Annotated in this window: 56 protein-coding genes and 1 pseudogene (1 of these 57 running past the window's edge); 32 read left to right on the top strand and 25 right to left on the bottom strand. The window is 61.0% G+C overall.

Annotation, left to right across the window (positions count from 1 at the left end; all coding sequences use genetic code 11):
- The 15 genes and pseudogenes from ABID26_RS34120 to ABID26_RS34050 all read left to right on the top strand — a co-directional run.
- Window positions 1-214 carry the end of a type I secretion system permease/ATPase gene (locus tag ABID26_RS34120; protein WP_354417896.1) on the top strand. Its footprint begins 1,484 nt before the window's first position, so 214 of the gene's 1,698 nt are visible here — the last part of the coding sequence; its start codon lies off the left edge, out of view; the stop codon is at window positions 212-214.
- Complete coding sequence (locus ABID26_RS34115) at window positions 211-1,551, top strand: HlyD family type I secretion periplasmic adaptor subunit (RefSeq protein WP_354417895.1); 1,341 nt, start codon at window positions 211-213, stop codon at window positions 1,549-1,551. Before ABID26_RS34120 ends, ABID26_RS34115 begins: the two co-directional genes overlap by 4 nt.
- Window positions 1,552-2,803: 1,252 nt before the next feature.
- Window positions 2,804-4,078, top strand: a complete 1,275-nt coding sequence (locus ABID26_RS34110; RefSeq protein ID WP_354417893.1) for a helix-turn-helix transcriptional regulator — start codon at window positions 2,804-2,806, stop codon at window positions 4,076-4,078.
- Window positions 4,079-4,551: 473 nt separating this feature from the next.
- The gene (nusG, locus tag ABID26_RS34105; RefSeq protein ID WP_354417891.1) at window positions 4,552-5,070 is read left to right on the top strand and encodes a transcription termination/antitermination protein NusG; all 519 of its coding nucleotides are present in this window, start codon (window positions 4,552-4,554) and stop codon (window positions 5,068-5,070) included.
- Between the two features lie 648 nt (window positions 5,071-5,718).
- Window positions 5,719-6,609 carry a glucose-1-phosphate thymidylyltransferase RfbA gene (gene rfbA, locus ABID26_RS34100; RefSeq protein WP_354417889.1) on the top strand — a complete coding sequence of 297 codons (891 nt, stop codon included), beginning with the start codon at window positions 5,719-5,721 and terminating at the stop codon, window positions 6,607-6,609.
- Complete coding sequence (gene rfbC / locus ABID26_RS34095; protein WP_354417887.1) at window positions 6,602-7,156, top strand: dTDP-4-dehydrorhamnose 3,5-epimerase; 555 nt, start codon at window positions 6,602-6,604, stop codon at window positions 7,154-7,156. Before rfbA ends, rfbC begins: the two co-directional genes overlap by 8 nt.
- A gap of 14 nt (window positions 7,157-7,170) precedes the next feature.
- Window positions 7,171-8,312 (top strand): annotated as a pseudogene (rfbB, locus tag ABID26_RS34090) (dTDP-glucose 4,6-dehydratase).
- Window positions 8,309-9,217 carry a dTDP-4-dehydrorhamnose reductase gene (gene rfbD, locus ABID26_RS34085; RefSeq protein ID WP_354417885.1) on the top strand — a complete coding sequence of 303 codons (909 nt, stop codon included), beginning with the start codon at window positions 8,309-8,311 and terminating at the stop codon, window positions 9,215-9,217. Before rfbB ends, rfbD begins: the two are co-directional and overlap by 4 nt.
- 37 nt (window positions 9,218-9,254) lie before the next feature.
- The gene (locus ABID26_RS34080; RefSeq protein ID WP_354417883.1) at window positions 9,255-13,043 is read left to right on the top strand and encodes a glycosyltransferase; all 3,789 of its coding nucleotides are present in this window, start codon (window positions 9,255-9,257) and stop codon (window positions 13,041-13,043) included.
- 104 nt (window positions 13,044-13,147) lie between these two features.
- Complete coding sequence (wecB, locus tag ABID26_RS34075) at window positions 13,148-14,362, top strand: non-hydrolyzing UDP-N-acetylglucosamine 2-epimerase (RefSeq protein WP_354417881.1); 1,215 nt, start codon at window positions 13,148-13,150, stop codon at window positions 14,360-14,362.
- Window positions 14,363-14,384: 22 nt separating this feature from the next.
- A complete protein-coding gene (locus ABID26_RS34070; protein WP_354417879.1) occupies window positions 14,385-15,173 on the top strand; it encodes an ABC transporter permease in 789 nt (262 codons plus the stop codon).
- On the top strand, window positions 15,163-16,563 hold the full coding sequence (locus ABID26_RS34065; RefSeq protein WP_354417877.1) for an ABC transporter ATP-binding protein: 1,401 nt from the start codon (window positions 15,163-15,165) through the stop codon (window positions 16,561-16,563). Before ABID26_RS34070 ends, ABID26_RS34065 begins: the two co-directional genes overlap by 11 nt.
- Before the next feature lie 11 nt (window positions 16,564-16,574).
- Entirely contained in the window at window positions 16,575-17,303 is a 729-nt protein-coding gene (locus tag ABID26_RS34060; RefSeq protein WP_354417875.1) for a class I SAM-dependent methyltransferase, read from the top strand.
- A gap of 180 nt (window positions 17,304-17,483) precedes the next feature.
- On the top strand, window positions 17,484-19,508 hold the full coding sequence (locus ABID26_RS34055; RefSeq protein ID WP_354417873.1) for a UDP-N-acetylglucosamine 4,6-dehydratase: 2,025 nt from the start codon (window positions 17,484-17,486) through the stop codon (window positions 19,506-19,508).
- A gap of 81 nt (window positions 19,509-19,589) precedes the next feature.
- Complete coding sequence (locus tag ABID26_RS34050; RefSeq protein ID WP_354417871.1) at window positions 19,590-20,501, top strand: glycosyltransferase family 2 protein; 912 nt, start codon at window positions 19,590-19,592, stop codon at window positions 20,499-20,501.
- Window positions 20,502-20,955: 454 nt separating this feature from the next.
- Here ABID26_RS34050 and ABID26_RS34045 read toward each other — a convergent pair whose 3' ends face one another.
- Window positions 20,956-22,161 carry an O-antigen ligase family protein gene (locus ABID26_RS34045; RefSeq protein WP_435528638.1) on the bottom strand — a complete coding sequence of 402 codons (1,206 nt, stop codon included), beginning with the start codon at window positions 22,159-22,161 and terminating at the stop codon, window positions 20,956-20,958.
- A gap of 549 nt (window positions 22,162-22,710) precedes the next feature.
- Between ABID26_RS34045 and ABID26_RS34040 the strand changes: the two genes are divergently transcribed.
- On the top strand, window positions 22,711-22,947 hold the full coding sequence (locus ABID26_RS34040) for a hypothetical protein (protein WP_354417867.1): 237 nt from the start codon (window positions 22,711-22,713) through the stop codon (window positions 22,945-22,947).
- A 43-nt stretch (window positions 22,948-22,990) separates the two neighbouring features.
- On the opposite strand, the gene ABID26_RS34035 is transcribed toward ABID26_RS34040, so the two are convergent.
- Complete coding sequence (locus ABID26_RS34035) at window positions 22,991-23,197, bottom strand: hypothetical protein (RefSeq protein WP_354417865.1); 207 nt, start codon at window positions 23,195-23,197, stop codon at window positions 22,991-22,993.
- A gap of 691 nt (window positions 23,198-23,888) precedes the next feature.
- Between ABID26_RS34035 and ABID26_RS34030 the strand changes: the two genes are divergently transcribed.
- The 3 genes from ABID26_RS34030 (at window position 23,889) to ABID26_RS34020 (ending at window position 26,146) form a co-directional block, all read left to right on the top strand.
- Window positions 23,889-24,167, top strand: a complete 279-nt coding sequence (locus ABID26_RS34030) for a DNA -binding domain-containing protein (protein WP_354417863.1) — start codon at window positions 23,889-23,891, stop codon at window positions 24,165-24,167.
- A gap of 97 nt (window positions 24,168-24,264) precedes the next feature.
- Window positions 24,265-24,813 (top strand): DnaJ domain-containing protein, encoded by a 549-nt coding sequence (locus ABID26_RS34025; protein ID WP_354417861.1) that lies wholly within the window; start codon window positions 24,265-24,267, stop codon window positions 24,811-24,813.
- 232 nt (window positions 24,814-25,045) lie between these two features.
- Window positions 25,046-26,146, top strand: coding sequence for a helix-turn-helix transcriptional regulator (locus ABID26_RS34020; RefSeq protein ID WP_354417859.1), 1,101 nt, complete (start codon window positions 25,046-25,048; stop codon window positions 26,144-26,146).
- A gap of 56 nt (window positions 26,147-26,202) precedes the next feature.
- Here ABID26_RS34020 and ABID26_RS34015 read toward each other — a convergent pair whose 3' ends face one another.
- Entirely contained in the window at window positions 26,203-26,667 is a 465-nt protein-coding gene (locus ABID26_RS34015) for a DUF995 domain-containing protein (protein ID WP_354417857.1), read from the bottom strand.
- A gap of 827 nt (window positions 26,668-27,494) precedes the next feature.
- Here ABID26_RS34015 and ABID26_RS34010 point away from each other — a divergent pair.
- From ABID26_RS34010 to ABID26_RS33965, 10 genes are all read left to right on the top strand, one after another.
- Window positions 27,495-29,525, top strand: coding sequence for a putative bifunctional diguanylate cyclase/phosphodiesterase (locus ABID26_RS34010; RefSeq protein WP_354417855.1), 2,031 nt, complete (start codon window positions 27,495-27,497; stop codon window positions 29,523-29,525).
- Window positions 29,526-29,846: 321 nt separating this feature from the next.
- On the top strand, window positions 29,847-30,527 hold the full coding sequence (locus ABID26_RS34005) for an SDR family NAD(P)-dependent oxidoreductase (protein ID WP_354417853.1): 681 nt from the start codon (window positions 29,847-29,849) through the stop codon (window positions 30,525-30,527).
- Window positions 30,528-30,600: 73 nt separating this feature from the next.
- Window positions 30,601-30,849, top strand: a complete 249-nt coding sequence (locus tag ABID26_RS34000) for a hypothetical protein (protein ID WP_354417851.1) — start codon at window positions 30,601-30,603, stop codon at window positions 30,847-30,849.
- A gap of 571 nt (window positions 30,850-31,420) precedes the next feature.
- A complete protein-coding gene (locus tag ABID26_RS33995) occupies window positions 31,421-32,350 on the top strand; it encodes a LysR family transcriptional regulator (RefSeq protein WP_354417849.1) in 930 nt (309 codons plus the stop codon).
- A gap of 187 nt (window positions 32,351-32,537) precedes the next feature.
- Complete coding sequence (locus ABID26_RS33990) at window positions 32,538-32,723, top strand: hypothetical protein (protein ID WP_354417847.1); 186 nt, start codon at window positions 32,538-32,540, stop codon at window positions 32,721-32,723.
- A gap of 576 nt (window positions 32,724-33,299) precedes the next feature.
- Window positions 33,300-33,650: an ArsR/SmtB family transcription factor gene (locus ABID26_RS33985; protein ID WP_354417845.1), complete on the top strand. Its 351-nt coding sequence runs from the start codon at window positions 33,300-33,302 to the stop codon at window positions 33,648-33,650.
- Window positions 33,647-34,069, top strand: coding sequence for an arsenic resistance N-acetyltransferase ArsN2 (arsN2, locus tag ABID26_RS33980; RefSeq protein WP_354417843.1), 423 nt, complete (start codon window positions 33,647-33,649; stop codon window positions 34,067-34,069). Before ABID26_RS33985 ends, arsN2 begins: the two co-directional genes overlap by 4 nt.
- 9 nt (window positions 34,070-34,078) lie before the next feature.
- Window positions 34,079-34,777 (top strand): MIP/aquaporin family protein, encoded by a 699-nt coding sequence (locus ABID26_RS33975; RefSeq protein ID WP_354417841.1) that lies wholly within the window; start codon window positions 34,079-34,081, stop codon window positions 34,775-34,777.
- Window positions 34,774-35,172, top strand: a complete 399-nt coding sequence (gene arsC, locus ABID26_RS33970) for an arsenate reductase (glutaredoxin) (protein ID WP_354417839.1) — start codon at window positions 34,774-34,776, stop codon at window positions 35,170-35,172. Before ABID26_RS33975 ends, arsC begins: the two co-directional genes overlap by 4 nt.
- Before the next feature lie 219 nt (window positions 35,173-35,391).
- On the top strand, window positions 35,392-36,549 hold the full coding sequence (locus ABID26_RS33965) for a cytochrome P450 (RefSeq protein ID WP_435528636.1): 1,158 nt from the start codon (window positions 35,392-35,394) through the stop codon (window positions 36,547-36,549).
- 8 nt (window positions 36,550-36,557) lie between these two features.
- Here the strand turns inward: ABID26_RS33965 and ABID26_RS33960 are convergent, their stop codons facing one another.
- Window positions 36,558-37,361 carry a GGDEF domain-containing protein gene (locus ABID26_RS33960; protein WP_354417837.1) on the bottom strand — a complete coding sequence of 268 codons (804 nt, stop codon included), beginning with the start codon at window positions 37,359-37,361 and terminating at the stop codon, window positions 36,558-36,560.
- Window positions 37,362-37,615: 254 nt separating this feature from the next.
- Entirely contained in the window at window positions 37,616-37,798 is a 183-nt protein-coding gene (locus ABID26_RS33955) for a hypothetical protein (RefSeq protein WP_354417835.1), read from the bottom strand.
- A 641-nt stretch (window positions 37,799-38,439) separates the two neighbouring features.
- Between ABID26_RS33955 and ABID26_RS33950 the strand changes: the two genes are divergently transcribed.
- Window positions 38,440-38,901 (top strand): phasin, encoded by a 462-nt coding sequence (locus ABID26_RS33950; RefSeq protein WP_354417833.1) that lies wholly within the window; start codon window positions 38,440-38,442, stop codon window positions 38,899-38,901.
- A 623-nt stretch (window positions 38,902-39,524) separates the two neighbouring features.
- Here ABID26_RS33950 and ABID26_RS33945 read toward each other — a convergent pair.
- The 8 genes from ABID26_RS33945 to queC all read right to left on the bottom strand — a co-directional run bounded on the left by ABID26_RS33945 (window position 39,525) and on the right by queC (window position 44,697).
- Entirely contained in the window at window positions 39,525-39,815 is a 291-nt protein-coding gene (locus ABID26_RS33945) for a hypothetical protein (protein ID WP_354417831.1), read from the bottom strand.
- Window positions 39,816-40,736, bottom strand: coding sequence for an ATP-binding protein (locus ABID26_RS33940; protein WP_354417905.1), 921 nt, complete (start codon window positions 40,734-40,736; stop codon window positions 39,816-39,818).
- Between the two features lie 116 nt (window positions 40,737-40,852).
- Entirely contained in the window at window positions 40,853-41,194 is a 342-nt protein-coding gene (locus tag ABID26_RS33935) for a hypothetical protein (protein ID WP_354417829.1), read from the bottom strand.
- Entirely contained in the window at window positions 41,191-41,847 is a 657-nt protein-coding gene (locus ABID26_RS33930; protein ID WP_354417903.1) for a response regulator, read from the bottom strand. The genes ABID26_RS33935 and ABID26_RS33930 overlap by 4 nt, the downstream gene beginning before the upstream one ends.
- Window positions 41,848-42,308: 461 nt before the next feature.
- The gene (locus tag ABID26_RS33925; protein ID WP_292364863.1) at window positions 42,309-42,512 is read right to left on the bottom strand and encodes a hypothetical protein; all 204 of its coding nucleotides are present in this window, start codon (window positions 42,510-42,512) and stop codon (window positions 42,309-42,311) included.
- Between the two features lie 378 nt (window positions 42,513-42,890).
- Window positions 42,891-43,622 (bottom strand): 7-carboxy-7-deazaguanine synthase QueE, encoded by a 732-nt coding sequence (gene queE / locus ABID26_RS33920; protein ID WP_354417826.1) that lies wholly within the window; start codon window positions 43,620-43,622, stop codon window positions 42,891-42,893.
- A complete protein-coding gene (locus ABID26_RS33915) occupies window positions 43,619-43,975 on the bottom strand; it encodes a 6-pyruvoyl trahydropterin synthase family protein (RefSeq protein ID WP_354417825.1) in 357 nt (118 codons plus the stop codon). Before ABID26_RS33915 ends, queE begins: the two co-directional genes overlap by 4 nt.
- A gap of 11 nt (window positions 43,976-43,986) precedes the next feature.
- The gene (gene queC, locus ABID26_RS33910) at window positions 43,987-44,697 is read right to left on the bottom strand and encodes a 7-cyano-7-deazaguanine synthase QueC (protein WP_354417824.1); all 711 of its coding nucleotides are present in this window, start codon (window positions 44,695-44,697) and stop codon (window positions 43,987-43,989) included.
- 408 nt (window positions 44,698-45,105) lie between these two features.
- Between queC and panB the strand changes: the two genes are divergently transcribed.
- Both panB and panC read left to right on the top strand, forming a co-directional pair.
- The gene (gene panB, locus ABID26_RS33905) at window positions 45,106-45,951 is read left to right on the top strand and encodes a 3-methyl-2-oxobutanoate hydroxymethyltransferase (RefSeq protein ID WP_354417822.1); all 846 of its coding nucleotides are present in this window, start codon (window positions 45,106-45,108) and stop codon (window positions 45,949-45,951) included.
- Complete coding sequence (panC, locus tag ABID26_RS33900; RefSeq protein WP_354417821.1) at window positions 45,948-46,829, top strand: pantoate--beta-alanine ligase; 882 nt, start codon at window positions 45,948-45,950, stop codon at window positions 46,827-46,829. The genes panB and panC overlap by 4 nt, the downstream gene beginning before the upstream one ends.
- Before the next feature lie 154 nt (window positions 46,830-46,983).
- Here panC and ABID26_RS33895 read toward each other — a convergent pair whose 3' ends face one another.
- From ABID26_RS33895 to ABID26_RS33840, 12 genes are all read right to left on the bottom strand, one after another.
- Window positions 46,984-47,967: a beta-ketoacyl-ACP synthase III gene (locus ABID26_RS33895; protein ID WP_354417820.1), complete on the bottom strand. Its 984-nt coding sequence runs from the start codon at window positions 47,965-47,967 to the stop codon at window positions 46,984-46,986.
- A complete protein-coding gene (locus ABID26_RS33890; protein WP_354417818.1) occupies window positions 47,964-49,229 on the bottom strand; it encodes an adenosylmethionine--8-amino-7-oxononanoate transaminase in 1,266 nt (421 codons plus the stop codon). Before ABID26_RS33890 ends, ABID26_RS33895 begins: the two co-directional genes overlap by 4 nt.
- Window positions 49,226-49,864 (bottom strand): dethiobiotin synthase, encoded by a 639-nt coding sequence (gene bioD, locus ABID26_RS33885; RefSeq protein WP_354417816.1) that lies wholly within the window; start codon window positions 49,862-49,864, stop codon window positions 49,226-49,228. The genes ABID26_RS33890 and bioD overlap by 4 nt, the downstream gene beginning before the upstream one ends.
- Window positions 49,861-51,003 carry an 8-amino-7-oxononanoate synthase gene (locus ABID26_RS33880; RefSeq protein WP_354417814.1) on the bottom strand — a complete coding sequence of 381 codons (1,143 nt, stop codon included), beginning with the start codon at window positions 51,001-51,003 and terminating at the stop codon, window positions 49,861-49,863. The genes bioD and ABID26_RS33880 overlap by 4 nt, the downstream gene beginning before the upstream one ends.
- An 8-nt stretch (window positions 51,004-51,011) precedes the next feature.
- Window positions 51,012-52,010: a biotin synthase BioB gene (gene bioB / locus ABID26_RS33875; RefSeq protein ID WP_354417812.1), complete on the bottom strand. Its 999-nt coding sequence runs from the start codon at window positions 52,008-52,010 to the stop codon at window positions 51,012-51,014.
- A gap of 83 nt (window positions 52,011-52,093) precedes the next feature.
- Window positions 52,094-52,543 (bottom strand): aspartate 1-decarboxylase, encoded by a 450-nt coding sequence (gene panD / locus ABID26_RS33870; protein WP_354417810.1) that lies wholly within the window; start codon window positions 52,541-52,543, stop codon window positions 52,094-52,096.
- 71 nt (window positions 52,544-52,614) lie between these two features.
- Window positions 52,615-52,908 (bottom strand): hypothetical protein, encoded by a 294-nt coding sequence (locus ABID26_RS33865; protein ID WP_354417808.1) that lies wholly within the window; start codon window positions 52,906-52,908, stop codon window positions 52,615-52,617.
- A 10-nt stretch (window positions 52,909-52,918) separates the two neighbouring features.
- Entirely contained in the window at window positions 52,919-53,800 is an 882-nt protein-coding gene (gene nadC, locus ABID26_RS33860) for a carboxylating nicotinate-nucleotide diphosphorylase (protein ID WP_354417901.1), read from the bottom strand.
- Window positions 53,800-55,338, bottom strand: a complete 1,539-nt coding sequence (locus ABID26_RS33855; protein ID WP_354417899.1) for an L-aspartate oxidase — start codon at window positions 55,336-55,338, stop codon at window positions 53,800-53,802. The genes nadC and ABID26_RS33855 overlap by 1 nt, the downstream gene beginning before the upstream one ends.
- Window positions 55,335-56,309 carry a quinolinate synthase NadA gene (gene nadA, locus ABID26_RS33850; protein WP_354417806.1) on the bottom strand — a complete coding sequence of 325 codons (975 nt, stop codon included), beginning with the start codon at window positions 56,307-56,309 and terminating at the stop codon, window positions 55,335-55,337. The genes ABID26_RS33855 and nadA overlap by 4 nt, the downstream gene beginning before the upstream one ends.
- A gap of 64 nt (window positions 56,310-56,373) precedes the next feature.
- Window positions 56,374-57,336, bottom strand: coding sequence for an NUDIX hydrolase (locus ABID26_RS33845; RefSeq protein WP_354417805.1), 963 nt, complete (start codon window positions 57,334-57,336; stop codon window positions 56,374-56,376).
- Between the two features lie 46 nt (window positions 57,337-57,382).
- The coding region (locus ABID26_RS33840) for a hypothetical protein (RefSeq protein WP_354417803.1) at window positions 57,383-57,671 on the bottom strand (289 nt) is incomplete at its 5' end.

Raw genomic sequence — 57,671 nt, 5'->3', positions numbered from 1 at the left:
CGCCGATGGCGACCGCGCGCTGGCCGAATGCGCGCTCGAGCTGAAGCGTCGCGGCAGCACGGTGATCATCGTCTCGCACCGGCCCTCCACGCTCGCCAATGTCGACAAGATCCTGCTGCTGCGGGACGGTGCCGTCGAAGCCTTCGGCATGAAGAACGAGATCGTCGCGCTGCTCAACCAGCGCGCGGCGCCGATAACGGTGGCCACCCAATGACCGACATCGCCGCCAGCTATCGCAGCCTCTTGGGCGCCGACAACACCGGCACCAACCCGGAATCGATCCGCGCACCGCTCTGGATCGGCCTGCTCATCATTGCCGCCTTCTTCGGCGTGTTCGGCGGCTGGGCGGCGGTCGCGCCGCTCAACGGCGCGGTGCTTGCCGACGCCGTGGTGAAGGTCGAGGGCAACCGCAAGAGCGTCCAGCATTTCGATGGCGGCACCGTCAAGGAAATCCGGGTCAAGGACGGCGATATCGTCAAGGCGGGCGATGTGCTGATTGCGCTCGACGACACCCGAGCCCGCGCCGAATTCAACCTCTACTCACAGCAATATGCGCTGCTGCGCGCCACCGATGCCCGCATCCGCGCCGAGCTCGACGGCCATGAGGCGGTCGCCTTTCCGAAGGACATCACCGCTGAGCACCAGGCCTATCTGCAGGACGCGATGGCCAACCAGATCACCGACCTCGAAAGCCAGCGCGCCTCGATGGCCGGCGCCAGGCAGATCCTGCAAAAGCGGATCGCCGAGCTCGAAGAGCTGATCGAGGGCAAGCAGGCGCGTGTCGAATCCTTCCGCGCCCAACTCAAGTCTACCGTGGACGAGAAGGCGGGCCTCAAGAAGCTGCTGAAGGCCGGGCTGACGACGAAGCCGCGTATCCTCGAGCTGGACCGCTCCGCCTCCGACCTGCAGGGCCTGATCGACCAGGCGCTGGGCGAGATCGCGGGAAACCGCCAGAGCAAGGCCGAGCTCGAGAGCCAGATCGCGCAGCTCACCAACGAGCGCCGCGCGAAGCTCTCGGCCATGCTGATCGACACGCAGTCCAACCTCGCCGATCTGGTGCCGAAGATGTTTGCGGCGCAGGCCACGGTCGACCGTGCCGAAGTGCGCGCGCCCTATGACGGCCAGGTGATGGACCTCACCGTCTTCTCGACCGGCGCGATCGTCGCTCCCGGCCAGACCATCCTCGACATCGTGCCGGCCAGGAATTCGCTCATCGTTCAGGCGCAGGTCAAGGTCGAGGACATATCCAGCCTGCGCGCCGATATGACCGCCGAAGTCCGCTTCACCTCATACAAGCAGCGCACCACGCCGGTCATCCACGGCCGCGTGACCCATATCTCGGCGGACCGCGTCACCGATGCCAAGACAGGCTTTCCCTATTATGTCGCCGACATCACGGTGGACGCGAAGGAACTCGCCGCGGCGCCGCAGATCCAGCTCTACCCCGGCATGCCGGCATCCGTCATGATCGTGACGGAGGAGCGTACCGCGCTGGACTACATCCTGGGTCCGCTGACGACGTCCCTGCACACCGCGTTCCGCCAGAAGTAGAGAGGCCGGCCGCTGTAGAGAGGACGGGCGACGCCTCTACAGTGTCTATGGTGCCCGCCGGTGGCTAGACGACCTCGGCGCCAAGTCTCGATCAGGCGTATTCCCATTGCGGCAATGGCTTTCGCCGCGATCGCCACGGTTGTGGCCGTTATTGTCATAAGTGCCTTGCCGCATTGAGCATGTCGGAACGATTTGCCGCTCTTGAGATACAGCACATTGATGCGAACCACGCGCTGTTCATGGTTCTGATGGAATGCTGCCAGGTGATCTTTGATGTCTGCGGGGAACCGGGGCTCCCGCTGTGATCATCGCGCTAAAGAGTCCGGGAGGGCCAAGAAGCCCAACAAGGAGATCGCCGAATGCGCATATCGACTCGCGCTGCGTCTGATGCAGCTGCGCTGAACCGCGTGGTGACCCAGCTTATGTTGGCCGAGCAGGTAGGGAAGCAAAGCTGCGGGGATAATACCAAGCGGAACTTTGAAAAGGTGCAGATTGCACATCGGTGAATGATCTCTTCTCGAGCGTCGCCGTCGAAGGCTAAGCCCGAGCTCTCCTCCGCCACTTCGCTCGCCAAGCAAGGAGCGTGCGGGAAGCTCTACCAGGCTGGCGGCTGGGCAGGGCTGCCGTTTGAAACCATGCGGCTCGGCGCAGCCATGTGGGATTGCCGCAGTGTCGTTTAATCGATTGTATCGGCCGCAAGGCCTCAACCACTCCTTGCGTAGGCCCCTCTACCATCGTATCGCTCACAGCTTGGATCGGAAGTCTCGTTCGCCAATTTTTGGTTGTGGCGTCGCCTGGCCGCCGCAGTTGCAAGCACCGCGCTTTTGGGAGGAGAGCTGCTATCATGCGTATGCCAGAAGCGGAAAAGATGTATTCATTCCTGAAGTACTTATATACTCGAAATAAGATGGAAATATTTTTCCGTTGTGATTAGTTAAATTGAAAATAGATTCCTTGATGTCTTTTTTGGATCCGCCTAGATGCTGCTGAATTGTCGCGCTGAAACGTCCATGCGCGACCATATCTAGATTATGGCGAGAAAGCCTATGAAAACTCTCAGGCTCACCTGGGAGTGCGGTAGCTATGGTCTTAAGCGTATGGAACCGAACTGCGGCACCGCTGTAGGCCAGCTGAGCCAACCCGCCCCGAATACTGCAAGATTGCTGCCCTAGGTTATCATTTGTCTTTTGAGGTCAACAGACAAATGTGCACCCCCGACGTTGCTACTAGGACCGTGTGGTGATGAGCGCTCTTGCGTCAGGCCAAATGCGGTCAGACCGGGCTGAATGACGCGATCGACAAGCGGCGTTCGCTTGTCCGGCCAAGACCTACATCAGAGCAAGGCAATCCATTTTTTCCGAAGGGGAGTGCGGTGGCGCGCGCTGATCAAAACACCAATGTCTCGTCTATCGATCCGATGTTGCTCTCTGAGTTGGTGGGAGCCGTCTACGACTGCACAATAGAACCTTGCGGTTGGCTCCGCACGATGGCCATGATCGGAAAGGCGACGCGATGCTGTTCAGGCATGATGATCATAAGCGGTGTCGATCCGCCGACAGTTCGCCTGCTTGAGGCATGGAACATAGAGCCGGGGATTCTCAGCGAGTTCGGCTCCGAGATTGCGGGCTCTAGGGTTGGCCTGCCGGATTTCTGGACGCGTGATCTGGACCCGCCGTTTTCACTCACCCAAGAGCCTCCGCACGTCGTTGGCAGCACCCGTTGGATTCAGGAGAAATTGCCGTCGCGCGGATATATAGATTCAATCCACTTGATCCTTATGCGCCAAATTGATCGCTTCACCGTTTTCTCTCTCTACCGACATGAGAGCGAGGGAATGATAACGGATCGGGATCGGCATATCCTTCATGTGCTCGCGCCGCATCTACGCCGGGCCATTACGATCAGTGAATTGATCGACATGAAAAATCTGGAAAACGCTGCGTTTGGTGAGACCTTGGACAATGTCGCCGCAGGGGTTGTCATTGTCGGGCCGACAGGACGCATCCTGCACACCAACGAGCCGGCCCGAGCCATGCTGGCGTCCCGCTTACCGATCATTTCGCAGGGGGGTAAAATCGGCGCTCGACATCCGGACGCAACCACCAAGTTGCTCCATGCGATCGAACTAGCCCACGGTGATGAAACAGGTATCGGCCGCAAGGGAACAGGCGTGCCACTCGTCCACGGCGGCAGTACGGTGGCGACAGCACATGTGCTGCCACTTGCGAGAAACACGCGCACCCGGCTCGTCGCCGAGGCCACGGCCGCCGTCTTCGTCGTTGCCGCCGACACACCATCGCGAGTCGATATGGGAACCGTTGCGCGGATGTTCGGATTGACCCCTGCCGAAACGCGCATGCTTGCACGTCTTTCCTCGGGTGAGAGCCTGACCAATGCTGCACGCAGCCTCGGCATTGGCATCACCACTGCAAAAACGCATCGCACGCGCATTTTCGCGAAGATGGGCGTTGCGCGTCATGCCGAGCTTATGGCTTTGGTACAGCGCCTCGTCCCCCCGAGCCTATAGCAAGGCTCCGAACCGGGCGACAGGGTCGGCGTCGGCCGGGTCGAGGGTAGCGGTGCCCTGGAAATTCACCGGAAACCGGCCGAGGCAGCCTAAGGGGCGAAGTACCGGGAAAGGCGCCATGATGGCATTGCTCCGCGACGAGCACCGACCCGAACGGAATTCTCATACCGCCTAGCAATCGTCGTATTTTGCGATCTGCTAATATACGCGGCCTGCCGCAGGCTCGCGAGTTGTTCTCTAATTCGAAGCATCACGCAAGTATTTCTCACCGTCTCAACCTTTAGGATGACGACGGCAGCGTTGACCTTGCCTACGAGACCGACGTTTGCCGCCGGGGGGTGGCATTGGAGGGCCCGCGGCCTGTCGCAGGGCTCCATATGCGGGAGGCACGATGGGATGACGATGCGCTTCAGAATTTTCGGACGTCCGAAACGTGGCGATGTCTGAGCGGCAGTCGGGACCATCAACGGACAATGAAAGATCTGTTCGACCTCGCGCTTCCGGCAAAGTGGTTTGTAGTCGCCACAAAGGCACGGAAAGAAGCGGTTGCCGCGCTCAACTTGGATAACCAGGGATTTCGCGTGTTCCTGCCGAGGATGCGGCGAACTGTATCTCACGCTCGCAAGATATCCACTCGTGCGATCCCGTTGTTTCCAGGTTACCTGTTTGTGAAGGCGTCCGAGGGGGCGCGATGGAGGTCCGTTAACGGAACATTCGGTGCGGTCAAGATCCTCACGAACGGCGAGACGCCCGCGACCGTTGAGCGAGGATTTATCGATGCACTGAAGGCAAGGGCTGGAGCGGATGACATTATCGATTTCGGCGTCGGTCTCCAGCCCGGAGACCGCGTGGAATTGATCGGCGGGCCGTTTGCCAGGCAGATAGGCGCCCTTGCTACCCTCGACGAAAAGGGCCGGGTGACCGTGCTTCTGGAACTTCTGGGCGGATGTGTGCCTGTGAGCACGACGGCTCAAAACTTGTTGCCGGCGTAGGCAGCAAAAAGGGAAGGGGGCGCGCTTCTTTGCGCATCCTTGGGTCAAGTTTCTTATCGCCGGGCGTCTCATCGCACCCGGAGTGCGGTAGCGTGGGACGCTGGAAGGTGGGCTGGAGCCGGCGAAAATTTCCAGGGGCACCCAACGGTTAGAGCGCGATGCTGGCAATCATCGCAAGTGTAGCCGCGGCCGTTGGGTTCGCCGTACTCGTTGCCCTTTCTGACGGCTGAGTCTTACCAGCTGCTCATATGGAACCGGATCATTGCCCGCTAGGTCTCCTGGAGCTCGCGCACCGCTTCTGCACGCAGCCCGCTCATAGATTGGGCGCGAGTACATCGGTGCGCCACCGGCGGGGTGGCTTTGCCGCTGGTACGGCAATTTCAAAACGCGGCGCAAGGCGTTTCCCATGCGGGACGATGCTTGATGAGCCAAATGGACATGACGGATCTGTATTGTCACAGCGTGGAAGAACCTGGTCAGAAAAACACAGCATCCGCATTTTCTGCGGCTGGATTGCAGTCGCTTTCAGGCTGGCGGTTCTACCTTATTTCGTTGGCATTTGCCTGAACCCCTCATCTGCCGGCTTGAGCCTTAAACACGGACAACTTTGATGTGGGCGCCTGCATTGGCAGTTCAAGGGAGCGCTTGTTGAAGGGGATTATCCTTGCGGGCGGCAGCGGAACACGTCTCTATCCGCTTACATTGGCGGCTTCTAAGCAAATTCTGCCGATCTATGATAAGCCGATGATCTATTACCCGCTGAGCGTGCTGATGCTCACGGGAATCCGCCAGATCCTGGTCATTTCAACTCCGCGCGACTTGCCGGTCTTTCAAGCTTTGCTGGGTGACGGTTCCGAATTCGGTGTGGAGCTTTCCTACGCCGAGCAGCCGCAACCCAACGGCCTCGCCGAGGCTTTCATCATCGGCCGCGAGTTCATCGGCCAGGACAACGTGTCGATGATTCTCGGCGACAACATCTATTTCGGCGAAGGCCTGTCGCATCTGTGCCGCGGCGCGGCGACGCGTGAACGCGGCGCCTCGGTCTTCGCCTACCATGTCGAGGATCCGGAGCGCTACGGCGTGGTCTCGTTCGACAAAGCCACCGGCAAGGCGCTGACGATCGAAGAGAAGCCTCAGAAACCGAAGTCCAACTGGGCCGTCACGGGTCTCTACTTCTATGACAACGATGTCGTCGACATTGCCTCGACCATCCGCCCCTCGGCGCGCGGCGAGCTCGAGATCACGGCGGTCAACAATGTCTATCTGGAGCGCGGCGAGCTGCAGGTGCACCAGCTCGGCCGCGGCTATGCCTGGCTCGACACCGGCACGCATGACAGCCTGCATGAGGCGGCCTCGTTCGTGCGCACCATCGAGCATCGCCAAGGCATCAAGGTCGCCTGCCCGGAGGAGATCGCCTTCGAGCAGGGGTGGCTCGACGCCGACAAGGTTCTGGAACGCGCCGCGCGCCTGGGCAAGAATGAATATGCCGCCTATCTGCGCAAGCGGGTCGCCGATCTGACGGAGGAACGAGTTGCTTGAGGTCAGGCCGCTCGGCCTCGAAGGCGTGCTGGAGATCGTGCCGAAGCGGCACGGCGACGCGCGCGGTTTTTTCAGCGAGACCTGGAATGCCGCGCGTTTCGCCGAGGCCGGCATCGATCTCGCCTTCGTGCAGGACAACCATTCCTATTCCGCCGCCGCCGGCGTGCTGCGCGGCCTGCACTACCAGCTTGCGCCGCGCGCCCAGGACAAGCTGCTGCGCGTCATAAGGGGCAGCGTGCTCGATGTCGCGGTCGACATCCGCCGCTCCTCGCCGACCTTCGGCAAATGGGTGGCGCTGGAGATATCGGCCGGGAAGGGCAACCAGATCCTGGTTCCGAAAGGCTTTGCGCACGGCTTCGTCACGCTCGTGCCGGACACTGAGGTGCTGTACAAGGTGACCGACACCTATTCGCCCGAGCATGACTGGTCGATCCGCTTCGACGATCCCGCGATCGGCATCGAATGGCCCACTGTTCCAGGTGGGTTCCAGCTTTCGGACAAGGACCGAAAGGCGCCGTTGCTTGGCCAAGCCGCGGTGTTTGCGTGAGGAAGGACGGCGGCATGAACTTTCTGGTGACGGGCGGTGCCGGCTTCATCGGCTCGGCCGTATGCCGGCATCTGTGCGCCAACCCGGCCTACCGCGTCACCAATCTCGACAAGCTGACCTACGCCGGCAACCTCGCTTCGCTCAGGCCGATCGAGAACGCGCACAACTACCGCTTCGAGCAGGCCGACATCTGCGACGAGCGCGCGGTGCTGGAGATCTTGCGCCGCGACGACATCGACATCGTCATGAACCTCGCCGCCGAGAGCCATGTCGACCGCTCGATCGACGGTCCCGGCGCCTTCATCGAGACCAATATCGTCGGCACCTATCGCATCCTGAACGCCGCGCTCGACTACTGGCGCGGGCTGCCCGGGGAGCGCAAGTCCGGCTTCCGTTTCCATCATGTCTCGACCGACGAGGTGTTCGGCGATCTGCCTTTCGACGGCGGCATGTTCGTCGAGGAGACGCCCTATGCGCCGTCCTCGCCCTATTCGGCTTCGAAGGCGGCGTCGGACCATCTGGTGCGGGCCTGGCACGAGACCTACGGCCTGCCGGTGGTGCTTTCCAATTGCTCGAACAATTACGGCCCCTACCATTTCCCCGAAAAACTGATCCCGCTGGTCATCCTCAACGCGCTCGACGAGAAGCCGCTGCCGGTCTACGGCGCCGGCGCCAATGTGCGCGACTGGCTGTTCGTCGAAGATCACGCGCGCGCGCTGGAACTGGTCGCCACCAAGGGGCGGCCGGGTGAGAGCTACAATGTCGGCGGCAATTCCGAACGCACCAATCTCGGCGTCGTCGAGGCAATTTGCGATCTGCTCGACCTGAGGCGGCCGCGCGCCGGCGGCAAAAGCCACCGCGACCTGATCACCTTCGTCACCGACCGCCCTGGCCATGATCGCCGCTACGCCATCGACGCCTCCAAGATCGCGCGCGACCTCGGCTGGGCGCCGCAGGAGAATTTCGACAGCGGCCTGGCAAGGACGGTCGACTGGTATCTCGACAACAAATGGTGGTGGGGCCGATCCGGGAGCAGCGCTACAATGGCGAGCGGATGGGCCAAGGCCCGATCGAAACCAGCCTGATGGGAAACGGCCCAATAGGAAGCCGGAAGATCGAAAACACCAACGTCGAGAGCAGGGAGGGGGCCCTGTGAGGCTTGCCGTCACCGGACGCGAGGGCCAGGTTGCCTTGAGCCTTATCGAGGCGGCACGGGGCCGCGAGGATGTCGAAGTCGTCGCTGTCGGCCGGCCGGCGCTCGACCTGGCGCGCCCCGAGACGGTGTTTCCGGCGCTGGCAGCGGCAAGGCCCGACATCGTGGTTTCGGCCGCGGCCTATACGAATGTCGACCAGGCCGAGGACGAGAAGGAATTGGCCTTCACGGTCAACGCCACCGGCGCCGGCAAGGTGGCCGAGGCGGCGGCAGGGCTCGGCGTTCCCGTCATCCATTTGTCGACCGACTATGTCTTCGACGGCGCCAAGGACGGGGCCTATGTCGTGACCGACGCGACCGCCCCGCTCGGCGTCTACGGCGCCTCCAAGCTCGCCGGCGAAAAGGCCGTGGCGGCCGCCAACCCGCGCCACCTCATCCTGCGCACCGCCTGGGTCTACAGCCCGTTCGGCAAGAACTTCGTCAAGACGATGCTGAGGCTGGCTAGCGACCGCGACGAGATTTCGGTCGTCGCCGACCAATGGGGCAATCCGACATCGGCGCTCGACATCGCCGACGCCATCCTGCACGCGGCTGCGACGTTCGATCGCGACAAGGCTTTCGATGCCTTCGGCGTCTACCATTTGGTGGGAACCGGCGAGACCAATTGGAGCGGCTTTGCCCGTCACATCATGGAGGCAAGCCAGGCGCTTGGAGGTCCCCATGCGAGCGTGCGCGATATCGCGACGACGGATTACCCGACTAAGGCAAAGCGTCCTCCCAACTCGCGGCTGTCGAGCGTGAAATTCAAGGACGTATTGCAGTGGCGGGCGCCCCCGTGGCGGGCATCGGTGGAAGCGGTGGCGAGCCGGCTGGTCGGAGTCGCGACGAAACCGACAATGAGCGCATGAGCGAGCATTCGTTATCCGAACGATTGCATTCCCGCGAATGGCCAAGTGGGCGGCTCAAACACGCGGATTTTCTGACGTGAATCTTCCAGATTCTGTGCTGTTAATTCTGGGCATGCACCGTAGCGGTACGTCCTTCTTAAGCGAGTGCTGCGGGCTGCTGGGCTATGACATTCCCCAAGATACGGGAGGGCCCGCCGAAGACAACCCGCGCGGACATTTCGAGCCCCAAGCGGTTGTCAGGCTGAACGATACTCTTCTGGAGGAGGGCGGGGCCGGCTGGGACAGGATCGCCCCGCCGGTCCTGCCTGAACCCGATACAGAAACTTTCGCGCGGCTGGACGAGGCTGTCCGGGAAAGCTTTGGAACTGCTAGGCGAGTGGTTCTCAAGGATCCCAGACTGTCCCTGACCCTGCCATTGTGGCGAGCTTGGACGGCGGCGCGCGATATTCGCTCTGCCGTGCTGATTGCGCTACGCGATCCGCGTGAGGTCGCCCATTCTCTAGCTCGCCGAAACGGTATGATGCCCGATTTCGCCATGCTGTCCTGGGTGGCGCATACGCTGGGAGCCATCGACGGCTCTCACGGGCTATCGCGGGCCATAGTCGTCTTTCCCGATTGGATGCGGGATCCCGGCACGACCCTGCGGTGTATTGCGGCGCTGGATGGGCAGATTGTCGTCGAAAACGTGCAGCAGCACATCGCCGGGATCTTCATCGGCGATGCGGTGCACGGCCGGGGCGATACAAAGGCTCGCGACACTCTGATCGAGGAGCTGGCGCTTGAGCTGTTCATCCTGTTGCGGGACGCGGCCCGGCGCGATGAGATACCCGACGAAGCGTTGCTGGGCCCTTTCCGTCGTCGCTTCGCCGCCCTTTCTGCCGCGGCTCGCGGAGTGGAGGAAAGCCACGCCGCCCGCCATTTGGCCACCCGGGCGACGATCGCGGAACTGACTAAGCGCTACGAGCAGATTGCCGCCGACGCAGCCCAGCGGATTTCGGCCACCGAGGCGCAGCGTGACGAGATCGTCGCCGACGCGGCCCAGCGAATTGCCGCCGCCGAGGCGCAGCGTGACGAGATCGCCGCGGACGCAGCCCAGCGAATTGCCGCTACCGAGGCGCAGCGTGACGAGATCGCCGCGGACGCAGCCCAGCGGATTTCCGCTACCGAGGCGCAGCGTGACGAGATCGCCGCCGACGCAGCCCAGCGGATTTCCGCTACCGAGGCGCAGCGCGACGAGATCGCCGCCGACGCAGCCCAGCGGATTGCCGCTACCGAGGCGCAGCGCGACGAGATGGCCGCCGATGCGGCCCAGCGGATTGCCGCCACCGAGGCGCAGCGTAACGAGGTCGCCGCGGACGCAGCCCAGCGGATTTCCGCCGCCGAAGCGCGGTGTGACGAGATGGCCGCTGACGCAGCCCGGCGCATTGCCGCTACCGAGGCGAAGCGTGACGAGATCGCCGCGGATGCAGCGCAGCGGATTTCCGTCGCCGAAGCGCAGCGTGACGAGATGGCCGCCGACGCGGCCCAGCGAATTGCCGCCGCCGAAGCGCGGCGTGTCGAGATCGCGCAGGAGGCGGCCGCCCGGCAGGAAGAGTTTGCCGAAGTCAGTTTTGTCGCCAATCAGCGACTTCAGGAGATCAGTACGTTGAAGAACGAACTGGCCCATATGCGCGCGCATATTGAGTTGACCGATCGCACCTATTCCGAAAGAAAGCTCGTGACCATACTGAAGCCGATTTACTGGCGGTTATATCGCCGGGGCGGGCGCATATTGCGTGCTATTCTGCCCGCCCCGGCACTGGAACGCCTCAAGCGCCGTTTGCCTGTTCCCGGTGGCATCCCCCGGGCCTTGGCTTTCGCTCCCCTGCCGTCTGCAACCATTGCGTCCGATGGCTATGCCGCAATCCCGGCGCGCCGGGGCGAGAAGCCAGATATTTTTGTACTGTCGATCATCAGCTGGGACTTCCGCGTCCAACGACCGCAGCATCTGGCCATCCAAATGGCGGCTGAAGGGCACCGCGTCTTCTACATCGACATGGAACGCGAAATGGGGGCGGGCTCGGCGCGGGAAGTCGCGCCCAACCTGCATGTGATCCGCTTGCCGGCGCAGGGCATGCGCAGCTTGGCCGCCTATACTGGCATTCCATCGCCCTCACAGGTCAGCGCATGGGTCCGGCATTTCCACGCTCTCGCCGATGCGGTCAGCGCTTCGCCGGTCGCGCATGTGGTGATCGAGCACCCCTATTGGTGGCATCTCGCGCGCCACCTGTCGCCTGAATATCAGATCACCTTCGACTGCATGGACGATATAAGCGGCTTCTCAAACACCGAAAGCCATGTGCTCGAAACCGAGATGGACATGATCGGCAAGGCCGACAAAATGGCAGTCAGCTCGCAATATCTCTATGACAAGTTCGGCGCGATCCGCGATGTCGTCATGGTCCGCAACGGCGCCGACGTCGGCCATTTTGTCGACTGTCCTGAAGATATCGCCGCCCCCGCATGGCTTGGGGAAAGGAAGGCGAAGGGGACGATCCGCGTCGGATATGTCGGCGCGATCGCTGAATGGTTCGACACTGATCTGATCGAGCAGGTGGCCTGCGAGAATCCGGATTTCGAGATCCACCTTTGCGGCGCCGTCACCGCCGAACAGCCAATGCGCCTGGCCAGCATAGCCAATGTCACAATGCATGGAGAAATTCCTTACAGAGACGTGCCAGCGTTCCATAAGCAAATGGACGTGCTGATCATCCCGTTCCAACTCCTGCCGATCATCAAGGCCTGCGACCCCGTCAAGTTCTACGAGTATTCGGCGGTGATGCGGCCCACGGTTTCGACCTCGCTGCCCGAACTGCACCGGGCAGGCGATCTGGTGTTCCGCTCAGACGATCCGGCAGGCTTCGCTACCCAGATCAGACGAGCGGCGCCTCTGGCGCGGGACACCGCGTTTGGCCATCGCCTACGGCAGTATGCGCTCGACAACGCCTGGTCCTTCCGTGCCCACGACATGTTGAAGGAGATGCAGCGTGAGCCGAAGCTTTCGGTCATCGTGCTGCACTACGGCACCGATACCGACATGACGCTTGCCGCACTGCATGCAATGCTCGGCCGCGGCCAAGTCTATCCTAACCTTGAGGTGGTGCTGGTCGACAACGGCTCGTCTGCCGAGGTTTTGGGCGTGCTGCGCGCCTATACGGCGGCCGATCCGCGCATAGTTCTGATCGAAAACGGTGAGAATCTGGGCTTTGCCAAGGGCAATAACAGGGGCATCGAGGCCGCGACCGGTGAGTTCATTCTTCTGTTGAACAACGACACTTTCATCGCACCGGGCGCCATGCTGGCGATGGTTCGGCACCTGCAGCGCAACCCCGAGATAGGCATCGTCGGTCCGATGACCAACAACATCGGCAACGAGGCGCGAGTGGAAATCGGCTATGCCGACATGGAGGCCATGGTCCGAGCCGCTCGGGACCTTGCCACCGGCTATCGCGGGCAATGGACCCCGGTCGCGGTCTGCGCCTATTTCTGTGCCATGTTCCGCCGTGCTGATCTGGACCGGCTGGGTCTGCTGCCGGAAATCTACGGTCGTGGCATGTTCGAAGACGACGACCATTGTGCGACCTTCCGCGCCTCCGGGTTGCAAATGGCGATCGCCGAGGATGCGTTCTGCCACCACCATCTGTCCGCGACCTTCGACAAGCTCCCCACGGACGAGAAACAGACGCTGTTCGCAAACAACAGGGCTATCTTCGAGGAGCGCTGGGGCCGCTGGGTTCCCCATGTTTATCGGGATAACCGCCCGCCCGCGACACTGTCGAAAGCATGAGACGCCGCGGACCGTCTTGTCGCACATCCAAAAGAATTCCAGCGCGTCGTTAGAGCTTGCGCTGGTGCACCGCGACGCGAATTGATCGAACGAGCTCCCTGCATATGAAACGCAAAATCCTCTGCACTATCGGGACTCGCCCCGAAGCCATCAAGATGGCCCCGGTCATTCACGCCCTTCAGGCCGATGCGGATTTCGATTGCCGCGTGCTAGCGACGGGCCAGCACCGGCAGATGTTGGATCAGGTCCTGTCGGTGTTTGGCATCACGCCCGACGTCGATTTGGACATCATGCAGCCAGGCCAAACATTGACAGGGCTCACAGGCCGCCTCCTGCTTCGGCTCGAAGAAGTGATTGCCACCGAGAAGCCCGATGCTATCCTCGCGCAGGGCGACACGACGACGGTGCTGGCGATCGCGCTGGCCGCATTCTACGGGCGCATTCCCTTCGGCCACGTTGAGGCCGGCCTGCGCACCGGCAACATCGCCAACCCATTTCCCGAAGAAATGAACCGCGTGGTCGCAAGCCATCTTACGCGGTGGCATTTCGCACCAACCCAACTAGCAGCGAACCGGCTGCTAGCTGAAGGCTATGACGGGGACAGCGTACACGTCACGGGGAATACGGTGATCGATGCGCTTTATAACGTCGCGGATCGGAACCTTGGAACTGGACTCAATCTCGACCCCGGACGCCGGCTTCTGCTAGTCACGCTGCACCGGCGCGAGAATTTCGGGGAGCCGTTGGAACGGATATGCGAAGCGCTCGAACAGTTGATGGTCAACAATCCGGACCTGCAGATGGTTCTGCCGGTGCACCACAATCCGAACGTGCGTCAAGTGGTGCACGGGCGTTTTCGGGACAACGAACGGGTGGTACTGTGCGAACCACTGGATTACGCAGCCTTTGTGGGGGCGATGAACCGCGCGACATTGATCATGTCGGATTCGGGCGGCGTACAGGAAGAGGCGCCGGCGCTCGGTAAGCCCGTTCTAGTGTTGCGCGAGACCACTGAACGCCCCGAGGCGGTCACCGCCGGGGTGACCCGATTGGTCGGGACGCAGACTGAGGCGATCCGATCGGCCGCGCAGGAGCTGCTGGACGATCCGCAAGCTTATGCCGCGATGGCGCGCCGCGAATCCCCCTATGGCGACGGCAAGGCAGCAAGCCGCATTCTCGCTGTCCTGCGACGAGACCTGCTCTCTAAAATCTCTGGAGATACGCTCGAAGAGCTGTTGTTCCCCAAAAGCGCGTCTTCGACCAACTTAGTCTGTATGTCGAGCGGCGCCTGCGTAAGTTCTGTGCCGCCGACGATATGAATCCGCGCCGGCAGTGAACAACATGCAAACGATACCCCTCCTCCTCTCCCTAACTCGTCGTGAAATCACGGGTCGTTATCGTGGTTCGGCTTTCGGCTTGCTATGGTCGCTGCTTACTCCCCTTTTTATGCTCGGAATCTACACATTCGTGTTCGGGTTTGTGATGAAGTCGCGATGGAGTCTGCCGAACCCGACGAATGCGGAGAATTCTACAGCTGAATTCGCCGTTATGCTTTTTTCGGGCCTCATCGTGTTCCAAGTGTTCTCGGAAGTGCTGTCGGCTGCCCCCGGCTTAGTTTTGAACAATCGCAATTATGTGAAGAAGATCGTCTTCCCAATTCAGATCCTGCCCGCCGTTTCCGTCGCGGCGGCACTCTTTCACGCCTTCGTCAGCATGCTGGTGCTTCTCTGCTTCGTGTGGTTCGTCTTCAGCGGCATACACTTAACCGTCATTCTCGCGCCACTGGTGATCGCACCGCTTGCAATCCTGGTCCTCGGCCTCGCATGGATATTGGCGGCGGTCGGAGTCTACTTTCGCGATATCGGATTGATCATACCCCCAGTGCTCACAGCAGTCATGTTCCTGTCGCCTGTCCTATTTCCGCGTACGGCGCTGCCAGTCGGGTTGCAGTTCTATCTCTCCGTGAACCCGCTTGCCGTACCAGTTGAGAGCTTACGCAACGTTGTGATCTTTGGTGTGCAGCCCGACTGGGTATCGCTAGGCTATTATTTGGTCGTGTCGATTGCGGTCGCGTTTCTCGGCTATCAATTTTTCCAGAAAACCCGCAGGGGTTTTGCCGATGTTCTCTAACAAGTCTGGGCACGGCGTCGATGTCGCCATTCGCGTACGCGACGTCTCCAAGCACTATGTCATGTTCGAGCGGCCAGAGGATCGTTTCAAGCAGATGGTGGTGCCGCGTCTTGAGCGTATGATCGGCCGCCGTCCTCGGCGCTATTTTCGCGACTTCGCCGCTCTGTCAGGCGTCTCGTTCGAGATCCGACGAGGCGAAACGGTCGGTATTATCGGCCGCAACGGTTCGGGCAAGTCGACACTGCTACAAATTATATGCGGCACACTGCAGCCAAGCGCGGGCTCGGTCGAGGTCGAGGGGCGCATCGCCGCACTGCTTGAGCTCGGCGCTGGCTTCAATCCTGAATTCACCGGCCGCGAAAACGTCTTCCTCAACGCCTCAATCCTTGGCATTCCGCGCAGGGAGATGGAGTGGCGCTTCGACGATATTGCTCGCTTTGCCGACGTCGGACCTTTCATCGACCAACCGGTGAAGACCTACTCGTCGGGCATGTATGTGCGGCTCGCTTTCGCCACCGCCATCAACGTGGACCCGGACATCCTGGTGGTGGATGAGGCGCTTGCAGTAGGGGATGAGGCTTTCCAGAGAAAGTGCTTCGCAAGAATTGAGCAGATTAAGGATCGAGGTGGTACAGTCCTGTTCGTCAGCCACGCTGCTCAGACGATTGTGCAATTGTGTACACGAGCGATGCTTATCGACAATGGTGAGTTAATTCTGCAAGGGGGCCCCAAAAGAGTGGTTGGTCAGTATCATCGGCTGGTAAACCTAAACGGTGAAGAGGGGATGAGCGTCCGTAAGCAAATTGTCGAAATGGGTGAGGCGACAATAGAGAGTCGTGAGGGGTCGCATTCAAGTGACGCGCTTGGCCAAGAGGCGTCGCAGCCCCAACGTATTGACGAAAGTTGGCACGACCCCTCATTGACCTCACAGTCGAGAGTTGAATACGAGAGTCAGGGTGCCGAAATTAGCCGACTGCGGATCATCGCCTCAGATGGGCGTGAAGTGAATGTACTCGAGCATGGCCAGAAATATACTTACCAATATGACGTGTTGTTTGTGGAAGATGTATATAATTTCGGATTTGGAATGCTGATAAATACGACATCAGGGCTGGGAATTGCCGGCATGGGCAAAGGGACAAGCGGTAGTCCGGCGATTAAGAAGGTAAATAGAGGATCTGTGGTCGAGGTTTCTATTGATTTCGTGGCAAACCTGTTGCCTGGAATTTACTTTCTAAATGCAGGAATAACCGGAGACACGTCTGGTGGAGGCGGATTTGTTCATCGCATTATCGACGGCGTGGCGTTTCGAATAGCGCCGGTTGCAGATCTGGAGGCAACCGGGCTCGTCGATCTTGGCGTTGCTGGCAGATACCGATTGATAGATTGAAGGGAATTGCGATGCACTCGTCCAGTTCTAATGCCGATCCCGCAAAGAGTCTTCCCACCGGATCGCCCGACCACTACACGGCTTTTGTTGGACCTCCCGACCAATACGATTTCATGGGCGCCACCCAGTTCCGCTTATTATGTGCGCTTGGCCTTCGTGAGAATCATGCGCTATTGGATTTCGGGTGCGGTAGCCTTCGGGCCGGGCGTTTGTTTATCCCTTATTTAAAGAAAAATAGATACTTTGGGATTGATCCGAACAAGTGGCTCATCGACGAGGCAGTTAGGAACGAGATAGGAGAGTCAATTGTAAAAATAAAGGAGTGCGCTTTTGACTTCAATGCGAACTTTGACTGCTCCGTGTTCATGACAAAGTTTGACTATATAATTGCGCAGTCAATATTCTCACATTCCGGGAAGAGTGAGGTGAGAAAGACTCTTGCCAGTTTTCGCGAGAATCTAAAAGAGGATGGCCTAATAGCCGCCACCTTTGTTTTGGCGGCCAGTCAAGAGGTGGAACATGCATCAGATGGATGGGTGTACCCAGGCTGCGTTTATTACTCAGAATCCTCGATCGCCGAGTTCGCTGAAGAGTCTCATTTGTATTGTGTCAAAATCCCTTGGTATCACCCCCGACAATCGTGGTTCCTGTTTTCCTGCGACAGCAAAAACCTTCCAGATGCTGAAACTGCAAGTACATATCTTAAAGGCACGATTTTAAAGAATCAGCCTGCTGCCTGACTTTTTGGTCTTCGTTTGCCTGCTTGGTATTGCAGAATACGAATCTCCCCCGCGGGAACGAACTGGCGCGAAGTCCATACCTGAAGGGATCTGCCTGTCTGGCTAGTTTGGTGGCGAGCGTCGGTCGGTCGGCCCAGTTCTGGCAGTCATATCCTTGCGTTTGGAGCTCAGTACAACCCAATGACTGCCTATGTCGAAGCCGTATCGGGACTGCGACCCAGGATGCGGCGCGCCATCATCATGGTTCAGGACCTTGTCATGGTCCTGGTCGCGGTGGCGCTCAGCCTTATCCTGTCGCAGTCGCGGCTTTCCTTCGACGCATTCTCTTCAGGGGGGCTGGGCTGCTGGGCGGTCATCGTGCTCGCCGCCCATCTCCTGTTTCGCTCCAGCGGCCTCTACAGCACCGTGTGGCGCTTCGCCTCCACGCCCGATTTCTTCAACATCCTGAAGGGCTGCGGCAGCCTAACGGTGGTCCTCTACCTGGCGTCGATTGCCTACCGCTCCTTTTTCCAGCCGGTCTCCGGCCTCAACGAGCGCCAGTTCATGGTCTTCTTCCTGGTTTCCTTCACCATCATTTCGGCGCCCAGGCTTTACTATCGCTTCCTGCGCGACGGCGCGTCCTGGCGCATCCTGCGCCGCACTGCCGCCGATGCGTCGATCAAGCAGGCGCTGTTTGTCGGCCGGCTGAGTGAGGCCGACGTGATCGTCCGCTTCACCCGCACGGCTGTGCCGGCCGAATATGCCATCGCCGGCATCATGGCGACTGAAGGTTACGCGCCGCTCGGCACCCAGATCCAGGGCGTTCCGGTGCTCGCGGTCCGCCCGCGCCTGGCCGAGGTGATGGAGGAATATGCCAAAGGCACGGAAAGCCTCGACCTTTTGATCTTCGGCAAGGGGGTCGAGGCCGAGATCGAGGATTATGCCGAACTGGTGCGTATCGCCCGTCACAGCGGCATCGCCGTCGTCCAGTTCTCCGGCTTGTCGGAGCTGGGGCAGGGAGGCAAGCTGGTGCTCGACGCCGTCGAGATGGAAACCATCATGCGCCGTTCGGCCGTCGCCACCGACATCGGGCGCATCGGCGCCTTCGTCGGAGGCAAGCGCGTGCTGGTCACCGGCGGCGCCGGCTCCATCGGCCGAGTCCTGGTCAAGCGCACTCTGGAACTCGGCGCCGAAGCGGTGCTGGTGGCCGACAATTCCGAATTCGGCATTTTCCAGCTCAACCAGTTGATCGCCCAAAGGGACAGCAATCGGTTGACCAGCCGCATCGTCGACGTCACCGACCGGCCGCACATGATGCGCCTCGTCACCGAGTTCAAGCCGGCGATCATCTTCCACGCCGCGGCACTGAAGCATGTGCCGCTACTGGAGGAAAACTGGGAAGCGGCGATTGAGACGAATGTTTTCGGCACGCTCGTCTGCGCCGAGGTCGCGGCCGCATGCGGGGTGCCGCAGTTCCTGTTGATTTCCAGCGACAAGGCCGTCGATCCAACCTCGGTGCTCGGCGTCACCAAGCGCGCGGCCGAGCAGATCGTCTCCTCGTTGCATGAAACCCATGCTGCGCCGTCACCCCTGCCTGTCGCCGTGGCGAACGGCTATGATGCCGGGGGCTTAGGTACCAAGTTCATCGCCGTGCGCTTCGGCAATGTCTTTGGCTCCAACGGCTCGGTGGCGACCATCTTCCAGGCGCAGATCGAGGCCGGTGGTCCAGTCACCATCACAGACCCGGGCATGACGCGCTATTTCATGACGATGGCCGAAGCTGTCGACCTCGTCATCATGTCGGCTGCCGACGCCGAGCCGCGCCAGGGCAGGGACGACTACGCCATCTACATGCTCGACATGGGTGAGCCCGTGCCGATCCTCGAAGTCGCCGAAACCATGATCCGCATGGCCGGCAAAAGCCCGTACACCGACATTGCGATCCGCTTCATCGGCATCAGGCCGGGCGAGAAGTTGCACGAGGCGCTGCATGGCGAGAACGAGGAGGTCGTCAAGCTCGACACCGCCAAAATCTTCGGCCTCAGGACCGACGTCGTGGAATGGCGAAGGATCGAGGCCGCGCTGCCGGCGCTGGTGGCTGCCGTGCGGGAGTGCGACAAGGCGGCGGCTTTGGCCGTGTTAGCTGGACTGCAGCATCAGACTGACGACGACACCGCCGGCATATATGAAGAGACGTTGCCAAAAAGGGCGCTGCAGGCGGGTTAGTCTGACCGGTTCGTCGACGATCGATTATCGAACGCCCTGCAGGTAAGTGATTCGGAAGCCGTGACCGGACGAGATCAGCGTGTGGCCGTTCTCATGGGCACGAAGGATGGCGCGGCATTCATCGTTGAGCAGTTGGAATCCTTGCTCGCGCAATCATGGGCTCACGTCGACCTCTGGGTTTCCGATGACGGCTCGACGGACGCCACGGCCGCGATCCTCGAGGCGTGGCGATCCCGTTGGAACAAGGGTTGCCTTACGGTGGTGGAAGGCCCGCGAAAGGGATTTGCCGCCAATTTCCGCTCGATGATCATCGATCCGCGCATTAGCGCCGACTATTACGCTTTTTGCGACCAGGACGATGTCTGGGAGCCGGACCGGCTGGAGAGCGCCGTTCGCTGGATGGAGGGGCAGGATGTGCAAACGCCGCTCCTGTTCTGCTCGCGTACGGCGACCATCTCGGAGGACGGCGTCTCGGCCGGCTATTCACCGCTGTTCCGCCGACCGCCGTCTTTCCCCAACGCGCTGGTGCAAAGCATCGCCGGCGGCAACACCATGCTGTTCAACCGCGTTGCGCGCGACCTCCTGGCAAAGGCGTCGGCAAGAACCGAATTCGTCAGCCACGACTGGTGGGCCTATCTCATCGTGACTGCCGCGGGCGGCAAGGTTCGCTACGAGCCGCGGCCGCTGGTCAGATACCGGCAGCATGGGGCAAACCTCGTCGGCGCCAATGTCTCGTGGAAGGCGAGGCTTTCAAGGCTCCGGCGTCTCTTGAAGGGCCAGTTCGCGACCTGGACAGAGGCTAACCTAGCTGGGCTCGCCGTGAATGGGGACCTCATCTCGCATGACGCGGCGGCTTGCCTCGGCCTGTTCATCAAGGCGCGCGAGGGCAATGTCTTCAGGCACTTCCGCCTACTCGGCAAATGTGGCGTCTACCGGCAGACCTTCATGGGAACGCTCGGGCTCTACCTCGCTTTCCTTTGGCGCCGAATCTGAGCCGTGACGGCAAGCAGGCTTTCGACTTGACTGCTGGCGGTAACGGTCGCCGGGTGAGCGGGCGCTGTCTTTTCCTGCCCACGAGCTGCGCACGATGCATCGCACACCCCATCGTTGCCCCCGAGGCGCAGCCAGTCCGGTCACCACCGTCGGCAAGGTGCTGCGCCGAACCAAGATCGACTAACTGCCGCAGCGCTGAAGCGTGCTTACGGGCGAGAAGAGTCTCTGGCCCCGTCCGTGCGTGCCGACGCAGCCATCTGATCCGGTTCGCCGGCGTCGCGGCAATTCTTGAACGCGGCGCAGTGAACGACATCCGTCCGGCGCGTCGGCGCCGGACGGCGTCGCTCGCCGCGCCAAGTCCCATCCGTGCAGCGCGATGCGATCCGTACCTGTGTCGCAGCCGGCCAGCGATCCGGCGTCCGATGAAGGGCCGTCGCGCCGGTAACCAAAACCTTCACGGTGGCTGGCTGGCAAGCGGCACCACCGCATGCGCGCTTTTTTCCATCACCGATACGGTTCGCCCGCAAGCCAGATAGGTTCCGGAAATCATGAACACCATCAGGACCGAGTCGAGAATGTCGTGGCCGACGATGATCCCGGTCATTCCGCCGATGAGATAGGTAATGACGGTGACGATGAGCATTGTCGCGCCGAACCGTTCCACCGGTTCGCCGCTGAGGCGCAGCACCTTCGCCGCATTCCTGGTCGCGACGACGAAGATCGCTGCCAGCGCGAGCGCGCCCACCGCTCCGGCCTGCACCAATGCGGTCAGGAATCCGCTGTGGTAATGATTGAACCCTGCGGCCATGCCGAACTGGTCGTGGAAGCCCTGTTTCATCAACGTCCGGCTGGCCGAGATGCCGTGACCGAAAATAGGCAGCTCGCGAAATGCGCCGAGACCGATCTCCCACATCGCCACGCGCAGGCCGAGTGCTGTGTTGTAGTCGCCTCTGGCGGTCAGCGCATCCCAGTCGCTGAACAGGAAATCGGCTCGTCCTTCGATGATGGGAAATCCGAGAGCCGCGACGACCAGGCATGCCGCCCCCGCAACTATCGCCATACGCGTCAAATTAACGGCCGTGAACCTGTGCCGGTTGATCAGCAGGATGGCAATGATCGCGGCCAACATGGCCACCCAGAGCATGCGTGACTCCGAATAGATGATAGCCACCGCTCCAGCGAGTGCCGCGGCAGCGAGCAGCTTCCAGTGCTTCACGATCCCTGAAAGCGCGCCGGCAAGGCACATCATAACCGCAAGGCAGGTCACCGTCGCGAACACAATTGCATTCCCGGCGCCGCCCTCGGCTCTCGTGCCGATCCAGTGATACTGGACGATCGCGATTGCCAACGCGCCGCAACATGCGGCAGCACTGGCAAGCACCGCGATGCGCGCAAGGACGACCTTGTCCGTGATGCTCCAGGTCGAATAGGAGATCGGAAAGAACAACAAGGTAATCAGCGGCAGGAAATATTTCAAATCCGTCCCAAGCGCGCCATTGACGGTCGAGGCCAGCACCATGGCCGCGCAATAGGCATAGATCGCCGCGGTCAAGGTAAGCATCGGCCGGTCCATATTGAAACATCGCTGTCCCAGGGCAACCAGCAGCATAGAGCACGCGCCGCCGGCATTGAACGCGACGCTCACCGCCGAGCCGAGCACTGGCGAAAGGAAACAGACAATCGAAAAGTAAATGTTGACTTGTGTAGGCGTCAGGTGGCGCCGAAGGGATGAAAGCGATTTCAATGCTTAGCTTCCGCAGTTCGGGTTACGGGCTGCCCTGCCGATGATGGCGAATGGCTGCCGCGCCGGTATAGCGGCTGGCACCGGTCTCCGATAGGGCAGCTGACTGATCTAGGACCGAAAAATAGCTCACGCGTCTTTTAAGCAGACGACTGCGGCGATGAGCATTCCGCGTCCGTAGCAACAGTTCAAGGGGGGCGCGTTCGTCATTTTCGACCTGCAAGAATGACGCGGCCACTGGCGGTCAGTTCCTTGTGATCAATGGCGGAAGAGCATGAATCGGCTTCTATCTGGCTCCTGAAACAAATGTCCCACCCGCGGATCCACAAGATATCGGTCATAAAGAAACATAGTAAGGAGTTGCCGCAAGTCTTGCGATCCCGCCGGAAAGGTGCAAAGAATCGGGGCGGGTAGAGAAATGGGCGAGATCGCCGGAACCGGAAGCGGTTGCGACGCTCGGTTGGGCAAATGTATTTTCCGCAGTTTATTGTGGGAATGACGGCAACGCTCCTAGTGGTCCTGGGCTGGACCTACGCGTCCACGGGATCGGTCTGGGAGTCGCTGGGCTGGACATTCCTGGCCGGCGCGTTTCTGCAGGCAGGCTACTTCGTGGCCGTGCTGTGGCTCGTGCATGCGGAAGGCCGCGTGACGGACGATACCAAGGCGACCGATGCAAGCGCCGCCAACCTGCCCGGCCCGTTCTAGCGGACGGGCGTCTCCAAGCGCGCCAAGATGTTTCACATTCGCTTCAGGCGCTGCAGGTCTTTTTGATCTTGCGCGTGTGTTTGTCCCAGAACCAGTTCTCAGTTTCGGGAGACATGTTTTGAATTTTGACGGCTTTCCTTGTTACCGTCCCCAGATGGCTTGCGGCGGCGCAATGCGCGGCACGGTGACCAAGGGTTCTGTCGGTGCTGCTCTCGAGATTGTCGGACGGCGTTTGCGAGATCGAAGGCATGGTATGTCCTTCCGCGGTATTTCCTTGATTTGCTGGTCGTGGAGGATAGAGAGGCTGGAGAACGCAAGCAAGGAACTAAACCTGTCTCATACCTCGCGGATGGTGGCCGGGTCTACCTGTTGTGGTGTTCTTGAGCGCAGGGAGAGTAACAGGCTGACCTTTACCGCCACCTCATCGAGGGTAGCGGTAAGACGGTTTATCTCAAAGGCGGTTGCCTCCAGTTCTGGGCTGTACCGGGTAATAAGATATTCCGGCTTTTGGCGATTGAAGATGCTTGGCTGTTGTCGCGCGAAGGCGGAGCCCCGCTGGCTGAGCGTGTTCCGTGCGCCTCCCCAAGTCGCGCTGCATTTTGCGGATTTCACTGGTATTGTGCCCACGGTGGAGCAAAAGCGCGGTCAGATAGAGTTCGATCGCATGGATCGCCGACAATCTGAACAGTGCTCGACTGAGCGGCTTGCCCGATCGGCCGGACTGAAGGAGCAAGTTCGCCGCCCTTCGGCATTCTTCACCCAACTCGTGGAGCTGATGCGGGGAGGCCAGCTCCCTCGGATATTTTTGTTCTTTGTCCATCATTTTCCGCGAAGTAAGTGTTATGAGGGGACTTCTCAGGAACTAGAGCCCTCTACGCTGCTGGGTTGAACCGCCACAGACAAGCCACTCTCCTCACCGAACCTACACAGGAACGGAACGCATGCTCCAGCCGTTGCTCGACCCAGACGTCGCCGATGAAGCGCCGAATGACTCGGTCTTGACCGGCTACGACGAGGAGAGGCTGATTTTATACTTTCGACTGCTGGATGCCGAAGCTGAAGGCGTAGGTTGGCAAAAGGTGGCCAAAATCGTGCTGAAGATTGATCCGGGGAAGGAACCCGAACGCGCATACCGAGCATGGTCAAGCCATCTTGCGCGCGCCCGTTGGATGGCCACGGGTGGCTACAAATACCTCCTGTTCGGTGGCGTGCCACATTGAGTGGACCTCATACTCTGCTTTGTCGATTAGGGCGGGCCGCTTGCCCGATCCCACAGGTGGCCGGATTTTTGTGCATACTCCAGGGGGCGTGACGAAAATGTTTACCGATTACTACGAACTTTTAGAGATCAGTCCGAACGCCAACGCGGAAACGATCGAGCGGATATTCCGCTATTTCGCCATGCGATACCATCCTGACAACCGGGAGACGGGGAATGAGTCGCGCTTCAGCGATATAGTGGAAGCTCACAATATGCTCAAAGATCCGGCTAAGCGCGCTCAGTACGACATTCAGTACAAGCATCACTTAGGTCGCGGCAAGGAATTGTCCGAGCAGGCGAGGGATGGCAAGGGCTTCGAAAGGGACAGCATCATTCAGTTTAAGGTGCTGTCGCTACTTTACGCGCGGCGCCGACAAGACGTTCACAATCCAGGCATTGGCGATGAAGAACTGGAACGCTTATCCGGGTGTCCGCGTGAGCACCTTGAGTTTCATCTCTGGTATTTGAAATCAAAATGCTGGATAGCAAGGACCGAAAATGGCATGTTCGCCATCACCGTGGAGGGGATTGACCGGGCCGACAGCGAGCGCCACCGTGAGACCCCCGCAGCTGTCAAGTTGCTCGATCATGCCCAGGCTGGATGACTCCGTCTCCCGCGCGGCTAGGTGTGTCCGACTTAATTAGGTAGCGTCGTGAGGCCTGGATATCTCACTGCGTCCCGACAATTTTCCATTGTCGATAGAGGCTCGGTTGGGCAATCCGGCGGGCCGAAAAGCAAGCAAGTGCGGCTAAAGGCCTAAAGAGCTGCAGACCCTCGTCCATGCTTGAATTGTCAGGCCCCTTGCGCTTAGCTTGCGCCTCACTCCGGGGGCGGGGATGGGTACAACATTCGACTTAGGAGCCATCAGCGCGGCCTTCTCGGCGGCGGCGCTCGACCCGACGCGATGGGACGCTGCGATGGAGGTGGCAGAGAAAGCCACCGAAAGCGCTGGCGCTCTTCTGTTCGATCTGAAAGGGCATTTTCCTCGCATCCCGCGCAGCCAATCTCTGGAAGCGGCGTTCGAACGCTATGTGGAAGACGGATGGATTCATCGGGATGAGCGGTACCGTCTGATCCCCTTCCTGTCGCGTCGGGGCGTCACCACGGATCTCGACCTTTTTACGGTCGACGACATCGCGAAGCTCCCGTACTATCAGGAGTTCCTGTCGCCTTTCGGGCTCCGTTGGTATGCCGCTGTGAAAGTCGCCGCGGGCGACGACTTCTGGTGCATCTCGCTGCAGCGCTCGATCGAAAGGGGTCCGTTTGCGCCAGCGGAACTCGTGGAGCTGAACGAACTGTCCAGAGCCCTGGGGTCGTCCGTCGCGGTTGCGCGCGCGCTCGGCTTCGCTCGGGCCGAGGCCGGGCTCGAGGCCTTCAGCGCCAGCGCGAGGGCGGCAATCATGGTCGACAGGTACGGGAAGGTGCTTCTCGTGAACCCGGCGGCCGAAGCTTTGCTAGGCCCGAGCCTCCAGGTCCGCGGCGGTCGCCTGGTGTCCTGGAGTAAGGAAGCCACGGATGCGCTCGAGCGATCATTGCGGGAACTCCTGTGGGTCAGAACTCCCTCAGCGACGATGCCTCCGGTCGCGCTCCCCCGCGTCGAGGGCCGCCCCTTGATAGCCTATCCGATGCGCCTAGGAGCGGTTTCGCCGAATGCCCTCGCGCCATGCCAGGCGGTCGTCGTCATCCTTGACCCAGACTCGGATCCGCAGCCGCCGGAGGCGATGTTGCGGTCCTATTTCGGGCTCACGGCAGCGGAGGCGGGACTGGCCCGCCACATCTCGTCCGGCCGGAAGCTCCAGTCCATCGCCGACGAACTCGGCATTTCCTACGAGACCGCCCGCAAACATCTCAAGGCGATCTTCGCAAAAACCCGAACCCACCGTCAGTCGGAGCTTGCCGCTGTCCTCGCCAGGTTGGCCGTCGCGCCGCCTCGCTAGCGAAAGAATTAAGAATTCAGACGACGCGGCCGCTGTGCTGATGCGTCCGAGTACGCTTACTCGCCGCCCATCGCGGCGAACTTCTTGGTGACGAGGTCTCCCTCCTTGTATTCCTTCATCCGCTCGATCGCATATCCGTTCACCTGATCCGGCTTGGACCCGTCATAGTGGACCGACCATAACGAATAGATGTTCTTGCCTGCGCGCCAGAATGCGTTGCAGTCGGTGTAGGTCTTGGGATCGCCCTTCGACTTGTTGTACATGCATTGTTCATTGCCTTTGACGACCCATGTGCCCTGGAAGGTGCTCTTCGCCTTGGGTTTGCCGAACACGCCCTTCGTGGTGCCGCTGGGGTGGTAGTAGACATCCGAGGCCTTGTAGACGCCGGTCTTGCCGCTGTAGATCGCGCGTACTTCATCTGCCGAGAGCGGCGTCGCCCCCTTCGGCAGCTTGTCAGCCACAGCGGTGACTGTGGTCGCTCCGAGGATAATCCCAGTAATGGAAGCTAACAGGAAATGCATCTTGCTCCTCCGTAGTCGTGCCGCGCACATGCTCTTGATTGAAAGACCGCCTGCTTGAAGTTCCCTCGCAAGTGTGGCGAAGGGAGCTATGCTGTGGGCTGCGTGTGAGAGGCGCATGACCCGTTTGGTTCAGGTTCGTCACCTGGGAATGGACCCCCACGCCGCACCAGGAAGCCGTACTGTGCCGTTCATCAGCATGGAGACCCTCAGCGCCTCTGTCCGCGTGAGGCCCAGAAGCACGTTGCCATCGAATTCGGCTACGTTCTCTTGTGCAGCGTCCCAGACCAGCCAGTTCCCGCTGGGGTCAAACAGCGGCTCGTAGGGGCCCCCGCCCATTAAAGGCATGATCCTGATCCTAGCCTCCATCACGCACCTGTGACGCCTCCTATATCCATAGACTAGGCATTCATCCATGTAGGGACATCCCCCATTTGGGTCATGGATAAAGCGCGGCCGATAGTCAGGCGCAGTCCCTCGGTTTCGAACGAAACCGTCAGGCGATCGAAACTTGGCCAGATACCCCGTGCAGGCATGGTCGTCGCGCTAGGTATCCACGTAAGTCGCGGTCGAGGGCGCTGCGTTCTTTCACCGGGCCGGAGATAGTTCCCCTATCCATGCCGATGCCGCATTTGGCCTCGGCTGTTGCGGGCACTGGTTGTCATCTCAGCGAGAGGGATAAGCAGTAAAGGATCTTCCAATGCAGCCTGGTGGCCAAGACCATTCAAATCAGCATCTTTCACGCAACTGTCTTTTTATTGAGAGATGCAGCGTAAGCCACATAATACCTTAACCCGATTTTCACGCCATATGCCTAATCAGTGCCTATCATGAGACAGTGCAAGCAGTTGGCCGCAGGCCCTTCCCGTTGGGTCCAAAACGAAGCCGTTGAAGTCGGAATCCTGCACGACCAGTTCGCCGATCTGAGGAAGGGGATATTCATCTCCATGCCCATCTGCACGGCGCTGCCGGCCCTGATCATGACCGTGCAGACGCTTTCGGGCAGCGGTCTTGCTGCGGCGCTTTGGTTTGCGGGTATCAGCGTCATTAATGGCACACGAGTAGCAATTGCCTTCACCCAGTCAGAGAAACCGGACAGTGGGGCGAAAGCGGTCGTCTTCCGGCTCTCCCTCTATGGGGTACTTGCCTTGGCGTCGGCCGTCGCTTGGTCATTTTTGGCCGTGCTGACGGACGGGTACACGACATCCCAAACGCCGCTCTGTCTGATCATCTTGGCAGGGGCGTCGGCCTGCTCGGTCGCCTGTGCAACATCCTACTCACCCGCTTCGATCAACTTCATGACCCCGCCGCTTCTGGTCGCCGCCGGATGCGCGTTGGCGAAAGGCGGTATCGAAAACTCTGTCCTGGCCTTCACCATCCTGCTTTTTCTCGCCGGGATGATCAGAAGCGCGCTTATTGGACAGACCCGGTTCCGGGAGACGAGCCGCCTCAAATACGAGGCGAGGGTGGTAGCGGACGAGATGGAGCGGCACGCCAGGCGCGATCCGCTGACGGGCCTGCTCAATAGGCATGGGCTTGAGCACGCCATCTCCCGGCTCGGACACTCCGAGGGTCCGTTCGTAGCCATGCTGATCGACCTGGACGGCTTCAAGTCTGTCAACGATACGTACGGCCACACCATCGGGGACGAGCTGCTGATCAAGGTTGCGCGCGGGATAGAGGCGCACGCGCCGGAAGGGGCAACGATCGCGCGCATCGGCGGAGACGAGTTCGTGTTGCTCTTTGCCGCTCCGCAATCCGGGCATCAGACTGAGAAACTTGCATCCTCAATCATCTCTACTATCGCCGGACCCGATCCCACATTGAATTCGGTGCGGGTCGGCGCTTCGGTCGGCATCTATGTATCCGAGAAACCAAGACTGACGGAGATGCTGCTGCGGGCGGACTTCGCACTCTATGAGGCAAAGCGCAGCGGCAGGAACGAATATTGTGTCTTCGATGCCGAACTCGATCGGGCGCTCGAACGCAAGCGCTGCATCGAGCGCGATTTGCGCGGGGCCATCGAAGCCGGAGCGCTTTGCTCCTGGTTCCAGCCGATCGTACGACTGGACACGCATGCTGTCGTCGGCTTCGAAGCGCTGCTGCGCTGGCAGCATCCAATCCATGGGATCGTCGCCCCGCTGGAGATCGTCGCCGCAGCGCGCGAAGCCGGAGCGCTTTCCTTGCTGACCGAAACTGTATTCCTCAACTGCTGTTCCATGATCGAAACGCTAATGACAGATGGGCGCCAGGATCTGCGGGTCGCAATGAATGTCTCGCCGGGCGAGCTCGAGGCAGGCAATCTGGACCACATCATACTGGGCGGCTTGAAAGCCAGGAACATTCCAGCGGCGATGCTGGAGATTGAAATCACGGAGGAAGCGCCGATCCATTGTGGCGCGGTTAGCGAAAAGGTGGGGCGCCTCGCGGACGCTGGCATATCGGTCGTGCTTGATGATTTTGGCACCGGCTTTTCAACCCTGGTCTCGCTGAAGGATAGCCGTATCCGCAAGATCAAGGTCGACAAGGACTTCGTCCGCGACCTCGCCAAGTCCGTGGAGGATCAGGCCCTTGTCAAAGCGGTAATCGATCTCGGGCGAATGCTGGAGATCGAGGTGATGGCGGAGGGCGTCGAAACTGACGCGGACCGCATGATCCTGCGCTCGCTCGGTTGCGCGATTGCGCAGGGGTTTCTCTTCTCGGGAGCGCGTCCCCCAGCCGATGCGCTCGCGTTCGAGCCGGGACGTACCGAATGCTCCATCGCAGCGGAGGCCTTCTTCGATCCGCCAGCGCTGTCGCGACGCGGTCCCTTGAGTGGGCGCGCAGCCGAGCGTCCCGATGCAGGATTCAGGGTCCGGTAGCAGAATCCTCCTGCGCTAATAGCCTGCGCCGACTCGTGTTAGCGCAGCTTGGCTTAGTGTTGCCCAAAAACCCGCTGGCCGATCCATCCGGCCCAGCCGTCTTGCCCTGTTCCGGCGCGCTCCATTCGCTGCGCTTCCGTTGTTGGGGACAAACCAGCTAGCGCACGCTCTCCATGGGATCGTCAGAGCACGACCACCAGACGCAATTCCGAAACGATGCCCCAGCCGAAATCGCCGCTCTGCGAAACGACCAGAGGCCTCAATTCTCACTTCGCATAGCTGTCATTGCTCCGTCATGCCCCTCCAATAGGGGCGTTCGGCATGAAAAAGACGATGCTAATCACCGGGGCGGGACGCGGCATCGGGCGCGCGCTTGCTGCTTTCGCGTTCGACCAGGGTAACGACGTCATTGCATTGGTGCGTACGAATGTCGGTGAGGCGTTCGCCGGAGAGATTATCTACGGAGTCGACGTCACCAACCAAGAGGCGCTGGAACGCGTTGCAGCGGTTATCAGGAACCGGCCGATCGATCTTCTGGTCAACAATGCTGGGATTATTGGTCCGGAGCGCCAATCCACCCTCGACATGGACTTCGACGGTTTTGGTCGCGCGTTGGAAGTGAATACGCTGGCGCCGCTGCGCGTCGTGCAGACCTTTGTTCCCAATCTGCGCGCCGCGCGAGACCGTGCTGGCATCGCCCGGATCGTGACGATCTCCAGCCAGATGGGCAGGATGAACTATACGAAGTCCGATCGGATCGCCTATCGCGCATCCAAAGCGGCGGTGAACAAGGTCATGCAGGGTTTGGCAACCGATCTCGCCGTCGAGTTGATCGCGGTGAGGGTCGTTGATCCCGGATGGGCGCGAACGGAAATGGGCGGACCCAATGCCACGGTCGAGGTCGCGGACGCCGCCGCCGGCATTCACGCGCGGGCGTGGGAGCTCAATATGGCATTGACTGGAAGCTTCGTGGATTATCGCGGCAAGACCGTGTCATGGTAGCTGTTCTGTGGTGTCAAATATGGGAGCCGGGCCCGCGCTCGACGCTGCTGTCGGCCGAGCCAGGAATCCAGCCATGATCTCGAGCCCGTCGAAGCAAGTGATCCGGAACTACCCTCTGGACCTCAGCGAGGCGGGTTTACGGGCCGATGATGTGGACGAGCCGGGGCGCGCGTTCTTCCGTTTCGCCGACGAGGACCACATAACCGGCTTCGGCGGCGGCTTGGAGCTTAGCGCGAGATTTTTGCTGACGCGTTCCATTGTCATCGTCCCAGACGCTCGAAGCAGAGGGCTGGCCGGAGATCGGCAATGGGAGCCTTTCTGAGCTTATCCTCGTTGCAGGCGGCTCGGCCTGCCAATCGAGCGTGCTCTTTCAGAAGACGGATAAAGCCGCCATTGGCATACGCCAGGAGCAGGAAACCGCCGTACGCAAAGTAATCTGTTGATGGCCGGTCAAGACGATGTGAGCCAAGCAGGGCCTTGCTCCTGCAGCAATGCCTCAAAATTTCTCCGTCTGTTCGGTGAGCATGCGCGGCGGCTTGGCTTTGTCGGGGCCTTGGTACGACCAGTATTTAATGAGCCTTGTTCTCCAAGTTTAGGAAATCGAGTTTGGTGAAAACGAACGGCTCTTATGACGCCTTGGCGAAACACGCGGATGTGGGCACGCCACCGAGCCGGCCGGCGATGCTGTTGCCCGCCGAAAGGCTGATTCTTGTTGGATAGCGCCCGCGAAATAGTAGCTCATCGCCGATGACGACTAAGCTACTCGAGATTCCTTGCTTTGTCAGCAACGCAGCTCTGGCGCCGTTGCGGTGGTATCGATGCTTGCTGCTTATCTCCTTTCCAGATAGGCATATTGAACGCTGGAGATCGCGCTCCAGCCGGATATGCTTACCGTGGAAATCAGGCAGTTAAGATACTTCGTAGGCGTGGTCGAGGCGGGCAGTTTTACGAAGGCGGCTTCGCTCCTTCACGTGGCGCAGAGCGCGCTTAGCTTGCATGTGCGTCAGCTTGAAGAACGCTTTGGTACTCAGCTGCTTGTACGTGACCGGACCGGTGTGACCGTGACGGCTTCCGGAGCGAAGCTGCTCGAGCGGGCGCGGACAATTTTAGAGGAAATTCATCTCACCGAAGCGGAACTGACCAACACGGTAATCTCTCCTGCGGGGGAGGTCACAATAGCCATTCCGTCCGGGGCCGCCCGCGTCCTGAGCGGACCGTTGCTGGAATCGGTAATGAACGAGCTGCCGCGGATTTCGCTCAAGATGATCGAAGGCATGACCGGACCGCTTGAGGAATGGATGGCTGCTGGCCGGTTCAATCTGGCCGTGCTCTATCGAACCGCCGAAACCGTGGGTCACACGATGGTGCTGGCACGCGAAGAATTTTGCTTGGTGGTGCCGGCGGGTGAGCCGCCTTTCGAAGATTCGATACCTCTTGCCGATCTGCACGCATTTCCGCTGGCAGTTCCTATGCGTAGCAACAACACCAGGCGATCGGTCGCAGATGTCGTTGCACAGCACGGTTGCGTGCTGGACGTAAGATTTGAGGTCGATTCGCTTTCCACAATCGTCAATATGGTGATCGAGAGGAAGGCATATTCCATACTTACCCCGTCGGCCGTTCACAAAGAGGCCACTGAGGGACTGGTCCGGACTGTTAGAATTGTCGATCCGGTGATTACCCGGTCGGTTGTGCTTGCCGTAAATCCGACAGATGAACGTTCTCCGGCCGTCTCCGCTGTCCGTAAGCTCATCCCTAAGGTCGCCAGAACATTGATTGAAAGCCGGTGCTGGTCAGCCACACTTCCGGACAACAACGCCTGACCAACGGAGGTCGCGTGTCTTGTAGGCGGCGGATGAAGGAGCCTCGGCGCGTCATGCCGCGGCGCCGATGGGGTGCGGACATCGAGCGTGATCGGTGGATTACCTAGGGATCAGCGAGACGAGAAGGCCACTTGAAGGGGAAGGCAGCTTGCGCGACTGTAGTCCTCGTTAACACAGGTTGCCGATGATGCGTAAGGACAAGGCCGCGCCCTTGGTGCCGACGGAAATCCATGTCAGCACGGTTCGCGATGAAGCAGGCGCGCTTGGCGTTCTTTCAATCCGAACCACGGAAGGCTTGCTGGACATCGCGCTTGACCGCCAGGCGGCCGATGCCATCATCAGTGCCATCGGGTCGATACGTCCGAAGCTATAGCGAAAAAGAAAGCCCCGGCGCAAGCTGGGCTGTGGGTCTTCTCAGATGCAGGAAGATCTTCATCATCCCCTCCACGCCCTTAGTTTGTGTCACCGTCAAGAAGCCTCAATGAAGCCTCGTTAGGCCACACTTGCCGATCGCCAAGCGTCAACCGATAGCCCTCGTTCACGCTGGGTATGATGTTTAGCGCCTCGCGTGCCGAATAGAAAACCGCGATTGGCACGTGAGTTCCGTCCTGTTCCACACGCTCCAGGCGGTATGCCTCCCGGCGCTCCGGTTTGTCTTCGTCAGTCACCGAGTTTCCCCCAATGAAGCATATTAGTCGCTGCTTTGTGACGCTTTGATGAGAGTGGGGCTGAGAGGCTCAGCGCCAGCGCCTAAGTCTCAGGGAGCAATCGCCATCGAGCAATGTCCTGCCCTGGACTTCGTCACACGGGAACGTGTCCTTTGTGGGCGGCCAGCACGCCGAGCAGGTCGCCCAGGCCAGATCCAACAGTCCGCGTCGGGCGATTTTCAGTTGTCAGGAGCATGCATGTACGCTACCCGTCATTTCTATATTTCGAGGATCATTGAAACGTGGATGAGCGGAGAGCCTTGATCGCCTTCGGCGCGCTGTCGCAGGAAACGCGGCTGCGGCTGCTGCGGTCGCTGGTGATTGCCGGACCCGACGGGATCGCCGCAGGTTCACTCGCCGAACTGGTCGAGGTCTCTCCCTCCAATGTCAGCTTCCACCTGAAGCAACTGGAGCGCGCTGGCCTGGTGAGTGCGCGGCGTGAGGCCCGCTCGATCGTCTACAGTGCCGAATATGACGCGCTTTCCGGCCTCATCCGCTTCCTGATGGAGGATTGCTGTTCGGGCCGGCCGGAAATCTGCATGCCTCCACTTGCCGCTCCTTGTTGTCAGCCGGGCGAGGGGGCCCGTCAATGATCGTTGAAGCCATCGAGGCGAACAATCCGGAACTCCGCTTAGCGCTTGGCGGAGCGGCGACGCCGGTGGAGGATCTCGAAGCTGGTTGCACTTTCTTTCGTTTCGTCGACGAGGGGCAGACGATCGGCTTCGCCGGATTGGAAACGTACGGATCGAATGCACTCCTACGCTCTTTAGTCATTCTGCCAGAAGCTCGCAGCATGGGGCTTGGCCGACGCGCGACCGGCTTGTTGCTCGAGCAAGCGCGGGCTGCCGGTGCCGCCCATGCTTATCTGCTGACAGTCGATGCGGTGCCGTTCTTCGCGGACATGGGCTTCGAAGTGGTAGTGCGGCTGGACGCACCGGCCGAGATCCTGGCGACGCGGCAGGCCGAGTCGCTCTGTCCTTCAACCGCCGTGCTAATGGCGCGACCAATATAGGCCCATGACATGTCCGTCTTCGATCTTCCGCGACGGGCCGTTGCCGAAGCGCTTGGCACTGGTCTGCTGGTCGCAACCGTTGTCGGCTCCGGCATCATGGGCGAGACGCTGACGCATGACACGGCGCTGGCGCTGCTCGGCAACACGCTCGCGACCGGCGCCATGCTGGTGGTGTTGATCACCATCCTCGGGCCGATCTCCGGCGCGCATTTCAATCCCGCTGTCTCGCTGGTGTTCTGCCTGAACCGGACGCTGCCGGCCCGCGATCTTCCAGCCTATCTGGTCGCGCAGGTTATCGGCGGGATAGCCGGCACGGTCGCAGCGCATCTGATGTTCGCCTTGCCGGTGCTGGAGATTGCCACGAAACTCCGTGCCGGCCCCGCGCAATGGTTCTCCGAAGCCGTTGCGACATTCGGACTCGTCGCCGTCATTCTCGCCGGCCTCCGCTTCGAGCAACGCGCCGTGCCATGGCTGGTTGGCCTCTACATCACCGCCGCATACTGGTTCACGGCGTCCACGTCCTTCGCCAATCCGGCCGTGGCGCTGGCACGCTCGCTCACCAATACGTTTTCCGGCATCAGGCCGGTCGATCTGCCGGGCTTCATCGTCGCCGAACTGTTAGGCGCGTTGATCGCATCGGCTTTGATAGGTTGGCTGCTGCGGCCCGAAATCATTCGGCAATCCAAGCCACTGAAAGCAACGCCATGACCGTCACGATCTACCACAATCCCGCTTGCGGCACCTCGCGCAACACGCTCGCCATGATCCGCGCCGGCGGCGAGGACCCGGTGGTGATCGAATATCTGAAGACGCCGCCGAGCCGCGAGCGGCTGCTGGAACTGATCGCCGCGATGAGCATCACCCCGCGCGAGCTGCTGCGGGAGAAGGGGACGCCTTATGCCGAGCTTGGCCTCGCCGACCCCAAATGGCGCGACGACGAGCTGATCGATTTCATGCTCGCCCACCCGATCCTCATCAACAGGCCGATCGTCGAGACGCCCAAGGGCACAAGGCTCTGCCGGCCGTCGGAAGCGGTGCTGCCGCTGCTCGACAATCCGCCGCACGAGTTCGTCAAGGAGGATGGTGAGAAGGTCGCCCCGTAGCCGTCGAACAACCCTTTGCCGTTAACTGGACCTCTCGCGCAAATGGCTCGATGCCTAACCAAGAAACAGTGCGCAGTCCTTGTCCTCTCCCGGATTTTCGACGATCAGCTAGCCAATGTTTGTGCTTGCGCAAAGTCCCTTGGGGCAGCCCGGGCTAATGATGCCTTGAAATCCAAGGTCGCCGCCGCGACGCCAGGATGCTGCCGGGAGATAAGCCAGATGCCGGATAAACCGCGACCAGACTGGGACCCCCGGTCCGATACGGTCCTTTCCAACCAGATCAAGGCATACGACGCCATGCGCCGCCGCTGCCCGGTGGCATATAGCGACTATCTGGGTTGGTCGCTGTTCCGGCACGAGGACGTGGTGCAGGCGCTGGACGATCACCAGACGTTTTTCAGCAGCGTGGTCTCCAGCCATCTGTCGGTTCCGAGCGGCATCGATCCGCCGCGGCACACGGCATACCGGCGATTGATCGAGCGCCATTTCGAGCCTGAGCGCGTCGAAGCCTTCGAGCCGTCATGCCGGATGATCTCGTCCGATCTCGTGTCCAGCCTGCAAAGAGGCGTGGAGGTCGATCTGGTCACGCAGCTTGCCAGGCGCTTCGCGGCACGAATTCAGTGCGCCTTTCTCGGCTGGCCGGACAGCCTGCACCAGCCGCTGCTTCAATGGGTTCAGAATAACCACGAGGCCACCTTGGCCAGGGATACCTGCGCGATGGCGGCCGTAGCGCACGAGTTCGACGGCTATATCAGCCAGTTGCTGGAAGCGCGGCGCGAGGCTGGCGCAGCCGCGCCGCAAGACATCACCTCTGATCTGCTGCGGGAAAGGGTGGGCGACAGGCCGCTAAACCACGAGGAGATCGTCAGCATCCTGCGCAACTGGACCGTTGGCGAACTGGGCACCATCACTGCCTGCGTCGGGATCCTGGGCCACTATCTTGCAGAGAACCCGCAGCTCCAGCAGCGGCTTCGGGAAGGTCCGCGTCTGCTGCCCGCAGCGATCGACGAGATATTGCGGATGCATGCACCGCTCGTCGCCAACCGGCGGGTGACGACAAGGCCGGTGGAAATCGGAGGGCGCAAGATCGCCGCCGGCGAGCGGGTCACGCTTGTGTGGGCTTCGGCGAACCGCGACGAGGCGGTCTTCGGCGACCCTGACGAATTCCGCCTCGATCGCGACCCCGCGCAGAACCTTCTCTATGGTCGTGGCATCCATGTCTGCCCGGGCGCGCAGCTGGCGCGGCTGGAGTTGCGCGTCCTCATGGAGGAATTGCTGAAGCGGACCCGCAATATAGCATTGGCGCCGGGCAGGCAGCCAACGATCGCCATCTATCCGGCAAGCGGGTTTTCCAGTCTGCCCATGCTCATCAGGTAGTTTGCCTGTCACCCTCGCCCTGTTCTTGGGTCTTCGACATTGAGCAATCTGGGTATTTCACATTCGAACGAAACTCGATTCCTTCCGCGTCGTTTCGCTTCAAAAAGGCATCGCCCGGCAGCGCGAAGGACATCCTGAGCGTCTGCATGGCGGGCGATTTCCGCGCCCCCGATGCTGACGGTGACCTTCACGTCGTTGTGCCGTCTTTGCACCCACGGAATCCCCTCAATATGACGACGGATGTTCTCGGCGATGATTATCGCCTGCTCTTCGCACACATCGCGCAGCAGGACTCCAAACTCTCCCCCACCAAGGCGACCAATCGCGTCGCCGGGACGGCTCATATAGACAAGCGCCTTTGCAATTCGAATTAAGGCCTCATCACCTTTGGAATAGCCGTGCTTGTCATTGATTAAGGAGAAGTGATCCGGATCGATCAGGAGAAGCGTCTCGCATTCCCCTACATCGCGATTTCGTGCCATTCGTGCGATGAATTCACCGCGGCTAAGAAGGCCTGTCATCGGGTCATGGCTGGTCACGAAAGTGAGCCGGTCGTGCGTCTCTCTCAGGGCCGCATTTGACTTCTCCAACTTGTCACATGTGTCCTGGATCGTCTCCGCTTGGGAGAAGATGTAGGAAGCGACCGGCATTCCGATCAGAATGGGAATGAAGGTGCATTCCACCCAACTCAGCCAATCGATCGGCATCTGCAAGGCGAGTCTCGCCGTAAACGACAGACCGAAGGTCGCGACGATCGCAATTATCGTCACGACTGTCGCTTTACCCAGAATACGCCTGGCACGTGGAGTCATGCCGCTATTTTGCAGTATTGGCGCTGAATGTGACCTTAATTATTCGACTAAGTTTGACCTGACCTTCCAAGACGCGAACCCTCAGGAGAAAGGCCGCCCAGACGCTTTTGCGCTTGAGCGGACCATGTACAATGGCCTGCTGCCGGTTTCGTGGACACCCGCTGGTGCGCCTAATTTGGCTTCAGCGCACGCCGGAGGAGATGACCAATGTCCGATTCCGGTGATCTTGCGACGAACAAGAATCCGGCTCGCAGCTAGTGAGGCCACTTCCTCTGACGATTCATGTCATTTAAGAAGCCGACCAGGTCGAGAGCCAGCCAGAAAGGCATGCTTTCCAGCAGGAGACCGGCGACCTCAAAGGGAAGCCCGGTCATGATGTCGATCACCGACCAGGTGCCGTCGGGATCCCTTTCGATGTCGAAACGTTCTCCAGCCATTCAGCCAGCATATACGGCAAATGGGCTCTTGCTCCATACGCAGATACCGAAACAGATTTTCTCCTCAAGATATTCGCACCCTCGCACTACGACCGCGTAATGGCTGTGTCGGCTATTCCAGCAACAGAAGCGCCGCCCTCATAACCATAGGACTTCAAAGCCGACTCCTTCGGCAGCCCTACGTTCATCAGTAATACCGGGACCATCGAGGCAATATGTTTTGCTTGAGTGCGGTAGCGTGGCGCGGCGCGGTCGCTGACTAAGCGCGTCGTTCTGACCTATGACGACTTGGAGGTGGATCATCTGGGCTGAGATCGTCTGACCCGTGGGTGGGGTGGCCACAGGAATAGTTCGCGTGCGGTGGTCGAGGGGCATTCCCGCCTTTCAAGCACGTCAGGGCAGCTTAGGAAGAAAGGTGTTCTCGGGGTCACGCTGTGTTTCGTTACGGTCCGGCAATGTGCCTTCCGGTTTCCCCAGCGCGTAACCACTGAGGCCGCGGCGTGCTGTGCGAACGGCAGTTGCGGTCTCTTCGCGCAGTCCGCTCCCGCAAATTCATGCCAGCTTCATAATACCGTTGCGACAATTTCGTACATGAAGCAGGCGGCTCTGCCTTGAGGCCGCTCTTTGGAAAGGATAGGAAAATGGCCAAGATCACCGGCAAGACCGAAGCGATCGAAAACGAGGAATCTGCCACCTTCGAGCCGTCCAAGGCTACCGAGCACGTTCGCGCTGCTGCCGAACAGGGCGTGGAGCAAGCGAAGGAAGCATTTTCCAAATTGCAATCGGACGCCGAAACCACTCAACAGGCTTTTGAATCGACCTTTGAAGTGGCCAAGACCAACCGCAACGAAGTGTCCTTGAAGACGATTGCAGCTCTGCGGGCCAATGCCGAAGCCGGCTTCAAGCACCTCGAAGCACTGGTCGCCGCGAAGTCGCCGTCCGAGTTCTTCGAGCTGCAGGCTGCCTCCATGAACAACCAGATCGACGCTTCCATCGAGCAGGCCAAGACCCTGCAAGCGGTGATGGTGAGAGCTGGCGAGGACGTATCCAAGCCGATCAAGGATGTCTTTGAGAAGGTCTTGCAGGATTTCAGGGCCGCTTGATTGCTCAGGCATTCCGAAACCGGAGGTCAGCACCTCCTGTGCTCGCTACGACAATCAAGACTGGCTCGTCGCGCCGGTCTTCTTCCATTCGGCCGGCCTTTCTACCCAAACCGCATCCGAGTGAGAGCGGCCTCAAGGTTTTCAGGTCTGAGGCGCGGCCTTAACCTCAGGCTCCCGCACGGTCCCAAGCGTCTGACACCAGGGCTTTGCCCAACCGTGTCGTTGCCGTCGTGCGAACGATTCAAAAGGCACAGCGCTATCATTTCGGTCAGGCCTGCTTCTCGAAGACCTCAAATTGCATAACCGGAAAAGCGATCAGGCCGCGATGAGAGGATGACAGTTGCCGTAAAGCCGGCCAGAACGTGCGCACTGCGTTTGCGGATAGTGCCGGATGTCTTTTTCTCAAAACCGCTATTCGCCCTGTGCAAGCCCGAGGGACCTTGCCTGCGGACGACAGCGCTGGTGAGCTTGGCAGGCCAGTCTCGATCAAAGATGGCTGGTCTTCGTCGGAGAGATCTGGATCTAAATGGCTCCATCGCACGGCTGGGGGACTACGGGCCAAGCCTTTGCGTGGCTTTGCCTGCACGGCCACTGCGTGGCGGAAATATGCTCTGCAGAGGAGATCAGCGACTTAGCTGCATAATCTGTTCTACGTCGTTCTTAACTCGCAGCGATGCAGCGCGGTCGCCCTGTGCATAGCCAAAGTAAACAACGGTGTACCCTGGGTGGCCAGTGCTTGGGAGGATGCGCTTCATGTGGGTGATGCGTTGCGGGTTAATTACGACAACATTGTCCTCGACATCGATGACCTGAATCCAGTGCATGGATGCTTGCCCCTCCCAGTGTTTCGAAAAGAACCAAAGCACGTGCTCGGTGGTGATCAGCGAGCAGCCGCTGGGCCGCGCCGATCCCAATCACAGCACTGCTGCCGATTGCTCCGCTCTCCCGATAGGGCTGTCGAAGCACACTTGGGCAAGCAGTCCCTTGTCGTCAGGTCCGTCGCCCAGCACCAAGCGCGCGCCGTGCTGTTCTACAATGCGCTGGACGATCGAGAGCCCCAAGCCGCTGCCTTGAATGTTCTGGTTGCCGCCGCGATAGAACCGTTCCAGCACGCATGCCCGTTCGGCTTCTGGGATACCGGGGCCACTGTCACATACTTCGAGCACGACGTCATTGCCTTCCCGTCGTACCGCCACGTCGACCGTGCCATGCGCAGGAGTGTAGCGGATCGCGTTGTCCACCAGGTTGCTAAGCAGGATGCGCAGCGTATCGGGGGCCCCCTGTATCTCGGCCTCATACTGAGTGACGAGCCCCAGGTCGACATGTTTGGCTTCAGCCAGCCGGATGTGATCCAGGATTACCGTTTTGCACAGTGCTAATAACTCGACCGGTTGCGGCATGGTGGCCTGCCCTTGCGGTTCGAGCCTGGCCATTGTCAGCAATTGCTGTGCCAGGTGGCTAAGCCGGCTGACCCCAGTCTCCAACTGCGACAGCGCCTGCTTACGTTCTTCTTCGGTACAGGCCGTTTGCACCAACTTCGTCTGGATGCTGAGCGCCATCATCGGAGTGCACAGTTCATGCGCGGCGTCGGCGATGAAATGCTTTTGCATCGTAAACGCGCAGTCCAGCCGTCGCAGCAAGCCGTTGAGACCGTCGACCAAAGGCTTGATCTCATTCGGCAACTGGCCTGGTCCGATTGGCATCAAGCTTTCAGCGTCGCGCTGCTCCAACTCGGCGATAATCCGGTACAGCGGTTTCAACCCATAGCCGATGCCAAACCACAGGAACAATGCGAGCAATGGCAGCAACGATAGAACCGGCCAGAATAGATGCACCGACAAGCCGGCCAAGGCCTCCCAGCGTGCATCCTGCGCTTGGCCGACGCGGATCAGCTGGTCGTCGCGCCGGCCAACGAAGGTATGCCAAGTCTGGCCGTTAAATGAGACGTCGACTAGCCCGGTCCGCTCCGGGGCGGCAGGATCACCCCCGCATCGGTGGTGAAATCCAGCTTTCGGCCGTGCCAAACCTCCAGCAGTACCTCGTCTGCCTTGTTCCGGTACTGCTTGCCGTCGTTAATCAGTGATACCCGGTTGCTTTCGGCGACATCGACGTGCTCCGCGACATATTGGATCTGGTCATCCAGAAGATCTTGCAGTTCGAGAAACGCCCCCCAGTAGGTGCCGATGCTCGCCAGGATTCCCACCAGCAAAGTCACTGGCAGAAACAATAGCACCAGACGCCGGCGCAAGGAGCCCTTGGTCCACAAACCCAGACGACGAAACCCGCAACTCATGCGTCCTCGCCGATGCGATAACCGACGCCACGCACAGTACGGATCACTGTGGCCCCCAGCTTTTTGCGGAGGTTGTAGATATGCACTTCCACCGTGTTGCTGCCAACCTCCTTGTCCCATCCGTACAAACGGTCCTCCAGCTGCTCGCGCGAGAGCACGACACCAGGTTCGCGCATCAACAGATGGAGCAATGCAAATTCTTTGGCCGACACGTTAGCTGGCTTGTCGCGCAGCCACAGCAGATGGCGCATCGGGTCGAGCCGCATCGGCCCGGCGCGCAGTTCAGTCAGCGCCCGGCCTGCACGGCGGCGGCTCACGGCGTGAATGCGTGCGATCAGCTCTTCAAGCGCAAATGGCTTAATCAGATAGTCGTCGGCGCCGCTGTAGAGTCCGGCTAGCCGGTCGGACAGCGCATCACGAGCGGTGATGATGATGGCCGGCAGCGTCTCGTCTCGCAGGCGCATCGTCCTCAGAACATTCATGCCATCCTGCTCCGGCAGGCCTAAATCGAGCAGCAGCAGCGCATAGGTTGTGGTTTCCATTGCCAGCAGCGCCGAGTTTCCGTCTCGCACCCAGTCTACGGTGAATCCGTTCTTGCGCAGTCCCTGCTGGAGGCCGCGGCCGATCATCGGGTCATCTTCAGCCAGCAGCATGCGCACGATTTGTCACCTGGTGGTCAAGCTCGAGGCTCCCTGCTACTGCTGTGTTTGAACATCGCGCCGTATGTGCACCAGTCTTGACCTTAATGCGCCAAAGTCCGCAAGCTCGGACGGAACACGATAGGCTGCTCAAGATGAAGCCTGGCTGAAATTGCAATGCCCGCCAGCGCGAGAAATGCGGCGGATGTCTAAGGGCGTTGGAGCGGTCGCGCCGTGCCATGACTCTACCACTCGGCATATCCATGAGCCGCGGCGGACTTGGAACCCGTTGGCTCGAGCCCGGTAGGAGTATCGAGCCAGATTGATACGCCAAATGCACGATGTCTAATCACGAGGCACTTGGTGCCAAGGCAGCAGTCTGGGGTCGTCAATACGGGGGCCTCGGCAGTTCAAGGAGCGCATCGACATCCGCCGGGTCCCGGTGTGTCACTTGGTCGGTTTATGGCGATGAGGCGCTATGCCTGACCTATTTCGCAACTGGTCATTTCCATAGCCAGCACCATTAACGCAAATCCGATTTTCGGGCGGCTCCATCCGGCGGCGAGAGCCAGCTCTGCCAATCGACGAACTGATGGCTCAAGCGCGAATTTGCATTGGTCTAAATAGTCGACATCGTGTTCGCCAACGGTAGGCGAATTGACCCTATTGAGCGCGGCCATGGCCTCTCCTTAGATCCCCACCCCTGGCTCCAGGCACTGAGGCAATGGAATGAATCAACACTGCATCTCTAAAACACGGCCTCTAGCCTTCGGGCTTCGGCCGATCTCAATTTGCCGCAAGGTGTTGCCGGCCCCGCCGCCATCTCGTTGGATGCAGACTATCGAACGCTCGCTTAAATCCACCTGAAATTTCTTCAGGCGTACACAGGCGGCATCGCAGCTGTTCGATCCGCAAGAGAAGCAAAAGTCGTGGCGGGGCTGAAACAGATTGACTCGGGTCGCGGTCACTAGATTCCGGTCACGCAGCGGTTCTGCTCCTGGTGGGCGGCGACGTGCTGGACGAGGAATAGCGGCCTGGTGCACTAAAAGGTGAATCCATCAGACGCCGCGTATGTTGCCCCAAGCCAACACGTGCAGCTGCGGCAGGACCGTTGCCGTGAACCATCCATCCGCAGCGACCTTGTCGACAAGCCAGCGGAAGCGCCGCATCAGTTCATCGATGTCGGCCTCTTCGCTGCCAGCACCCGCATGGGTGATCAGCGGAGCAGGATTCCCGACCTGCAGATAAAGGGGCAGAGCCGGATAGCGGTTCGCCACGAGCTGGGCGTAGCGGTAGTCGCCGTCGTCAAACACAGCCACCTTGACGACGCATTGCGTTTCGCTCTTTGCCGCCGCGACGCAATCATCGAGGGCCTGCCAGTTGGTTGCCATCCCAGAAGAAGGCGGCTTCGGGCTGAGAATGAGCCAGTCGAGCGCGGCAAACCAAGGTTGTGAAACGCTCCCTTGGGTCTCAAGGGCGAAGGTGTGTCCTTTCTGCCGGCCCTGTTCGATGAGCGGAGCCAAGGGCTGAAGTGCAGGATTGCCACCCGACAGCGAGACAAGCACCCGCGAAGAACGCGACAGCCGCTCAACCTCCGTCAGGATCGCGGTCGGCGTCATCAGCGTCCAGTCTCCGCGGAACTCGGGCAGCACCGCATAGAGCGTGTCGCACCAGCTGCAGCGATAATCGCAACCGCCCGTGCGGACGAATACAGTTGGGCGTCCGATCAACGGACCTTCTCCCTGGACCGTCGGCCCGAAGATCTCGCTGATGCGAATGCTCCCCTTCATGGATGGTATTCCGCCCATGTTTTCGGAGTCTCGCTGATGCGCACGGCCGCGACCTCGGGCCAGCGCTCACAGCACCAGTCGTAGATCCACTTGGCAATGACCTCGCTGGTCGTGCGGTCATGCCCGAGGACCTCATTGAGGTGGCGGTGATCCAGGGTGTTGTCGATGAGCGCCTTGAGTTCCGAGAGTTCGCGGTAGTCGCGGACAAAGCCGACCGGGTCGAGCTCGGCCGATTGCAACACGACCTCGACTTCGTAGTTGTGGCCGTGCAGCCGGGCGCAAGGGTGCTCCTCCGGCAGGCCGCCGATCACATGTGACGCCGAAAAGGCAAACCGCTTGGCGATGGTGTACATGACAGCGCGCTCTATTGCCGTTGCGTGGCCTGGTATTGCTGGCAAGCTTCGATCCAATAATCCGGGTCTTCGTAGGATGTTGGATCGTTTTGAGCAGCGAGGTGAAAGGCCTCGCGCCGCTCGACGCAGGTGCCGCAACGACCGCAATGATGAGCCCCGCCCTGGTAACACGACCAGGTTTCCGCAAAAGGCACGCCCAGTCGGGCGCCTTCGCGGATAATGTCGGCTTTGCTCAGTTGCAGGAACGGCGCGTAAAGGGCGATCGTCGCCAGTCCCTCCAGCGCGTGGCGCTGCATGGTCTCGAAGGCTTCGACAAAGACCGGGCGGCAGTCCGGGTAGATGAAATGATCCCCGCCGTGGACCGCTGCCGCCACGGCATTGGCCTGTTCCGCCGCGGCTACGCCAAAGGCTACCGCCAACATGATCGCGTTGCGATTGGGTACGACAGTGACGCGCATGCTGTCTTCCGCATAGTGACCCTCGGGGACCGGGCCGCCGCTGGTCAGCGCCGATCCGGTCAGGAGGCGTCCGACCGCGGTGATATCAACGACGTCGTGTGGCACGCCGAGGCGTACGGCGCACATCCGCGCAAAATCCAGCTCCTTTTTATGGCGCTGACCGTAGTCAAACGACACGAGGCGGGTGAGAGCCCCTTCGGCTGCGACCTTGTAGGCGAGCGTGACGGAATCCAATCCGCCGGAACAGATAACGATAGTCTTCACCAGGCTTCCTTGTTTTGACCGGGTAGGCTGCGACCGGATCGGCTCACGTGCCGATGAACGTTTTGCGGATCACGCTCGAATTAGCGCCATCCACGAAAGCAGACAGACGCGCCGTCCGCTTTCCGGGCGGAACAAATAACCAGTGTTGTGCCGATGTCAATGAGCAGTGCGCGGGCGAATGTCTTGGCGGCCCGCTTGACCGTTATTGACAGTCTGCTGTGACGGATGCAGCGGCTGAAGGCGCAGCGGCGCGCACAAGGAGACGCTTACCGAACTGAGAAATTGCAGTCCCGCCAAACTCCAAGAATGTCGTCGGCAAATGATTGTGCGCTGCAAATTCTCTCTTCGCATCTGCACAAAATTGTGGCACATGGCTCAATCCGCTGACGCAGGGGAAGGAGTAACCTGGTGAGCGCAACCGGAGGATCGAAGGCCTTGACGTTGCCGGAAATAGCGGCGCGGAAGGGCAAGACGCCACTTGTTTGCCTGACGGCCTATACCACGCCCGTCGCCAAGCTTGTCGACGACCATTGCGACCTGGTGCTGGTCGGTGACAGTGTCGGCATGGTGTTGCACGGCATGCCGTCGACGCTCGGCGTGACGCTCGAAATGATGATCCTGCACGGCAAGGCGGTGCGCCGCGGGCTTCAACGCGCCCTGATGGTTGTGGACATGCCTTTTGGTTCTTACGAGGAAAGCCCGGCGCAGGCCTTCCGCAATGCGGCCCGTGTAATGGTCGAGACCGGGGCGGCGGCGATCAAGCTCGAGGGGGGCGAACACCTCGCGGAGACAATCCGGTTTCTGACCGCGCGAGGCATACCCGTGATGGGCCATGTCGGACTGACGCCGCAGGCAGTCAATACTTTCGGCGGTTATCACGTTCAAGGCCGCGGCGAGGATGCCGAACGGATCCTGCGTGATGCAACAGCGGTGACCGAGGCTGGCGCATTCGCGGTCGTGCTCGAAAAGATACCTGAAGCTCTTGCTCGATTGATAACAGAGCAAGTGGCAATTCCCACAATCGGCATCGGTGCATCGCCAGCCTGCGACGGTCAAATCCTGGTCGTTGATGACATGCTGGGCTTGTTTGGCGAATTCCGCCCAAGGTTCGTCAAGCGCTATGCGGAACTGGGAAAGGACGCCGAGGCAGCGATCGCGGCATACGCAAATGAGGTGCGCGAGCGCGCCTTTCCGGGCGCAGAACACGTTTTTGATCATGGCCCGGGCACAGTCAGTGTAGGAGAAGCCACATGAGCACCGCGATCGTCCGGATCGTCTCCGAATTGCGCAGCATTGTAGCCGCCTGGCGCCGTGAGGGTTTGAGGATTGCCGTTGTGCCAACCATGGGCGCCCTGCATGAAGGTCATCTCAGCCTCGTGCGGGCAGCACTTGCCAAGGCTGATCGGGTGATCGTCACCCTGTTCGTCAATCCGAGGCAATTCAACAATGCCGCCGATCTGGCCGCATATCCGCGCACCGAACACGATGACGCCGCGAAGCTCGCAACCGTCGGCGCGCATATTCTTTATGCTCCCAATGCAGCTGACATGTATCCGCAAGGCTTCGCGACCACAGTTTCGGTCGGCGGTGTGAGCGAAGGGCTTTGCGGCACGTTTCGGCCCGGCCACTTCGATGGCGTGGCGACCGTGGTCACGAAGCTTCTTCTGCAGACTGGGGCCGATCTGGCGTTTTTCGGCGAGAAGGATTTTCAGCAGCTCCAGGTCGTGCGCCAGCTTGTCCGTGACCTCGATATCCCGATTGAGATCATCGCTGGCCCGACGGTGCGCGAGGCGGATGGCCTGGCAATGTCGTCGCGCAACGCGCGCCTGTCTTTGGCCGAGCGCAATAGGGCGCCTCGGCTGGCTGAAATCCTGGTCCAGACTGCCAGGCGGCTGAGTTCAGGAGAATCCGTACAGCGTGCGCTGAGTCTCGGCCGAGACGCGATCCTCGCCGTCGGCTTCTCGAAGGTGGAGTATCTCGAGCTGCGTGCGGATAGCGACCTTGCGCCACTACACACATTAGATCGACCAGCGCGGCTGCTTGTCGCTGCGTGGCTTGGCCAAACGCGGCTAATCGATAATTTTCAGGTGCCGTTGCCGCGCGCTGCAGCGTTGCATCAAACCGCTGCCTGAATCGGGGGGACATGGCAGCAACACGCCGGCATCGTGGACATGCTTGGCGGCCGGACGTTGCCCTGTCACCGGCTTATGGCGCGCAACGAGTCCTCAATGGTTGAGCTTGGCACTGATTTTGCGCTGCGTTGCATCGGGCTTGGGATCCGCCGGGTTAAACGCCAACCGCCAATGCCCCGCCGGTGAGGCCTGCGCCGGCGGCTGCCAGCAGCAGCTTCTCGCCCGGTCGAAAGGGATCGGCGTTGTGGGCAACGGACAGCGACAGAGGGATCGTCGCGGCCGACGAGTTGCCATGGTCGGCAATGGTCTTGATGATGCGTCCGTCCTCAATGCCAAGCGACTTGCCGACAGCGTTGAAGATGCGGGCATTTGCTTGATGCGGCACGAATCGGGCGATCTCCGGCGCTGAAAGGCCGGCCGCTGCCAGCGCCTCGACGGAACAGCGGCTCATCATCTCCACGGCCTTGACGAAGACCTCGCGGCCGTCAGCGATGGTCATGCGGGTTTCGGCGATGTCGATGTCTTCCGCGAAGGGACGCTTGCTGCCGCCCGCCGCGATATGGATCAGGCCATAAGCGGACCCATCCGAGGCGAAAGAGGCACCGAGTATGCCGTGGCTGGGATCATTTGACGGGGCCAGCACCACCGCACCTGCGGCATCGGCGAACAATACGGCGCTCGCCCGCTCGGTCGGATTGATCCGGCGGCTCAAAATGTTGGCGGCGATGACGATGGCCGGCTTGTTGTGCAGGCGCACGAAACCGTCGGCGAAGGTCATGGCGTAGATGAACCCGGCGCAGGCGCCCGCCAGGTCGACCCCACCGGCCTTTTCGAGGCCGAGCCTGTGCGCCACCAGTGGCGCGCTCGGCGGCAGCAAATGGTCAGGCGTCGAAGTCGCCAGAAGCAGCAGGCCGATCTCCTCGCGATCGATGCCGGCTGCCTGCAGCGCCATCTCGCCTGCCTTGGCCGCCAGTCCGGAAAGCGTGTCGTCGGGCTCTGCCCAGAAACGCGTGCGGATGCCGGTGCGCCCTTCGATCCAGCCTGCTTCCAGCCCGAGGCTTGTCTCGATCTCGGCATTGCCGACTTTTCGGGCCGGGACGTGATGGCCAAGGCCTATGATGCGCGCCGTGCGGTTCATCTTTTGTCGGTCGCAAGCCAGGCCGCCTCGTCGACGGCATCGTAGAGCCGGTCGAGTTCGCCCGATGTGACGCAATAGGGCGGCAGCACGTAGATGACGTTGCCGAGCGGTCGCACCAGCAATCCGCGATCGAGGAAAAAGGCGCGCAGCTTTGGGCCGACCTCGGCCAGATAGCCGGCATTGCCGACGCTGAGGTCAAGCGCCGCGATGGTGCCGGCCGTGCGCACATTTTCGAAACGCGGATCCCCGTTGAACCGTGCAACCTTTTCCGCCTGCATCCGCGACAGCGCGGCCACGCGCTCGGCTACTGGTTCGTCGTTCCAGATGCCGACATTGGCCAGCGCTGCCGCGCAGGCGATCGGGTTCGCCGTGTAGGAGCTCGAATGGAAGAAGGTCTTGGACCGATCGCTGGAGTAATGCGCGCGGAAGATCGCATCGGTGGCAAGCGTCGCCGCAAGCGGCAGCGAGCCGCCTGTCAGACCCTTGGAGGTGCACAGAATATCGGGCGCGACCGCCGCCTGTTCGCAGGCGAACATGGTGCCTGTGCGGCCCCAGCCGGTCATGACTTCATCGGCGATGAAAAGCGTCCCCGAGCGCTCGGCAATGCGCTTGAGTTCGGCGAGAACTGAGGCCGGATACATCAGCATGCCACCGGCGCCATGCACCAGCGGCTCGACGATCAGTGCGGCAACTTTGCGGTCACGCGCCAGCCGTTCGAAGGCGTCGAGCGTTTCCTGCTCCCGACCTGTGGCGGGAAAGGGGATGGTGTCGACCTGGAAAAGAAGCGGCTCGTAGGCGGCGTTGAAGACGCCGCGCGCGCCGACGCTCATCGTGCCGATTGTGTCGCCGTGATAGCTGTGTTCGATGACAACGATGCGCGAGCGCGGCGCGCCATTGTTGCGATGAAAGCCGAGCGCCATCTTCAGCGCCACCTCGACGCTGGTCGAGCCACTGTCGGAATAGAAGACCCAGTCGAGACCCGGCGGCGCCATGTCGACCAGCGCCGAGGCCAGTTGCTCGGCCGGCTCGTGGCTGAGGCCGGCGAAGATCACCTGGTCGAGCGTCTCGGTCGCCTCACGGATCGCCTCCACAATCTTCGGATGGCGGTGGCCGTGGGTGATGACCCACCAGGAGGAGATCGCATCGAGGATGCGCCTGCCTTCGCGCGTCTCGACATAGGCGCCCTCTGTGCGCGCGATCATCGGTGGAACCGGCTCGGTGGCATGTTGGGTGAAGGGATGCCAGACTGCGGAGCGGCTCAAGGTGAGGCCTCCATGAAGTCGGCGACGTTGAACGAGGCCCGCACGGCCGCGGCAAGCGTCTCAGGCTCCAGCGGATCAAGACGCGGCAGACGACCAAGCACCCGCACCTTGCCCATCTCGGCAATCGTCCTCTGCGTATCGGCCATCTCGTCGCCGATGAAAGCGACGCCGAGCAAAGGTATCGAGCGGGCGCGCAGAGCCTCGAGCGAAAGCAGGGTGTGGTTGATGGTCCCGAGCGCCGTGCGCGCGCAAAGAATGAGCGGCAGTTGCCAATCCCGGAAGATATCGATGAACCTCGTCTGCCGGTTCACCGGCACCATCAGCCCACCGGCACCTTCGATGATGAGCGGACCGGGCAGCTCCGGTAGCGAGAGCTTTGCCGCCTCGATCGCAACGCCATCGATTTCGGCCGACCGATGCGGTGACAGAGGCATCTTCAGACGGTACACTTCCGGCAGGACGCGCCCTGAAGGTAGGCCAGAAAGTCGGGCAACGACCTCGCTGTCGGTCTCCTCGTCGAGGCCGGATTGAACCGGCTTCCAATAGAAGCCGTCGAGCAGGCCCGCGAGACCGGCCGAAAACACGGTCTTGCCGATGCCGGTGTCGGTGCCGGTCACAATGAAGCGTGCCGTCATCGCGTGCGCTCCCATTCCTCGGCAAGCGCATCGAACAGCGCCGAGACGTCGTCCTCGGCGACATTCAGCGTCAGCGAGATCCTGAGCCTTGCCGTGCCCTCGGGCACGGTTGGCGGGCGGATGCCGCGCACATCGAAGCCGCGAGACTGCAAAGCCTCAGCCAGCGCCATGGCGCGTCGATTGTCGCCGACGATGATTGGCAGGATCTGCGAACCGCTCGCAGGCAGGCCCAACTCTCCAGCCTTCTTGGAGGCGAGCGCGACCAGCCCCGCCAGCCGTTCACGGCGATCCAGTTCGTCGGCGACGATGTCGAGGGCCGTTGCCGCCGCGACGGCCATCGGCGGCGAGGGTGCGGTGGCGTAGATGAAGGGCCGGCAGCGGTTGACGAGATAGTCGCACAGCAATTCTGGCGCGGTGACCAGCGCGCCGGACGCGCCCAGCGCCTTGCCGCAGGTGTGCAGCACCACGACATTGTCGCGGCCTTCGAGATCGTGCGCGAGACCGCGCCCGTCGGGACCATAGACGCCGGTAGCGTGCGCCTCGTCGACGAACAGGAATGCATCATGCCGGTCCGCGATCTCGATCAATTCACCAAGCGGAGCCCGGTCGCCGTCCATGCTGTAGAGGCTCTCGACCACGATCCACGCGCGGCCGGTGCCACCTCTCGCGCGCCAGGTTTGGATCGCATCGTCCACGGCGTCGGCATCGTTGTGCGCTGCTTCCGTCACTTCGGCGCGGCCGGCTCGCGCCCCCTCATGCGCGCTGGCATGGATGAGCTCGTCCAGCACCACCAGGTCGCCCTTCTGGGGCAAGGTCGTGAGCACCGCGAAATTGGCGACATAGCCGCCGCCGAAGAACAGCGCGCGCTCGGCGCCGAAGAAGCCGGCGGCCTTGGCTTCGAGTACCTCGTGTTCGGGGTCGTTACCGCGCAGGAGCCGCGAACCGGTCGCCCCAATGGGGGTGCCGGCGGCGAGTGCCGCGGCGACCGCCTCGGCCATACGCTTAGAGCGTGCGAGGCCGAGATAGTCGTTGGAGGCGAAGTCGAGCCCGGCGCGCCTGCTCAGGGCCCGCAACCGGTTCTTGCGGGCCAGACCGCTCAAGGTTGCCTCGTAGCGGTCGAGCATAGCTCGGCCGTTCACCCGCCCGTTCACTGGGCTTCGCGCTCCATCGGCTTGATGCCCAGCCGGCGGAACAGCGCGCTGTCCTTGTCCTCTCCGGGGTTATCGGCGGTCAGCAAGGTGTCGCCGACGAAGATGGAGTTGGCGCCCGCGAAGAAGCACAGCGCCTGCATCTCGTCGCTCATCGCCGTGCGCCCGGCCGAAAGCCGCACATGCGACTTCGGCATCATGATGCGGGCAAGCGCGATGGTGCGCACGAACTCGATCGGCTCGATGGGATCGGCCTCGCCGAGCGGCGTGCCCTCGATCGGGATCAGCATGTTGATCGGCACGCTGTCGGGCGGCTCCGGCAGGTTGGCTAAAGTCACCAGCATGTCGATGCGATCGGCCTTCTCCTCGCCCATGCCGACAATGCCGCCGCAGCAGACCTTGATGCCGCTGTCGCGGACATGGCTAAGCGTGTCCAGCCGGTCAGCGAAGGTCCGCGTCGAGATGATCTCGCTGTAGTAGCGCTCGGAAGTGTCGATGTTGTGGTTGTAATAGTCGAGGCCTGCCTGCTTGAGGCGCTGGGCCTGGCCGAGGTCGAGCATGCCGAGCGTCATGCAGGTCTCCATGCCGAGTGCCTTCACGCCCTCGACCATGGCGACCACCGCGTCCATGTCGCGCTGCTTGGGGCTGCGCCAGGCGGCGCCCATGCAATAGCGCGTGGCGCCCGCATCGCGCGCTTTCCTGGCCTCGGCGATGACGCGCTCAACCTCCATCAGCTTCGAGGCCTTGAGGCCGGACTGGTGATGCGCGGACTGGCTGCAATAGCCGCAATCTTCCGGACAACCCCCGGTCTTGATCGAAAGCAGGCGCGACAACTGCACCCGGTTGGGATCGAAATTCTCGCGATGGATGCTCTGGGCCTGGAAGAGCAGGTCGTTGAAGGGCAGGTCGTAGACCGCCTGGGCCTCCGCCCGCGTCCAGGGCGGTAGCGCCCAGCCGATTGGGTCCGATGTCAGGTCGGGGCTGAGTTCCGCGTTCATTCCACCTCCATCGTCAGGATATCCTTTCACAACTGGTTCCGCTGAATAAGCGTTGAACTTTCCGCAGCGGCCAGCTTGGCCAATTATCCGCCCACGAGCGTCGGTATCGGCAGAGCTTCGCGGATCTCGTTGAGAATCGAGAAGCTGTAGCCTCCGCCCGCATCGCGCTCCACCGAATAGGTCAGACGGTCAATGATGCGATTGTCCCTGTCGAAGGTCAGCACGCGCGGCTTGAGCGTGGTCAGCTCCCTCCCGTGTACATAGACCGAATTGCAGACGATGACCTGGTCGCCCGGCTGGCAGGTGCGGGCCGCGGCACCGTTAAGGATGCAACAGCGCGATCCACGCTCGCCGAGGATGACGTAGGTCGAGATCCGTGCGCCAGAGTTCTTGTTCCAGATCTCGACAAACTCCATCGGCAGGATGGCCGCCTCCTCGCAATGGTCGGGGTCGAGCGTTATCGAGCCATGATAGTCGAGGTTGGCCTCGGTGACGTGGATGCCGTGCAGCTTGCCGGCAACGATTTTACGCATTTCTTCCTCCAGAACATTTCCAATCATGAGCCACACCCCGTGTGTCTCGCGTCCTCGGTCGTTCTCGGTGGCTATTGCGCGGTTTCTTCGGCTTGAGCGGATGAACGCTCCCTTCTGATCGCATCACAGGATTCTGTGAAGGCGACGTCCAGCAAATAACCGAGAAGTTCCAGCCCATGAGAAGCAGCCATCTGGCGCAGTTCGTCGAGCCGGCAGATGATAAAGCCAAGCGCTTCCGCGCGCTCTTTTGCTTGTTGCTGGTCCGTCACTTCTGCGGGCAAGATAGTGTCGGCAGTCGATGAAGCCGGGGGCGTTCTGGCGTCAGGTAGCCTGCGGCCAAAGGAGTTCCTGGGATTCTGGTTCATATCCTCTCCCTCAGTTCAAATGCCTGCTCAAATTCCGGTCGGCCGGCATGTCGAGGCCGATGTCGAGGATAGGAGCGCTGTGGGTAAGCCAGCCGACAGAGATGAGATCGACCCCGGTCGCAGCAATTGCTGGGGCGGTAGCAGGCGTCACGCGGCCAGACGCTTCGGTGATCGCCCGGCCGCCGACCATCGCCACGCTCTGGGCAAGATCCTCGACCGACATATTGTCGAGGAGCACGGCGTCGACGCCGGCCTGGAGCGCCAGATCAAGTTGGTCCAGCGTGTCGACCTCGACCTCGATCTTGACCATGTGGCCAACCGCGCCGCGCGCTCGTTCGATCGCGGTGCGGATATCGCCGGCAAGTGCGATATGATTGTCCTTGATCAGCACGGCGTCATCGAGCGCGAAGCGGTGGTTGGCGCCGCCGCCAGCGCGCACGGCGTATTTCTCCAGGACACGCAGGCCCGGTGTCGTCTTACGTGTACACACGATCTTTGCATTATGGCCGCGCACCGCATTCACGAGCGTGGCCGTTGCCGTTGCGATGCCACTCAACCTGCACAGAAAATTGAGCGCCGTCCGCTCCGCTGTCAGCAGGCTGCGCGCAGGTCCCGTGACATTCGCGATTGTCTCTCCGGCCGATACCTTGCCGGCCTCGGGACAGCGCAACTGCATGCTGACCCCGGGATTGACCAGCAGAAAGGCAAACATTACCAGGTCGAGCCCGGCGACAATACCGGCCTGCCTTGCATTCAAAGCAAACGTTGCCTCGCAATCGGCGGGGATGATGGCATCGCTGGTGATGTCGCCGGCTCTGCCCAGATCTTCGAGCAGAGCACCGCGCACGATCGGCTCCATGATGATCTGGGGAAGCGGTGCAATGGAACTCATCAGCAACTCCGTTCGAATCGTTGACAGCTGAGCGCAACGGCACTCTCAAAAGCTGTGCAGAGCGTCAGTCGTGAAGGGCGAGCGTCAGAGTCGCGCTCGGGGAAATCGGACCGGTAGTGCGAACCACGGCTTTCTTCGCGTCGAAGGGCCGCGAGCGTGATCAACAGCGCCACCAGCGCCGGGTCCGCCGCCGTCGTCTCGCCAGCGGCGATCGGCAGCAGTGTGGCAACGGCCTCGCTCAGCGCCTTGCCATTGCGGACAATACCGAGCGCATTGGAGACGACCTGGCGTATGGATGAAGGGTCGGGTCGCAATGGAAGCATGGAGGGAACCCTGGGCCACTGCCACCCGGCGCTGGTGCCGGAAACGCTTGCCGCCACCCAGGCAGAGGTTGCAACCGCTTCGGCCAGCGAGTTGCTGGCAAGCCGATTGGCGCCATGCAGTCCGGTGCATGCCACCTCGCCACAGGCCCACAGCCCATTAACGGTGCTGCGCCCTTCAGCGTCCACCGCGACGCCGCCCATATGATAGTGAGCGGCGGGACGCACGGGGATCGGTTCGGCCGCCGGATCGATCCCGGCCTGTTTGCACGCAGCGTCGATTGCCGGAAAGCGTTTTGCGAATTTTTGCCCGAGGCATTGCCGGGCGTCGAGATAAACACGATGCCCGGCCGCGAGATGATGCGCGATTGCGCGTGCGACCACGTCGCGCGATCCGAGCTCGGCGCCGCGAGTGTCAGTCAGGAATCGATCGCCATGTTCGTCGACAAGCACTGCGCCTTCGCCGCGCACTGCTTCGCTCACAAGCGGCATCGGCCGGCGCGAGATGTCGAGCGCCGTCGGGTGGAATTGCACGAACTCCATGTCGGCGAGTTCCGCTCCAGCACAAGCCGCAAGCGCCAGCCCGTGGCCGAAGGAGGCAAGAGGGTTGGTCGTATCGCAAAACAGACCACCTAAACCGCCGGTCGCCAGGACTACACGGCGGGTGGGCAATGCGAAGACACTGTTGTCAAGCACAGCCAGCACACACACTATGCCGCCTTCCGCAACGGCCAGACGAAGGGCTGTTATGCCTTCCATGATGGTGATCGAACGCGTGCGCCGCGCCACGGCAAGCAGCGCATGAAACAACTGATGGCCTGTGGCGTCAGTGGCATGGACGATTCGGCGCCGTGAATGGGCTGCCTCCAGGCCAAGCCGCAGTTTTCCATCCAAGGCGCGGTCGAAGGGTGCACCAAGACGGATGAGGTTCTCGACGGCGTCAGGGACGGCTTCGACCACTCGCCTGGCAATTTTTTCGTTGCAAAGCCCATCACCGGCGGCAAGCGTATCGGCGAGGTGCAGGTCAGGGCTGTCGTCCTCGCCAAGGCTTGCCGCAAGCCCACCCTGCGCGAGCGTGCTCGAGGTATCCGTCCCGAGTGGCGTCCTGGAGAGGAGGACGACTGGTCGTGGCGCCAAGTGCAGCGCCGTCATCAGGCCGGCTAGCCCAGCGCCAATGATGACCGGCGCCTCGCCAATGTCATGGATGTATGGCGTCATACGAAGAGCATGCGCTCGACGGCCCAGCGGGCCCGCTCGGCGACACGCGGATCGATGGTGACGATGTGGCGGTTCTGCTCGAGCGCTGCGCGTATATTGGCGAGCGTAATGCGCTTCATATGCGGGCACAGATTGCAGGGACGCACGAAATCCACGTCAGGATGTGCGACCGCGACATTGTCGCTCATCGAGCACTCGGTCATAAGCACCACACGCGCCGGCTTGTGCCGCCCGACATAGTCGGACATCGCTGCCGTCGAGCCGGCGAAGTCGGCCTCGGCGACGACCTCTGGCGGACATTCGGGATGGGCAAGTACGGTCACGCCGGGATGTGCCTCCCGCAGTTCGCGAATGTCGATGGCTGTGAAGCGCTCGTGGACTTCGCAGCGGCCTTTCCAGGCAATGATCTCGACCTTCGTCTGCGCCGCGACGTTCCTTGCCAGATACTCGTCGGGCAGCATGATCACGCGCGGCGCATTGAGCGACTTCACCACCGCAAGCGCGTTTCCAGAAGTGCAGCAAATGTCGGACTCGGCCTTCACGGCTGCAGAGGTGTTGACGTAGGTGATGACCGGAACGCCAGGATAGCGCAGCCGCATCAGCCGCACGTCCTCAGCCGTTATCGAGTCGGCCAGCGAACAGCCGGCGGCAAGGTCTGGGATGAGCACGGTCTTGCCGGGATTGAGGAGCTTCGCCGTCTCAGCCATGAAATGCACGCCGGCCAGCACGATCAGATCCGCATCGACCGTCATTGCCTTGCGGGCCAGCGCCAGGCTGTCGCCGACAATATCAGCCACGCAATGGAAGATCTCGGGAGTCTGGTAGTTATGCGCCAGGATAACGGCATTGCGCTCGCGCTTCAGCGCCAGGATGGCGCCGATGTCATCGGCAAAGGCCGGCCATTCGATTGGCGGGATCACTCGCCGGACGCGCTCGTAGAGGGACGCGACCGTAGGTAACGCGCCAGTCATCAGCGCCTCCGCTTATTTTCCGGCTGAAAATAAGCGGCATATATCTACGCCGACTATAAAGGTGTCAAGCCCGCGAGAGTGGCAATTTTGTTCCGGCGACTGCCCGGTCATCGAGGACATCGCGTCGGAAGCGAAAGAGCTTTGCCGGCCGCCCGCCCGTATCGAGGGCGGTTTCGCCTGTTTCTTCCACCAACTCCTGCTGCTCGACGAGCCTGCGGAAGTTCGGCTTGTTGATGAGCCGGCCGGCCAGCGCTTCCACGGTTCGCTGCAGATTGAGCAGCGTGAAGCTCGGTCGCATGAGCTCGAAGACGACCGGCCGGTATTTGATCTTGGAGCGCAGCCGCGCGATGCCAGTCGCAAGGATCCGGCGATGATCGCAGACCATCGCCTTGCCTGACACTGTTGCCGGGAGCGTTATGCTCGCGTTGCCACCAGCCTCTTCGACCAGGCCCGCCTCGAAAAGCAGCTCATAGCGCTGCAGCGTAAGGTCCTCGTTCCAGGGGCGATCGTCGAAGGCAAACGCGATCGCCGCGCGCTGACGGCGTTCGCGTCGCGCTGCAATGCTGCTGGCACCCTTCGCCCAGGCAATCAGGCGCCGGTGCAGGATGCTCAGCGCTTCCGGCGCGCCGGACCGGTGGTCTTCCCATGGAAAATACGCGTACCAGCTTTTCCAGTGGGACTGGCGCGAGACGGCAATAGCTTCTTGCCGGGTCAGCGCAAGATAGCTGATCGAGATGTTGCGCTGTTGGCGCCCAGCCTCGATGCGGTTTCGGTCAGCGAAGGTATAGAGCTGCTCGATATAGCCAAGCGGGTGGCCTGTCTGTTGTTCGACCCAGTCCCTCAGGCCAGACTGCACGGAACGGTGGCTGAGCGCGAACGGCCCGGAGGGCAATGCATCCTGCTCTCCGATGGTGAGGACGCAAGGCTCGCGGTCTGTCACGGCAGCGACAACCGCGATCAAGTCCAAATTGATGTCGCGGCTTTCCCGAGCGTTGCTATCTTTGTTTCGTGTTGCTTGGTCGTGCATGTTGCCGAACGTGGCCGTGCTCTGTGAGTGACGCGGCTAAACCGATTTAATCAACGTGTACCATGCCGGGCCGCGCGTCAACGGCGTACCTGTACGGTCTTTTGGTGCTCGCACTTGCATAAAACTGGTCCAAACGCGACACCCTCGGTAGGTAACGCAACGGAAGGGCGCGCCTTTTTGCCGACCCTGAAGACGCGGCGAGCGCAACGAACAGGTTGAGACGGTCGAGCCCGGGTGCACCGCTCTGATGTCCTTTTGCAAGTGCGATCTGCGCAATAATCCACCCCACACCGATTTCCTCGGTCGGTTTCTCATTGACGGAGCGCCTATCGGTG

Source organism: Mesorhizobium shonense (assembly GCF_040545255.1).
Lineage (GTDB): Bacteria > Pseudomonadota > Alphaproteobacteria > Rhizobiales > Rhizobiaceae > Mesorhizobium > Mesorhizobium shonense.
This window is presented reverse-complemented; position numbering and strand designations above follow the sequence as displayed.

Coding starts and splice junctions, on each gene's coding strand:
- bioB (WP_354417812.1), bottom strand. CDS start 52,010: ATGAACGCGGAACTCAGCCCCGACCTGACATCGGACCCAATCGGCTGG.
- panC (WP_354417821.1), top strand. CDS start 45,948: ATGAGCACCGCGATCGTCCGGATCGTCTCCGAATTGCGCAGCATTGTA.
- ABID26_RS34005 (WP_354417853.1), top strand. CDS start 29,847: ATGAAAAAGACGATGCTAATCACCGGGGCGGGACGCGGCATCGGGCGC.
- ABID26_RS34030 (WP_354417863.1), top strand. CDS start 23,889: ATGCTCCAGCCGTTGCTCGACCCAGACGTCGCCGATGAAGCGCCGAAT.
- ABID26_RS34010 (WP_354417855.1), top strand. CDS start 27,495: ATGAGACAGTGCAAGCAGTTGGCCGCAGGCCCTTCCCGTTGGGTCCAA.
- panD (WP_354417810.1), bottom strand. CDS start 52,543: ATGCGTAAAATCGTTGCCGGCAAGCTGCACGGCATCCACGTCACCGAG.
- ABID26_RS34060 (WP_354417875.1), top strand. CDS start 16,575: ATGCACTCGTCCAGTTCTAATGCCGATCCCGCAAAGAGTCTTCCCACC.
- ABID26_RS34065 (WP_354417877.1), top strand. CDS start 15,163: ATGTTCTCTAACAAGTCTGGGCACGGCGTCGATGTCGCCATTCGCGTA.
- ABID26_RS34035 (WP_354417865.1), bottom strand. CDS start 23,197: ATGCCTTCGATCTCGCAAACGCCGTCCGACAATCTCGAGAGCAGCACC.
- ABID26_RS33865 (WP_354417808.1), bottom strand. CDS start 52,908: ATGAACCAGAATCCCAGGAACTCCTTTGGCCGCAGGCTACCTGACGCC.
- nadC (WP_354417901.1), bottom strand. CDS start 53,800: ATGAGTTCCATTGCACCGCTTCCCCAGATCATCATGGAGCCGATCGTG.
- ABID26_RS33895 (WP_354417820.1), bottom strand. CDS start 47,967: ATGAACCGCACGGCGCGCATCATAGGCCTTGGCCATCACGTCCCGGCC.
- ABID26_RS34080 (WP_354417883.1), top strand. CDS start 9,255: ATGGCCAAGTGGGCGGCTCAAACACGCGGATTTTCTGACGTGAATCTT.
- ABID26_RS33935 (WP_354417829.1), bottom strand. CDS start 41,194: ATGAGTTGCGGGTTTCGTCGTCTGGGTTTGTGGACCAAGGGCTCCTTG.
- ABID26_RS33950 (WP_354417833.1), top strand. CDS start 38,440: ATGGCCAAGATCACCGGCAAGACCGAAGCGATCGAAAACGAGGAATCT.
- wecB (WP_354417881.1), top strand. CDS start 13,148: ATGAAACGCAAAATCCTCTGCACTATCGGGACTCGCCCCGAAGCCATC.
- ABID26_RS34055 (WP_354417873.1), top strand. CDS start 17,484: ATGACTGCCTATGTCGAAGCCGTATCGGGACTGCGACCCAGGATGCGG.
- nadA (WP_354417806.1), bottom strand. CDS start 56,309: ATGACTGGCGCGTTACCTACGGTCGCGTCCCTCTACGAGCGCGTCCGG.
- ABID26_RS33915 (WP_354417825.1), bottom strand. CDS start 43,975: ATGTACACCATCGCCAAGCGGTTTGCCTTTTCGGCGTCACATGTGATC.
- ABID26_RS33990 (WP_354417847.1), top strand. CDS start 32,538: ATGCGTAAGGACAAGGCCGCGCCCTTGGTGCCGACGGAAATCCATGTC.
- queE (WP_354417826.1), bottom strand. CDS start 43,622: ATGAAGGGGAGCATTCGCATCAGCGAGATCTTCGGGCCGACGGTCCAG.
- ABID26_RS34025 (WP_354417861.1), top strand. CDS start 24,265: ATGTTTACCGATTACTACGAACTTTTAGAGATCAGTCCGAACGCCAAC.
- ABID26_RS33855 (WP_354417899.1), bottom strand. CDS start 55,338: ATGACGCCATACATCCATGACATTGGCGAGGCGCCGGTCATCATTGGC.
- ABID26_RS33965 (WP_435528636.1), top strand. CDS start 35,392: ATGCCGGATAAACCGCGACCAGACTGGGACCCCCGGTCCGATACGGTC.
- ABID26_RS34070 (WP_354417879.1), top strand. CDS start 14,385: ATGCAAACGATACCCCTCCTCCTCTCCCTAACTCGTCGTGAAATCACG.
- ABID26_RS33955 (WP_354417835.1), bottom strand. CDS start 37,798: ATGGCTGGAGAACGTTTCGACATCGAAAGGGATCCCGACGGCACCTGG.
- ABID26_RS33925 (WP_292364863.1), bottom strand. CDS start 42,512: ATGGCCGCGCTCAATAGGGTCAATTCGCCTACCGTTGGCGAACACGAT.
- ABID26_RS34115 (WP_354417895.1), top strand. CDS start 211: ATGACCGACATCGCCGCCAGCTATCGCAGCCTCTTGGGCGCCGACAAC.
- ABID26_RS33960 (WP_354417837.1), bottom strand. CDS start 37,361: ATGACTCCACGTGCCAGGCGTATTCTGGGTAAAGCGACAGTCGTGACG.
- nusG (WP_354417891.1), top strand. CDS start 4,552: ATGAAAGATCTGTTCGACCTCGCGCTTCCGGCAAAGTGGTTTGTAGTC.
- arsC (WP_354417839.1), top strand. CDS start 34,774: ATGACCGTCACGATCTACCACAATCCCGCTTGCGGCACCTCGCGCAAC.
- ABID26_RS33975 (WP_354417841.1), top strand. CDS start 34,079: ATGTCCGTCTTCGATCTTCCGCGACGGGCCGTTGCCGAAGCGCTTGGC.
- bioD (WP_354417816.1), bottom strand. CDS start 49,864: ATGACGGCACGCTTCATTGTGACCGGCACCGACACCGGCATCGGCAAG.
- ABID26_RS34020 (WP_354417859.1), top strand. CDS start 25,046: ATGGGTACAACATTCGACTTAGGAGCCATCAGCGCGGCCTTCTCGGCG.
- ABID26_RS33845 (WP_354417805.1), bottom strand. CDS start 57,336: ATGCACGACCAAGCAACACGAAACAAAGATAGCAACGCTCGGGAAAGC.
- ABID26_RS34000 (WP_354417851.1), top strand. CDS start 30,601: ATGATCTCGAGCCCGTCGAAGCAAGTGATCCGGAACTACCCTCTGGAC.
- ABID26_RS34015 (WP_354417857.1), bottom strand. CDS start 26,667: ATGCATTTCCTGTTAGCTTCCATTACTGGGATTATCCTCGGAGCGACC.
- ABID26_RS33930 (WP_354417903.1), bottom strand. CDS start 41,847: ATGCTGCTGGCTGAAGATGACCCGATGATCGGCCGCGGCCTCCAGCAG.
- ABID26_RS34040 (WP_354417867.1), top strand. CDS start 22,711: ATGTATTTTCCGCAGTTTATTGTGGGAATGACGGCAACGCTCCTAGTG.
- arsN2 (WP_354417843.1), top strand. CDS start 33,647: ATGATCGTTGAAGCCATCGAGGCGAACAATCCGGAACTCCGCTTAGCG.